48 protein-coding genes and 1 pseudogene (2 of these 49 running past the window's edge) are annotated in these 56,860 nt (G+C 63.8%); 28 read left to right on the plus strand and 21 right to left on the minus strand.

Annotated features, from left to right (window positions below; genetic code table 11):
• Both Q8Q53_RS15220 and Q8Q53_RS15225 read right to left on the minus strand, forming a co-directional pair.
• On the minus strand, positions 1–657 hold the 5' portion of the coding sequence (locus tag Q8Q53_RS15220) for an SDR family NAD(P)-dependent oxidoreductase (RefSeq protein WP_305702633.1). It extends 186 nt beyond the left edge of the window; 657 of the gene's 843 nt are visible here — the first part of the coding sequence; it begins with the start codon at positions 655–657; the stop codon falls past the left edge of the window.
• Complete coding sequence (locus Q8Q53_RS15225; protein WP_305702634.1) at positions 629–1,843, minus strand: cytochrome P450; 1,215 nt, start codon at positions 1,841–1,843, stop codon at positions 629–631. The genes Q8Q53_RS15220 and Q8Q53_RS15225 overlap by 29 nt, the downstream gene beginning before the upstream one ends.
• Positions 1,844–1,960: 117 nt before the next feature.
• On the opposite strand from Q8Q53_RS15225, the gene Q8Q53_RS15230 reads away from it, so the two are divergent.
• Complete coding sequence (locus Q8Q53_RS15230) at positions 1,961–2,845, plus strand: LysR family transcriptional regulator (protein WP_305702635.1); 885 nt, start codon at positions 1,961–1,963, stop codon at positions 2,843–2,845.
• A 75-nt stretch (positions 2,846–2,920) separates the two neighbouring features.
• Here the strand turns inward: Q8Q53_RS15230 and Q8Q53_RS15235 are convergent, their stop codons facing one another.
• From Q8Q53_RS15235 to Q8Q53_RS15250, 4 genes are all read right to left on the minus strand, one after another.
• Positions 2,921–5,512: a TonB-dependent receptor gene (locus Q8Q53_RS15235; protein ID WP_305702636.1), complete on the minus strand. Its 2,592-nt coding sequence runs from the start codon at positions 5,510–5,512 to the stop codon at positions 2,921–2,923.
• Positions 5,513–5,551: 39 nt separating this feature from the next.
• The gene (locus Q8Q53_RS15240; protein WP_305702637.1) at positions 5,552–7,039 is read right to left on the minus strand and encodes a phosphoesterase; all 1,488 of its coding nucleotides are present in this window, start codon (positions 7,037–7,039) and stop codon (positions 5,552–5,554) included.
• 76 nt (positions 7,040–7,115) lie between these two features.
• Positions 7,116–10,082, minus strand: coding sequence for a TonB-dependent receptor (locus tag Q8Q53_RS15245; protein ID WP_305702638.1), 2,967 nt, complete (start codon positions 10,080–10,082; stop codon positions 7,116–7,118).
• A gap of 74 nt (positions 10,083–10,156) precedes the next feature.
• Positions 10,157–11,587: a metallophosphoesterase family protein gene (locus tag Q8Q53_RS15250; RefSeq protein WP_305702639.1), complete on the minus strand. Its 1,431-nt coding sequence runs from the start codon at positions 11,585–11,587 to the stop codon at positions 10,157–10,159.
• Positions 11,588–11,830: 243 nt separating this feature from the next.
• Between Q8Q53_RS15250 and Q8Q53_RS15255 the strand changes: the two genes are divergently transcribed.
• The 7 genes from Q8Q53_RS15255 to Q8Q53_RS15285 all read left to right on the plus strand — a co-directional run bounded on the left by Q8Q53_RS15255 (position 11,831) and on the right by Q8Q53_RS15285 (position 18,862).
• A complete protein-coding gene (locus Q8Q53_RS15255) occupies positions 11,831–12,526 on the plus strand; it encodes a response regulator transcription factor (protein ID WP_305702640.1) in 696 nt (231 codons plus the stop codon).
• Positions 12,516–13,895 carry a HAMP domain-containing sensor histidine kinase gene (locus Q8Q53_RS15260; RefSeq protein WP_305702641.1) on the plus strand — a complete coding sequence of 460 codons (1,380 nt, stop codon included), beginning with the start codon at positions 12,516–12,518 and terminating at the stop codon, positions 13,893–13,895. Before Q8Q53_RS15255 ends, Q8Q53_RS15260 begins: the two co-directional genes overlap by 11 nt.
• Positions 13,896–14,122: 227 nt before the next feature.
• Entirely contained in the window at positions 14,123–14,608 is a 486-nt protein-coding gene (locus Q8Q53_RS15265; RefSeq protein ID WP_305702642.1) for a (2Fe-2S)-binding protein, read from the plus strand.
• Entirely contained in the window at positions 14,605–16,854 is a 2,250-nt protein-coding gene (locus Q8Q53_RS15270; protein ID WP_305702643.1) for a molybdopterin cofactor-binding domain-containing protein, read from the plus strand. Before Q8Q53_RS15265 ends, Q8Q53_RS15270 begins: the two co-directional genes overlap by 4 nt.
• A gap of 17 nt (positions 16,855–16,871) precedes the next feature.
• Positions 16,872–17,321, plus strand: coding sequence for a cytochrome c family protein (locus Q8Q53_RS15275; protein WP_305702644.1), 450 nt, complete (start codon positions 16,872–16,874; stop codon positions 17,319–17,321).
• A gap of 13 nt (positions 17,322–17,334) precedes the next feature.
• The gene (locus Q8Q53_RS15280) at positions 17,335–18,279 is read left to right on the plus strand and encodes an XdhC family protein (protein ID WP_305702645.1); all 945 of its coding nucleotides are present in this window, start codon (positions 17,335–17,337) and stop codon (positions 18,277–18,279) included.
• A 16-nt stretch (positions 18,280–18,295) separates the two neighbouring features.
• Entirely contained in the window at positions 18,296–18,862 is a 567-nt protein-coding gene (locus Q8Q53_RS15285; protein ID WP_305702646.1) for an NTP transferase domain-containing protein, read from the plus strand.
• Positions 18,863–18,895: 33 nt separating this feature from the next.
• On the opposite strand, the gene Q8Q53_RS15290 is transcribed toward Q8Q53_RS15285, so the two are convergent.
• A complete protein-coding gene (locus Q8Q53_RS15290) occupies positions 18,896–19,783 on the minus strand; it encodes a COG3650 family protein (protein WP_305702647.1) in 888 nt (295 codons plus the stop codon).
• 123 nt (positions 19,784–19,906) lie between these two features.
• Here Q8Q53_RS15290 and Q8Q53_RS15295 point away from each other — a divergent pair, with 123 nt between their 5' ends.
• From Q8Q53_RS15295 to Q8Q53_RS15305, 3 genes are all read left to right on the plus strand, one after another.
• Positions 19,907–20,167 carry a hypothetical protein gene (locus Q8Q53_RS15295; RefSeq protein ID WP_305702648.1) on the plus strand — a complete coding sequence of 87 codons (261 nt, stop codon included), beginning with the start codon at positions 19,907–19,909 and terminating at the stop codon, positions 20,165–20,167.
• 177 nt (positions 20,168–20,344) lie between these two features.
• Positions 20,345–20,683, plus strand: coding sequence for a hypothetical protein (locus Q8Q53_RS15300; protein ID WP_305702649.1), 339 nt, complete (start codon positions 20,345–20,347; stop codon positions 20,681–20,683).
• A gap of 188 nt (positions 20,684–20,871) precedes the next feature.
• On the plus strand, positions 20,872–23,217 hold the full coding sequence (locus Q8Q53_RS15305) for a heavy metal translocating P-type ATPase (RefSeq protein WP_305702650.1): 2,346 nt from the start codon (positions 20,872–20,874) through the stop codon (positions 23,215–23,217).
• Between the two features lie 108 nt (positions 23,218–23,325).
• Here Q8Q53_RS15305 and Q8Q53_RS15310 read toward each other — a convergent pair whose 3' ends face one another.
• Genes Q8Q53_RS15310 through Q8Q53_RS15325 form a run of 4 tightly spaced genes read right to left on the minus strand, consistent with a single transcriptional unit; the run spans position 23,326 to position 27,293 of the window.
• Positions 23,326–24,051, minus strand: coding sequence for an alpha/beta fold hydrolase (locus Q8Q53_RS15310; protein WP_305702651.1), 726 nt, complete (start codon positions 24,049–24,051; stop codon positions 23,326–23,328).
• 1 nt (position 24,052) lies between these two features.
• On the minus strand, positions 24,053–24,994 hold the full coding sequence (locus Q8Q53_RS15315) for a D-isomer specific 2-hydroxyacid dehydrogenase family protein (RefSeq protein ID WP_305702652.1): 942 nt from the start codon (positions 24,992–24,994) through the stop codon (positions 24,053–24,055).
• Positions 24,991–26,292 carry a phosphopyruvate hydratase gene (eno, locus tag Q8Q53_RS15320; RefSeq protein ID WP_305702653.1) on the minus strand — a complete coding sequence of 434 codons (1,302 nt, stop codon included), beginning with the start codon at positions 26,290–26,292 and terminating at the stop codon, positions 24,991–24,993. Before eno ends, Q8Q53_RS15315 begins: the two co-directional genes overlap by 4 nt.
• The gene (locus tag Q8Q53_RS15325; RefSeq protein ID WP_305702654.1) at positions 26,289–27,293 is read right to left on the minus strand and encodes a phosphotransferase family protein; all 1,005 of its coding nucleotides are present in this window, start codon (positions 27,291–27,293) and stop codon (positions 26,289–26,291) included. The genes eno and Q8Q53_RS15325 overlap by 4 nt, the downstream gene beginning before the upstream one ends.
• A 126-nt stretch (positions 27,294–27,419) precedes the next feature.
• Here Q8Q53_RS15325 and Q8Q53_RS15330 point away from each other — a divergent pair, with 126 nt between their 5' ends.
• A complete protein-coding gene (locus Q8Q53_RS15330; RefSeq protein ID WP_305702655.1) occupies positions 27,420–28,556 on the plus strand; it encodes an alpha/beta hydrolase in 1,137 nt (378 codons plus the stop codon).
• Positions 28,557–28,591: 35 nt separating this feature from the next.
• Here the strand turns inward: Q8Q53_RS15330 and Q8Q53_RS15335 are convergent, their stop codons facing one another.
• The gene (locus Q8Q53_RS15335; protein WP_305702656.1) at positions 28,592–29,089 is read right to left on the minus strand and encodes a DUF3237 domain-containing protein; all 498 of its coding nucleotides are present in this window, start codon (positions 29,087–29,089) and stop codon (positions 28,592–28,594) included.
• Entirely contained in the window at positions 29,086–29,718 is a 633-nt protein-coding gene (gene leuD / locus Q8Q53_RS15340) for a 3-isopropylmalate dehydratase small subunit (RefSeq protein ID WP_305702657.1), read from the minus strand. The genes Q8Q53_RS15335 and leuD overlap by 4 nt, the downstream gene beginning before the upstream one ends.
• A 174-nt stretch (positions 29,719–29,892) precedes the next feature.
• Between leuD and Q8Q53_RS15345 the strand changes: the two genes are divergently transcribed.
• From Q8Q53_RS15345 to Q8Q53_RS15365, 5 genes are all read left to right on the plus strand, one after another.
• Complete coding sequence (locus Q8Q53_RS15345) at positions 29,893–30,390, plus strand: MarR family winged helix-turn-helix transcriptional regulator (RefSeq protein ID WP_305702658.1); 498 nt, start codon at positions 29,893–29,895, stop codon at positions 30,388–30,390.
• A gap of 72 nt (positions 30,391–30,462) precedes the next feature.
• Positions 30,463–31,911, plus strand: a complete 1,449-nt coding sequence (leuC, locus tag Q8Q53_RS15350) for a 3-isopropylmalate dehydratase large subunit (RefSeq protein ID WP_305702659.1) — start codon at positions 30,463–30,465, stop codon at positions 31,909–31,911.
• Between the two features lie 220 nt (positions 31,912–32,131).
• On the plus strand, positions 32,132–34,498 hold the full coding sequence (locus Q8Q53_RS15355) for a TonB-dependent receptor (protein ID WP_305702660.1): 2,367 nt from the start codon (positions 32,132–32,134) through the stop codon (positions 34,496–34,498).
• 66 nt (positions 34,499–34,564) lie between these two features.
• The gene (locus tag Q8Q53_RS15360) at positions 34,565–34,945 is read left to right on the plus strand and encodes a nuclear transport factor 2 family protein (protein WP_305702661.1); all 381 of its coding nucleotides are present in this window, start codon (positions 34,565–34,567) and stop codon (positions 34,943–34,945) included.
• Between the two features lie 30 nt (positions 34,946–34,975).
• Complete coding sequence (locus Q8Q53_RS15365; RefSeq protein WP_305702662.1) at positions 34,976–35,623, plus strand: carboxymuconolactone decarboxylase family protein; 648 nt, start codon at positions 34,976–34,978, stop codon at positions 35,621–35,623.
• Between the two features lie 77 nt (positions 35,624–35,700).
• Here Q8Q53_RS15365 and Q8Q53_RS15370 read toward each other — a convergent pair whose 3' ends face one another.
• Positions 35,701–36,270, minus strand: coding sequence for a VOC family protein (locus Q8Q53_RS15370; RefSeq protein ID WP_305702663.1), 570 nt, complete (start codon positions 36,268–36,270; stop codon positions 35,701–35,703).
• 173 nt (positions 36,271–36,443) lie between these two features.
• Here Q8Q53_RS15370 and Q8Q53_RS15375 point away from each other — a divergent pair, with 173 nt between their 5' ends.
• Positions 36,444–37,985 carry an AMP-binding protein gene (locus Q8Q53_RS15375; RefSeq protein WP_305702664.1) on the plus strand — a complete coding sequence of 514 codons (1,542 nt, stop codon included), beginning with the start codon at positions 36,444–36,446 and terminating at the stop codon, positions 37,983–37,985.
• Positions 37,986–38,037: 52 nt separating this feature from the next.
• Here the strand turns inward: Q8Q53_RS15375 and Q8Q53_RS15380 are convergent, their stop codons facing one another.
• Genes Q8Q53_RS15380 through Q8Q53_RS15395 form a run of 4 tightly spaced genes read right to left on the minus strand, consistent with a single transcriptional unit; the run spans position 38,038 to position 42,337 of the window.
• Entirely contained in the window at positions 38,038–39,228 is a 1,191-nt protein-coding gene (locus Q8Q53_RS15380) for a CaiB/BaiF CoA-transferase family protein (RefSeq protein WP_305702665.1), read from the minus strand.
• Positions 39,218–40,138, minus strand: a complete 921-nt coding sequence (locus Q8Q53_RS15385; RefSeq protein WP_305702666.1) for a hydroxymethylglutaryl-CoA lyase — start codon at positions 40,136–40,138, stop codon at positions 39,218–39,220. Before Q8Q53_RS15385 ends, Q8Q53_RS15380 begins: the two co-directional genes overlap by 11 nt.
• 28 nt (positions 40,139–40,166) lie before the next feature.
• Entirely contained in the window at positions 40,167–41,159 is a 993-nt protein-coding gene (locus Q8Q53_RS15390; protein ID WP_305702667.1) for an ABC transporter substrate-binding protein, read from the minus strand.
• Positions 41,156–42,337, minus strand: coding sequence for a Gfo/Idh/MocA family protein (locus Q8Q53_RS15395; RefSeq protein ID WP_305702668.1), 1,182 nt, complete (start codon positions 42,335–42,337; stop codon positions 41,156–41,158). The genes Q8Q53_RS15390 and Q8Q53_RS15395 overlap by 4 nt, the downstream gene beginning before the upstream one ends.
• 229 nt (positions 42,338–42,566) lie before the next feature.
• Here Q8Q53_RS15395 and Q8Q53_RS15400 point away from each other — a divergent pair, with 229 nt between their 5' ends.
• Together Q8Q53_RS15400 and Q8Q53_RS15405 are read left to right on the plus strand one after the other, a co-directional pair.
• Positions 42,567–43,802, plus strand: coding sequence for a Rieske 2Fe-2S domain-containing protein (locus Q8Q53_RS15400; RefSeq protein ID WP_305702669.1), 1,236 nt, complete (start codon positions 42,567–42,569; stop codon positions 43,800–43,802).
• 49 nt (positions 43,803–43,851) lie between these two features.
• Positions 43,852–45,171, plus strand: coding sequence for an MFS transporter (locus Q8Q53_RS15405; protein WP_305702670.1), 1,320 nt, complete (start codon positions 43,852–43,854; stop codon positions 45,169–45,171).
• 40 nt (positions 45,172–45,211) lie between these two features.
• Here Q8Q53_RS15405 and Q8Q53_RS15410 read toward each other — a convergent pair whose 3' ends face one another.
• Together Q8Q53_RS15410 and Q8Q53_RS15415 are read right to left on the minus strand one after the other, a co-directional pair.
• Entirely contained in the window at positions 45,212–45,652 is a 441-nt protein-coding gene (locus Q8Q53_RS15410) for a MarR family winged helix-turn-helix transcriptional regulator (protein WP_305702671.1), read from the minus strand.
• 186 nt (positions 45,653–45,838) lie between these two features.
• On the minus strand, positions 45,839–46,849 hold the full coding sequence (locus Q8Q53_RS15415; protein ID WP_305702672.1) for a sensor histidine kinase: 1,011 nt from the start codon (positions 46,847–46,849) through the stop codon (positions 45,839–45,841).
• A gap of 173 nt (positions 46,850–47,022) precedes the next feature.
• Between Q8Q53_RS15415 and Q8Q53_RS15420 the strand changes: the two genes are divergently transcribed.
• From Q8Q53_RS15420 to Q8Q53_RS15430, 3 genes are read left to right on the plus strand one after another with little or no spacing between them, the layout of a single operon-like run.
• Positions 47,023–50,616 (plus strand): CheR family methyltransferase, encoded by a 3,594-nt coding sequence (locus tag Q8Q53_RS15420; protein WP_305702673.1) that lies wholly within the window; start codon positions 47,023–47,025, stop codon positions 50,614–50,616.
• On the plus strand, positions 50,616–51,002 hold the full coding sequence (locus tag Q8Q53_RS15425; protein WP_305702674.1) for a response regulator: 387 nt from the start codon (positions 50,616–50,618) through the stop codon (positions 51,000–51,002). Before Q8Q53_RS15420 ends, Q8Q53_RS15425 begins: the two co-directional genes overlap by 1 nt.
• A gap of 53 nt (positions 51,003–51,055) precedes the next feature.
• Positions 51,056–51,652, plus strand: coding sequence for a chemotaxis protein CheB (locus tag Q8Q53_RS15430; RefSeq protein ID WP_305702675.1), 597 nt, complete (start codon positions 51,056–51,058; stop codon positions 51,650–51,652).
• Between the two features lie 98 nt (positions 51,653–51,750).
• Here the strand turns inward: Q8Q53_RS15430 and Q8Q53_RS15435 are convergent.
• Positions 51,751–52,251, minus strand: a pseudogene (locus Q8Q53_RS15435) (catalase); the annotation flags it as partial.
• A gap of 149 nt (positions 52,252–52,400) precedes the next feature.
• Between Q8Q53_RS15435 and Q8Q53_RS15440 the strand changes: the two are divergent.
• From Q8Q53_RS15440 to Q8Q53_RS15460, 5 genes are all read left to right on the plus strand, one after another.
• The gene (locus Q8Q53_RS15440; RefSeq protein ID WP_305702676.1) at positions 52,401–52,715 is read left to right on the plus strand and encodes a hypothetical protein; all 315 of its coding nucleotides are present in this window, start codon (positions 52,401–52,403) and stop codon (positions 52,713–52,715) included.
• 97 nt (positions 52,716–52,812) lie between these two features.
• Positions 52,813–53,265, plus strand: coding sequence for a PA2169 family four-helix-bundle protein (locus Q8Q53_RS15445; protein ID WP_305702677.1), 453 nt, complete (start codon positions 52,813–52,815; stop codon positions 53,263–53,265).
• 510 nt (positions 53,266–53,775) lie between these two features.
• Positions 53,776–55,527: a GMC oxidoreductase gene (locus Q8Q53_RS15450; RefSeq protein WP_305702678.1), complete on the plus strand. Its 1,752-nt coding sequence runs from the start codon at positions 53,776–53,778 to the stop codon at positions 55,525–55,527.
• On the plus strand, positions 55,524–56,435 hold the full coding sequence (locus tag Q8Q53_RS15455) for an aldo/keto reductase (RefSeq protein ID WP_305702679.1): 912 nt from the start codon (positions 55,524–55,526) through the stop codon (positions 56,433–56,435). Before Q8Q53_RS15450 ends, Q8Q53_RS15455 begins: the two co-directional genes overlap by 4 nt.
• A 201-nt stretch (positions 56,436–56,636) precedes the next feature.
• Positions 56,637–56,860: the 5' portion of an IS1595 family transposase gene (locus Q8Q53_RS15460; RefSeq protein ID WP_305702680.1), read on the plus strand. Its footprint extends 691 nt past the window's final position; the window shows 224 of its 915 coding nt (coding positions 1–224); its start codon is at positions 56,637–56,639; its stop codon lies off the right edge, out of view.

The following is a 56,860-nucleotide window of genomic DNA, read 5'->3' on the forward strand; positions in this document are numbered from 1 at the left end:
CATCTTGTCCGGCCCCGGTGTGGCCATCCCGCCGGGCAGTACGGAGTTGACCCGAATTCCGTCCCGCCCGAACTCCACAGCCGCCAACCGGGTGATGGCATCGACCCCGGCTTTGGCGGAATCATAGTGCATGTTGGGAAAAATCGTCGGGTGCTGGGCGCTCATCGAGGAGATGTTGACGACAGAACCCCCGCCGCGTCCCCTCATCTGCTTCACCGCTTCGCGCAGGCACAAAAACGTGCCGCGCGTGCAGACCGCATGCATCATGTCCCATTCCTCGACGGGCATGTCCATCGTGCTGGCCTTTTTCCGGTAAGCTGCATTGTTGATGAGAATGTCGACGCCGCCAAAATGTCTGGCGGCAGCAGCAAACGCAGATTGGACAGCCGCTTCATCCGCTACATTCATGGCAAGACCGATCACTGGGCCTTTCGGGGCCAGTTCAGCCGCCGTTGCCATGGCTGCTTCGCCGTTCAGGTCGGTCAGCACTACCGAAGCGCCGACATCGAGGAACAGGGATGCGATTTCCTTGCCCAACCCTTGCGCCCCTCCGGTAACAAGCGCGACCTTGTTCGTCAGGGTGAAGCACGCGAGCGCGTCCGTCATGATCGTCATTTTCCAAACTCTCTCAGTTCCAGCGCAGGTGCAGTTCGTCAAACCCCGGGACCGACCCGCAGTGCTCGGTGTTGGCTTTACCCGGATCAAGCCGGAACACGGGGAGGCGCCCCACGAACTCTTCGAGGAAAACCTGAATTTCGGCCCGCGCCAGCGCGGCGCCGATACATTTGTGCGGTCCGTTACCGAAGGTATTGTGATCCATCGGACCAATGCCCCGGTCGAACTGCACTTCCAATGGATCAGGATATAGCCGTTCATCCAGTCCCGAAAGATTGTTGGGGACCATGATCATCTCGTCCTTTTTGAACAGGACGCCCTTATACTCAAAGTCACGGGTCAATATCCGCCCGGTATTGGACAGGCCAAAGCGCCGCAGAAACTCTTCGCAGGCGGCCGGGATAATGGCCTTGTCATCACGCAGGCGCTGTTGAAGTTCGGGATGCTCGGCCAGATAGTGCACCGTGTAGCCCAGCAGCGAAGCCACCGTATCAAGGCCGCCGACGAACAGCAGCGTTGCCATCGACATCGTTTCTTCATCGCTTTCGAACCGCGGATTGTTTCGCCAACCGGCGACGCGCGTCAGCAGATCCTCGCCGTCACCGCCCTCGCGCTCGTCAATGACGGTTTTCAGATAATTTCTGACCCGCACCATCGACGCTGTCCGCTCTTCGACCGAATAGCTCGACATGATGGCGATGCCCCATTCGACGAACTCCTCACGCCGGTCCAGCGGAAGATTGACGATCCGCAGAAACATTGTCACCGGCATGATCCGGGCAAATGCCGACATGAACTCGCAGTGCCCGGCGGCCAGCAGGCTTTCGGTTATCTCGATGGTCAGCGTTCGCGCGTCCTCGCGCATGCGCGCTATTGCGGAAGGGACAAAGGCCGGATTGAGTACAGCCCGGTAACGGGCGTGGTTTGGCGGGTCCACAGCCAGCGGGACAGGCTTGAATGCCATCAACTGACGCGGGATCATGAATTCTTCGTGGCTGAAGATTTCGTAATTGTTCTGCACAAACCGAACGTCTTCTGCGCGGGTGACCAGCCAATGGCCCCCATATCGCGGCGTCCACACGATGTCCGGTCCGTCATGCAGCCGCTTCATGGCCCGATAGACGCCCAGCTCTTTCAGCCCTGCGGGATGCACATAGTCAAAATCCACGACCAGTTCGTCCGGCACATGGTCTGGCTTCGGCGCCAGGGCCGCAACTTCATCTGACATGCTCTCTCTTCCCCGGTAGAATGTTTATGGGGACGGATTGGGGGTGATCGTGCTATATGTCCAATGCATTGCATGATATGGAAGCATGAGTTCAAGGCATTGTTAACAATCCGACGAATGCAACAGCTGATCGCCCTCGCGCAGGAACGAAACTTCACGCGCGCTGCGGATGCCCTTGGCATGACGCAACCGGCGCTAAGCCGCGCCATCGCGTTACTCGAAGCCGAAGCCGGAGTTCTGCTGTTTGAGCGCTTTTCCAGAGGCGTCGCGCCGACCGCAGCAGGTGAAGAACTGATCGAGGATTCGCGCCGCATTCTCGGGTCTGTGAAACTGGTTGAGCACAATGTCCGGCTGCGCAGGCAGGGTGACATCGGCAAAGTCAGCTTCGCGCTCGGACCGCTTGCGGCAAGCTGCATGCTCAGACAGATCCTGGCCCAGACACTCAGAACGACACCCGGTCTGTTGGTTACTGCGATCGTTCGGGAAACCTCGGCGATCATCGATGGGGTTCTGGCCGGCACCTTCGATTTCGGGATATGCAGCGCCAACACATTTGAGGCCGACAGCAGCCTGGACGTCACCCCGCTTGCCAAGTTGCCAATGGGACTGTTTGTTCGCTGCGGTCATCCCTTGCTGGCTCATGGGCAAAGTGCCAGCTGGACCGACCTGCAACACTATCCACGGATGACCGGGCGCTACCCGCAGGCAGCGGGGTTATCCTTGGGGCGGCCGTTCGGACTGTTGGAAACGACTGTCGAATGTAACGATTTTGAAGTGTTGCGGGCCGTGTCGATTGCGACCGATTCCGTCTGGTTGACAGCCAGGTCGCTGGTTGCAGACGATGCAGCCAGCGGCGCGCTGGTTGAAGTGTTCCCCCTGCCGTTCCATCAACTCCCAACGGCCGAAATCGTCCTGGTGCGGCAGACCGGTCGTCTGTTAAGCCCTTCCGCAGAACGGATCATTGATACCGCAATGTCGATATCGACGGAGGTCCCAGTCTGAGGCGAAACGCTATCCGCTGGTCGGACGCCCCCGCACGCCAGCGGCGCATGTCAGCCGGGGATTGAGGGGCGGTGTTCAGAACTGCTTTCTGAGGCTCAGGCGGATACTGCGCCCCAGTGCTTCGAGGGTGGCTGGCTGATAGGCCAGAGGCGTGCTGCCATCGGCAACCCGGCTGACCGCCGGGCGCCGGTTGAACAGATTGCGCAGATCAATCGAAACGCGCGTCCCTTTGGCCCAGCCCGGTCCGTCCGGGATCATGCGCTCCAGATTGCCGAACAGGCGTGCATTGATCACCAGGTTGTCCGCAAAGCGCAGGTCATCGTTCGCGGTAATGCCGGTGACCCGCGTCGGCCCCAGCCAGTCCGCTTCCAGCCGGAGGCCGACCCCGGATTTGTTCACACCGGCCCGCACCTGGATTTCATGGCGCGGCTGTCCGCCCCGATCGTTCAGGGCAGAGCCGCCGAGATAATCGAACACCGGGCCATTGGCCGCCACGGTCAGGCGGTCAGCCAGGTGCAGGACGTGAAAGATCGACAGCTGCAACCGGTCACCGCGTTCGCGGCCCGGCATTGGGGTGCGCTGGCGGGATGCCGGGGAATCGGCCTGCCGCCCCATCCGGCTTCGCCAGGTCGCGCCCCAGCGCAGATTTTCGCGTTCGCTGCGGGCAAGATTGACCGGACGCACATCGATCTGCGTCAACCGGCCAGCGGGATCGCGCAAGGACCGGTCCGGGAACGCCAGCAAGATCTCCGGGGTTGCCACCGGAAAGGACCGCACGGGATTGACGACTTTCTGCCAGACATAATCGGCGGTTACCGTCAGATCGGTGCCGTCCAGCGGTTCGGCCACGATGCCCAGCTTGAACACGTCGCGGGTGTCGCTGGTCAGGCCGGGATTGCCGCCATCGATCCGGCTGACTTCGGCCGTGCTGCCCAGCGCTGCATCAAAGATCCGGTATCCGGGCGTGATCTGCACCGGATTGCCCAGGTCGGCCAGATCGGGCGCGGCTTGTTCGCGGTTGAACGAGGCGGTCAGCCGGATCGCTCGCACCGGTTGCCAGTTCAGACCGGCGCCATAGTTCAGCAGGTTGCCGAAATCGGACAGATTGCGCCATTCGGCGTTGGCGTTCAGCGTCAGATCGCCCGGCACGATCCGCGACATCCCGGCCGCGACGACCGGCACGTCGATGTTGCCCTGAACCAGCAGCCGGTCCCGTTTCAGCCGGACGGCGGCGACCATGGCGGGATCGGCAGCCGAGCGCGACAGCCGCGCGGATTCAAAGCCCACCCGCAGGCTGGTCGATACTGCCCCGGCTGGCAGAGTCACTGCCCGGCCGTTCACCACGAAGTCGGTGGTCAAGCGGTGCGATACAATGCGGTCGATCTCGATCAGGCCGGGCGCCAGGCTGCTGCCGGCCCAGTCAGAATAAGGGTTGAAGCCCGGATCCGCAGCGGCAAGCAGCGCTTCCGCGTCAGCCGTCGCAAAGCCGCGCGCGGTCTGGCGGTCGGTGCTGACCCGGTTGAACTGACCGGTCAGGCTCCACTGCCATTGCGCCCAGTTTCCGGTCAGTGCTGCGCCAAAGTCGATCGTGCGATCGGTGACATCGCGCTGCCGTGGCTGCGCGGCCACCCGCAGCACTGTCACATCCTGCGAGAACGGCGAAAACGGATTGCCTGACGGCAGCCGCAGGCTGATATCGGCAAGGCCCAGCAGCGATTGTCGTTGCTGCTCCTCGAACAGGCCGCTCAGCGTCAGGAAGGTGCCGGGACCGATCCGGCGATTGAACGTCGCGTTCAGCCGAAACTGCCGCTGGTCCGGCAGCAAGGAGCGATACTGCCCGGCGTTGATCGCCTCTCCGCGGTTGGCCAGTGGCACCAGCGCCGACAGGCCTGGCACGATAGCCGCAGCACTTTCCGGGACCGGCACAAAGCGGACGGGCGCGCCCGCCGCCAGATCCAGCGCCGGGTCCAGCGTGGCTCCGGCGACGACCGGCCCGAACACGCCTGTAAAACCATACGGGATATCGGCAGGCGGCTGCACGATATCCCGCTCGCTTTCCAGCAGCCGCGCATCGCGGCGGTAATCGATCCCGACACTCCAGCGACCGTTGTCCGACGTGCTCAGAAATCCGGCTTCGCCGCGCAGGCCCCGGCGTCCTCCATCGGTCGCAAAGGTCAGGTCGGAGCGCACGGTCAGGGCGCGAAAGTCCTTTTGCAGGACAAAGTTGAGCACCCGCTGATCCGGACTGAAGCCGTATTGCAGCGCGGCTTCTTCCGACAGGACATCGACCCGGCGGATCGCCTCGGTCGGCAGTTCGCGCACTTCCGTTTCGCTGGCGGTGCGCTGGCCGTTGACCAGGATCACCGGCCGGTTCCCGCCGCGCCCGCGCCCGCTGCGGGTGAGCACCGACAATTCCGCGATCAGTTCACCGACACTGCTGACCCCATAGGAGGCGACTTCTTCCTCATCGAGTTGCAGTTCGGGCGGAAGCACGCTCAGCGCCCGTCCGGCGAATGACCGGCCCGACACCACGATTTCCTCGGTCGCAGCGCTGTCCGCCTCGGTAGCATCGCCGATGATGGCCCCGGCGTCCTGCGCCCACGCCGTTTGGACCAGGCAAATGGCCAGCACCGACCCGGCTGGCAGGCCTGGCTTCGAAGAGGGCATTGCAGGGATTGTCCGGATCAGGCCGCGGGGAACCGGCAATCAGGTGCGCGGCGTGACGAACGTTGGATTGGCATAGAACCACAGGTCGTCCCACGGGTTCTCACCAGCCGGATCTTCGGCCGGTTCCAGTTCCTGGGTGTTGGTCCCGCGCACGCGCAGATACAGCGGTGCCTGCACTTTGCTGATGCGGTGGCGCATCACCAGATCGTCGCCCTGCCGCTGCCAGTCGGCGCTGGTAAAGCGGCGCAGCACCGTGGTCGCGGGCGCGCGGTCCGTGCTGCGGTCTGCCACCGGCCCGGTGACCGTGCCGGAAATCAGGTCGATCCGGGCTACCTGCGGCGAATGGCCGCCGCTGTTCGCCCCCTGCGGATCGCGCACCCGGATTTCGACCGTGATGGTTTCGCCCGGGCGGATCACCAGTTCATCGCCAAGCCCGACCGATTTGCCGCGCGAACGCGAACCCGTCACTTTCACATCGACGGCGGACACCAGATCACCGGTCGTCACGAAGATGCGGCCATGGCGCAGGCCGTCCAGAATGTCGGTGTGGTCGCGCCGGGCCAGCACATAGGTCTTGGAATATTCACCCGGCCAGAAATCGCTGCCGCCTTCGCGCCAGTGGCGGTGCGAATCCGATGTTGCGGTGACCCACCAGCGCCGCCCTTCGGACAGCATGGAATCCCACAGCCCACCAACCCGTGCGGTCATCGGATCGAACCCGCCCATGGTCGGCACCTTGCGATAGCCGCCGCGCCGACCTTCGGGATCGAGGCTGCCATCGGGGCTGATCGCGCCAGCCTGATGGCCGGGCGCGCCTTCCATGCCGACTGCGACCTTGGGCGCGGTATCGTTCCAGTTGCGGAATTCAGCCGGATCATAGCGCCCATACTTGCCGGCTTCCGGGGCCGAGCGCGAAGGATGGTTGGCAAACAGCACCGGCGGCAAGGGATGCGCCTTCATTGCGTTGAGCGCGGCGATCATCCGCTCCGGTTCATCGCGCGCCGGATCGGCGGGATGCGGATCGCGGCGGGAATGGCCTTTTTCGATCTCGAACAACTGGCTGCGCTCACCATCGCTGCGCGGGATGATCAGACTGGAATGATCGCCATTGGGCGTGTCGAATTCCATGCCGTAGAACTGCAGCACTTCGGGCACGGCGCGCCGGGATTCCAGCAGCGCGGGATAGGCGATGTCGCGGTTGATCTGCGAATGGTTGGGGCCGCCATGATCGGTGGAAACCATCCATCCCAGCCCGAACCCTCGGGCCATTTCGGCATTCTTCTGGATCGAATAGCGCCCATCCTTGCCGAACAGCGGGGTGGGGATCGCGGCCGGGTTGGCCGGATCGGCCTGATAATCGGCGCTGAATTCGCTGTGGATGTGATGATCGCCAGCCAGCCATTCGCGTTCTCCTGCGCTGCTGACCGGGGCATCGGCTGGCACAACCAGGCGCGTGTGCCCTTCGTGGGCAGCCACTGGCGCGGCGAGCAAGGCACAGCTGAGCAGCGCAAAACGGAACTTGAGCATGACGAAAAGGTCCTGTGCAAAAGGAGAGGACCGGAGCGCCCGCGGGCGCTCCGGCCTTCGACTGGATTAAGCCGGATCAGAAGTTGAAGCGAGCGCCCCACATATAACGCGCGCCGAACTTTTCGAACTCGATCACGCGTGCAGGATCGCCGACGTAGCGAATGCCCGGTTCGTCCAGCAGGTTGTTGGCATCGAAGAACAGCTCGATGTTCTTGTTGATCTCGTACCGCATCGACAGATCGAGCCGCCCGACGTTGCCCCAGAAGTTGTCGCCGACAATCGGGTTGGAACCGAGCGAATCCAGCCACTCCTTGCGATGCTGCCAGCTCAGCCGGGCCGAGAACCCGGCCTTTTCGTAGTAGCCCGACACGTTGTAGAGCAGGTCCGACGATCCCGGCAGCTTGACGGTGCGGCCATCGGGGGTCCGGGCTTCGGTGTCGTTCAGGGTCAGGTTGGCCTGGATCCCGAACCCGCCCATCCATTCCGGCAGGCCAAGGCTGCGGGCCAACCCTTCGAACGGCTGCGAGAAGGCCACTTCCAGCCCCTTGATCGAGCCGCTGCCGCCGTTGCCGGTGGTGGTATAGGAATACGTCGAACGCTTCAGTTCGGGCGTGTCGAAAGTCGTGATCCCGAACTGGTCATACTCGATGTTGAACAGGACGTCCTTGAGGTCCTTGTAGAACACCCCGACCGAGAAGAACCCGCGCGAGGGCATATACCATTCGTAGTAGAGGTCGACGCCCTTGGCCTTTTCCGGCTTGGCCAGCGGGTTACCCCCTGAAACCGTGCCTGCAACGTCGTTGAACGACAGGTTCGGCCGCAGCGTGGGATAGTCCGGCCGCGCCGCGCCGGTGTTGAACGACAGGCGCACCTTCATGTCGGATGTGAGATCCCAGTTGATGTGGGCGCTGGGGAAAACCATCGTCTGATCGGCGATCAGCGTGGCGGGCGTGAAGACCGTGGCCCCGGCGACCGTCGACTGGATGTTGGCCGTGCTCTTGTTGCGCACGTTTTCGACGCGCGCGCCGGCCACGATATTGCCCCAGTCGAAATACGACGTGCCCATCAGGTATCCGGCGACGACCCGCTCGTTCACCTTGTAGTAGTTGATCTGCGACGTGTTGGGCTGCACCCGCGTGCCGCCGCGCGTGACGAAGCTGTCAAACATCGCAGCGCCCATTTCGCTGGAGAAATAGCGGAAGTCATAGCCCAGCGGGATTCGGCCCTTGAACGGTTCGGTAATCGCAAAGGCTTCCATGCGCGGCAGCGGGATACCGGCGGCCGTCAGGTCGGCTGCGCGTGCTTCCAGCACGGTGCGGTTGGAATCCTTGGTGCGGTCATCCATCTGGACGCCGAACTGAAGCTTCGTTTCGCTGCCGAACAGCGCGATGTCGCGGTTGACGTCAAGCCGTGCGGTATAGGCTTTGGTCTCGTCCCGCTGATCGTTGCGGGTCATGGTCACGTAATCGAGTTCGGTGGTCGAAATGAACGGGCGCTCTGCCCCGCGGCTGAAGCTGCCGTCGGGATTGCGGATCGTCTGATAGAGCCGCAGCGCGTTGATTTCCGGGTTGGTCAGGTCATAGGTCACGGTCGGGCGCAGCAGGACGTCGCGCGGGCTGACCCAGGTGGACCCGAACGGCGGGCGGGAATCGGCCTGCGCGCGGGTAAAGTTCAGCCGCCATTTGACATCCCAGGCACCCATTTCATGGTTGCCGCCCAGCGTGTTGGTGAAGATCCGCTGGCGCGATGAATTGCTGTTGAGCGTCGAATCGATTTCCACGCCATAGATCGTGCCCTTGTACGGCGTATTCCCGGTCGATGAATTGGCCCAGCCGGGGCCGTTGCGGCTGTCATCGACGTCGAACACATAGGCGCTGCGCAGTTCGTCGTCGCGGAATTCGGTGTGCACGGAATTCAGGAAGAACTCATGCCCCGGCGCAGGACGCCAGTCGAGCCGGCCACCGAACGCGGTGTTGCTGCGGGTCAGGCGATAAAGCTTGTTCTGGCTGTTGTTGTTCCACACCTGCCCGTCGGGCCGCAGGGTCCAGCCGCCTTCGAAGTTGTCCGTCACCATGTCGCGTTCATACCGCGACGCGGTCAGCAGCAGCCCGACGGTATCGTTGAAGAACCGGTTGGCGACATATCCGCTGGCGTTGTATTGCTTGCCGCCACCCAGATCGTTGAACCCAAGGCCCAGATCGGCGGCCATGCGGAAGCCCGGATAATCAAACGCCCCGCGCGTACGCACGTCGATGTTGCCCGCAACGGTCTCACCCGCCATGTCCGCAGTCACGGCCTTGCGCACCACGACTGCGCTGGCGATCGAGGACGGGATGGTGTCGAACCGGGTGGTGCGGCCAGCCGGGCTGATCACGTTGATTCCGTCGAACGAGATCGTGGTCCAGCTGGTGCGCGCGCCGCGCAGGCTGACGAAGCGTTCCTGGCCCTGATCGCGCTGCACGGCGATGCCCGGCAGGCGCGACAGCGCGGCGGCAATGTTCTGATCGGGGAAGCGGCCAATGCTGTCCGCCGCCACGACGCTGACCAGCGAGGTCGAAGAGCGCTGCAACTGGAGCGCGGCGGCTTCGGATTCGGCAATCGGGCGCGCGGCCGAAACCACGATCTCGCCGTCGGCCGACTGCGTAGCCATGCGCACGGCAACATCCGTTGCCATGCCGGACTGGACTTCGATCTGCTGCACGACATCCGGCAGGCCGATGTAGGTCACGGTGATGGTGTGCGGGCCAGCCGCCACCCGGTTCAGGCGAAAGCGGCCTTCGGTATTGGTCCGCGCAACCACGCTGGAGCTGTCCAGCCGGACTTCCGCGCCGTTGATGAAGCGGCCCGAAGCGTCGGTCACGACGCCTTCGATGGTGCCCATGGTGGCCTCGTCAGCCGCCGCAGCAGCGGCAGCGCCCGCAACCGGCAGCGAGCCTGTATCGGCGGTCGCGGAGGCGGCGAAGGCGCCGGTCGAAGCGGTGAGTGCGGCCAGCGCGCTTGTCGCGAGCATGGCAATACGAATCGTGGCGGAACGGCCCGTCATTGTTTTTCCCCTGGTTGGTCGGATTGGATGCGTTGTCGTGATTGCATGTGAGCAGGTGAGCGCTGCTCTGGTGGTCAGTTCCCGGTGCCCGAGTAGGGCAGGGAGTTTTCGAACCGCCGGGTGTCCGGCAGTCCGCTTTTCTGCGGCGCGATGGTCTTGGCGCCATCGGCGGCCTTGTTCACGCGGGCTTCGTCATACAGGAGGCCATCGGCCGTATAGGCGGCATAGTGCAGGGTGCCGCCGTCGATCGAAATCACCTGATAGAACTGCGTGTTTTCCCCCAGCCGGTTCAGCCTGACGCCGGACGGCGCGAAATCTTCCCAGCCATTTTCGCGGAACTTGTATTGCTTGGGGCCGGACACCGAATTGACGAACATCGTCGTCAACCCGCGCTCATCGCGCGCGGCCCGGCGGCGCGGTTTCTGGACCGGTTCCTCGATCGAGCCGCGCGCATACGTGTGATCGTGGCCTTGCAGCACCAGATCGACCTTGTGACGCAGCAGCACAGGCAGCAGGATTTCGCGCATCCGGGCGTTGTCGCGTTCGCGTCCGGATGAAAAGACCGGATGATGCTGCGTGACGATCCGCCAGCGCGAAGTGCTGGCCGTCAGCTTTGCATCGAGCCAGCGAGCCTGGGCTGCGGTATCCGGCGCGTTGGAATCGAGCACGAAGACGTGCAGATCATCCGAATAGCGGATGTCATAGACAGTCTCATGCAGTTCAGCAGGAAGCGTCGCTTCCACCGGCAGGCGGAACTGCGGCCGCCACAGAAACGCCAGCGCCCGCTGCTTGTCTGCTTCGGTCAGGCCGATGGCTTCGTATTCATGGTTTCCGGCCACCGGGATGGCCGGGACCATGCCATGGATAAAGCCGCCCGCACGGAACCACTGCGCCCATTCCAGATCGCGCGAACCGCGATTGACCAGGTCACCGGCGTGCAGGATGAAACGGGCATCGGGGGCCGTCTGGAACGCGGCGCGGATGACGCGCGGCCAGTGCGAATCAAGGCCGTTCTGCGCGTCACCCAGATAAATGAACTTTACCGGTCCCTGACGCGGTGCGGTGCGGGTCTGGAACCATTCGCTCCACTTCCCGTCGGCTCCCTGAACGCGGTAAGCGTAAAGCGTATCGGGTTCGAGGCCTTCGAACCGCACCGAATGATAGGCCGCACCGGGCAGGCCTTCGTTATGGGCAACCGGGATGCGCACGCCCGCGCGCTGGATCGCAGCGAGGTCGATGGTTTCGCTTTGCGCCGCAACGGTCGCGGCCAACTGGTCGAACCGGGCGTCGGGCAAAGCCTTGGCGATTTCCGCCCTGGTGGCAGTGACCGAGGTATCGGTGCGCCAGTTCACACTGATGCTCGTCGCCGGATTGCCGTCTACGGTGGCAACGATCCGGTCAGGCCAGCCGGAGGCCTGCTGCCACGGGGCCTGGTCCGGCTTGTGGCCGCCTTCGTGGGCGTGGATGGGAACGGCCAGGGCCAGAACGGCCGTGGCGATCAACATGAATGGACGAATCACGGTAGCCCCTGTGTTGCAGTGCAGCGAGGAGCGGGCTACTTCCCGTGAATGTTAGGTTTTGGTCAGTTTCATTAGGTTTCCTTAATGTCCCCGCGCGGCCACCGATTGGGCCTGCGTTCCTGGCTTCGTGCATAGCAGCGGACGCTTTCCGGACCGGGCGCTTGTCTCCTGATTGTCACGGAGTGCCGCTAACGCGCACGGGTCTCACACCTGTTGCAAGAGCATACCTTGACCAAGAAAGTCCTGCTGATTGAGGACGACCCCAAGACCGCCAGATTCATTTGCGCATCACTGCAAGAGGCAGGGTTCGCCGTGGACTGCGCCTACAACGGCATCGACGGGCTGAATCTGGCGCGGTCAGGCGCGCATCACTGCATCGTGCTGGACCGGTTGATGGAAGGCGTCGAGGGCTTGACCCTGCTCAGGACACTGCGCGGCGAGGGGTGCGACATTCCCGTCCTGATCCTGTCCGCGATTGGTTCGACCGACGAGCGCGTGCGCGGCTTGCGCGCCGGGGCGGATGACTATCTCACCAAGCCCTTTGCATCGGCTGAACTGCTCGCCCGGATCGAATCCGTGCTGCGGCGCAAGTCGCCCGATGGTCCGGCACAGGCCAGGTTGTCGTGCGACGATTTGCGCATGGACCTGATGACTGGCCAGGTCTCGCGCGCTGGCCAGCCGCTCAGCCTGTCTCCGCGCGGTTCGCAGTTGCTGGCCTTTTTCCTGCGGCACAAGGGTGAGGTGGTTACGCGGCGCATGATCCTGGAGCAGGTCTGGCACTATGATTTCGATCCGGGCACGAATGTGATCGATGTCCATGTCAGCAACCTGCGCCGGTCGATCGATATGCCCGGCTTGCCGCGATTGCTGCACACCATTCGCGGCCTGGGCTACCGCCTGTGCGATCAGCGCGATGACGCCTAGCCGGTTTGCCTTCCTCAAATCGGTTTCCACCCGGTTCCTGCTGCTTTGTTTCGCCATCAGTCTGGCCTGCACTTTGCCCGTGCTGTGGTTCGCCAACCGTCAGGCGGAAGAAATCCTGCTGGCCGATTTCACCGGGCGACTTGAGCGGAGGCGCGGAAACCTGGAGCGCCACTTTCAGGATGGCGGAACGGCCCTGTTGCTGGAAAAGATTCAAGACCGGATCGAACGCCGCATCATCGATGATGGCCTGATCCTGCTGGTCGATGACCGAGGCCGCAAACTGGGCGGAAATCTTGCCAGCTGGCCAGCCGCCGTCGACGATGTCGAAGGTTGGCAGCCCGTCCAGCTGCGCCAGGATGGGGAGCGCCGCGCCCGACCTTATCTGGCGTCCGTCACGCAGCTTGAGAACGGGAACCGCTTGCTGGTTTCAGGGTTGCTGGATGATCGCGAGGAAGTGCGACTGGCCATGACCCACGCAATTCTTGGGGCCATCCTGCTGGCCATGGCCCTGGCAACGCTGGGCAGCCTGTTCATTCGCAGCCACCTGAACCGGATGGTTCAGGTGGTGGCGCGCACGGCCTCGAACATTGCGGCGGGCAATCTTTCCCGGCGCGCACCGCGCAACCACTCGCTCGATCCGCTCGATCAGGTTTCGGAATCGCTGAACCGCATTCTGGCTCGGATTGAAGGCCTGATCGAGGAAAACCGGACAATGACCGATGCCCTCGCGCACGACTTGCGCTCCCCTTTGACGCGGATCTGCGCCAGCCTGGAACGGGCCGGACTGGCTGCGGGCGATGCGAAGCCGGCTGACAGCCTTCAGGCAATTGAACAGGAAATCGCGCTGATGCTGCGGATGATCGACGATACGATGGAGGTCAGTCGCGCCGAAGCCGGAATTGGCCGCGAGCACTTTGAAACTTTCGATCTTGCCGCGGTCCTGCGCGGCCTGTTCGAGATGTACCTTCCTTTGGCCCACGTGAACGGCGTGGAACTGGAACTCGATTGCCAGAGCGAACTGTGGGTCCATGGCAACAAGGGCCTGATTACCAGGGCGCTGGCGAACCTGATCGACAATGCATTCAAGCACGGTCTGGCTGGCGGCAAGGTCTGGTTGCAGGCCAGGCGGGGCGACGGACAGGTCATCGTCGCGGTCAGAGACAGTGGGCATGGCATCCCGCCTGACCGCTATTCGGAAGCCCTGGCAAAATACCGGCGGCTATCAATGGCCCGGTCACTGCCCGGTATGGGCCTTGGACTCACCTTGGTCACAGCAGTTGCTCATTTGCACAACGGCAGCCTGAAGCTGGATGATAACTGCCCCGGACTGGCGGCATCACTGCTGCTGCCCGGAGCGCCGCCTGCATAGGCGGACACGGTCTTTGCCGGTCAGGCTCTCCCTTACCGGTGTTGCAGCTCAGGCATGATACTTCACCGCTCGGCCTGGGCGGTCGATCGACGAGGCGGCGTTGCCGACTACTGGCGGTGCAGATGGCCGCGCGCCTGCCGCTGCGTGCGATGGTGGCAGCGGCGGTTGGCGCTTGAGTGCGCGGCCGTTTCCGGGCTAACCAATCGGCAAACAGGGGCACGGCAAATATGGTGAAGTTCACGATCAACGGCAAAGCTGCATCGGTGGAAGCCGATCCGGCCATGCCGATCCTGTGGGTGGTGCGCGAGAAGCTGGGGCTGACCGGCACCAAGTTCGGCTGCGGCGTGGCCCAATGCGGGGCCTGCACGGTGCATCTGGATGGCCAGCCGGTGCGCAGCTGCTCCACCCCGATAGCCGAGGCTGAGGGCAAGGCGATCACCACGATCGAAGGCGTGGCCGGGCCAGACGGGGAACTGAGCAAGGTCCAGCAGGCCTGGGTCAGTGAACAGGTGCCGCAGTGCGGTTATTGCCAGTCAGGCCAGATCATGGCTGCCACGGCGCTCCTCCGCGACAATCCGCAGCCCAGCGATGCCGACATTGACACCGCCATGGCCGGCAACATCTGCCGCTGCGGCACTTATGTCCGCATCCGGGCCGCGATCAAGGTCGCGGCCGGGCTGGAACCGGCCAAGGGCGCGGAGCTGCGGTCATGAACGACATGCCGCAACAACCGCAGCGCAGCCGCGCCGCCAAGTGGACCCGGCGCGGCTTCATCGGCGCCGGGGTACTCGCGGGCGGGGCGCTGGTGATCGGCGTTGGCGTGCGGACCGGCAATCCGGTGGGCAGGCTGGGGCCGCTGGTAGCCGGGGGCGAGGGTGAGCAACTGATCAACAGCTGGCTCAAGATAGGTGCTGACAATATCGTCACCGCGATTGTCCCGCATTGCGAGATGGGTCAGGGCGTCCATTCGGTGCTGGCGCAGATGCTGGCGGACGAGCTTGATGCCGACTGGTCGCTGGTCCGGGTGATGCAGGCACCAGCGGATGGCAGCTATGTCGTGACCGACACGATCCGGACCTTTGTGGCCCCCGGAACGCTCGATGCGCCGGACTGGCTTGAGCCGACCTGGAACGGCCTGTTCACCAAGATCGCCCAGCTGGCCGATGGCCTGATCACCGGCGGCAGCTCATCGATCCGCACCACGGGTCAGCGGACCATGCGGATCGCCGGGGCGGCGGCGCGGCAGATGCTGATCGGCGCTGCGGCCAGGGAATGGGACGTGGCCGCGGCCGAAATCACCACGGCGAACAGCATGCTCAGCCACAAGCCCTCGGGCCGGTCGGCGCCCTATTCCCAGTTTGCCGCTGCGGCGGCCGAACAGGACATGCCGCAGACCCCGCAGATGAAGGCGCCGGAAAACTACCGCCTGATGGGCAAGGATGTCCCGCGCATCGATATCCCGGACAAGGTCAACGGCGCGGCCAGCTTCGGGATCGATGCCGTGGTGCCGGGTCAGACCCTGACTTATGCCGCCGTGCGCCGCGTGCCGGTGCCGGGCACCCGCGTGGCGAAGATGGATGCCGCGCAGGCCAAGACCATGCCCGGTGTGCTGCAAATCCTCAACATGGGCGATTTTCTGGCCGTGGTGGCCGACAGCTACTGGCAGGCCCAGCAGGCGCTGAACGCGGTTACTGCCGAATATACCGCGCCCGAAAGCACGATCCGGTCAAGCGATGACCAGTTCGCCCGCTTTGCCGCTGCACTGGATGCGGCTGGCGACAAGGGCGGCGAGGAAGTGATTGGCCGGGGCGATGTCCCCACGGCGATGCAGGCTGCGGCCAAGACCGTTAGCGCCGATTACCAGGTGCCCTACCTCGCCCATGCCCCGCTCGAACCGATGAACGCGACCGTCTGGGCGCGCGATGGCCGTTGCGAGATCTGGACCAGCACGCAGGTGCCGCTGATGGCGCGCAGCGCCGCAGCCAAGGCGCTGGGCCTGTCCAAGGATGACGTGACCATGCATCACCCCATGTTGGGCGGCGGTTTCGGGCGGCGGCTGGAGACCGATTACGTGGTCATGGCGGCGCGGATCGGGCAGGCCACGGGCTATCCGGTCAAGATGATCTGGTCGCGCGAGGAAGATACCCAGAAGGGCCTGTTCCGCTGCGCCGACATGAGCCGGTTCACCGGCGGGCTGGACGCGCAGGGGCGGCTGACGGCGTACAACAACGTCTTCACCCAGCGCAACGACCCGGCCGACGCCTGCGACTGCGCCTTCTATGACATTCCGAACAAGTCGATCCGCGTGGCCGAAGCGGAACTGCATCTGCCGTTTGCCGCGTTCCGCTCGGTCGATCACAGCCAGCAGGCATTCTTCATCGAAAGCTTCATTGACGAGGCGGCGCAGGCCGCTGGCCGCGATCCGCTGGAATTCCGCCTGGCCATGCTGGGCCAGTCCCCGCGCCACAAGGCGGTGCTGGAAAAGGCTGCGGCCATGGCGGGCTGGAACGCGAAGCCCGCCGCCGGGCATGGCCGGGGCATTGCTCTGACCGAATCCTTCGGCACGATCGTGGCCGAAGTGGTCGAGGTTGACATGAGCAGCGGCAAGCCGCGCCTGACCAATGTCTGGTGTGCCGCCGATCCTGGTTTCGCGATGAACCCGGACGGGTTCCGCAACCAGATGGAGGGCGGGATCGTCTTCGGGCTGACCGCAGCCCTATACGGCGAGATCTCGCTCAAGGACGGAGCGGTCGAGCAGAGCAATTTCCACGACTACAAGCTGATGCGGATGGACGAGTGCCCGGCGATCGCGGTCGAGATCATCAACGGCGATCATGTCCGGCTTGGCGGCGCGGGCGAGCCGGGATTACCCCCCGCTGCACCGGCCCTCGCCAATGCGATCTTCGCCGCCACGGGCAAGCGCATCCGCGCCTTGCCGCTCGCCAAGCACTTCGCCTGAACCGGGAGCGAGACGCCATGCACCGATCCGCCACCCTCGCCGTGATTGCCCTCGCGCTGACCCTGACCGCCTGCGGATCGAAGGTCGAAGACCCGGTCGAACAGATCGTGGTGCGCCCGCCGGGTGTAGCTGCGGTTCCGGCCGCCCCTGCCGCCTGGGATCTGGTCGCAGCGGGCAAGGCCGCCTTTGCCGTCTGCACCGCGTGCCATTCGGCCGAGCCGGGCGGTGCATCGGGCATTGGCCCCAACCTGCATGGCGTGGTCGGCCGGGGTGCCGGATCGGTCGCGGGCTTCAGCTATTCCGAGGCCATGGCCAAATCCGGCCTGACCTGGACCGAGAGCGAACTCGATGCCTTCATCGCCAATCCATCTGGCAAGGTTCCCGGCACCGAGATGGTGGCCGGGCAAGTTGCCGATGCCCAGCGTCGCGCCGCGATCATCGCCTATCTTGCCAGCTTGAAGAACTGAGCCTTTCACCGGCATGGACCAGCGCCGGATATTCGAATTCCTGACCGAGCGGATGGCGGCGGGCAAGCGCTGCGTGCTGGTAACCGTGCTGGCGGTTCAGGGCAGCGCGATGCGCAATCCCGGCACGCACATGGCAGTTTGCGGGGATGGCAGCTTTGTCGGTTCGCTATCGGGCGGGTGCATCGAGAATGCCGTGGTGGCCGAGGCTTGTGAAGCCCTGACCGCAGGGCAGCCCCGGATCGTCCGGTTCGGGGCGGGTTCGCCTTATCTCGACATTCGCCTACCCTGCGGGGGCGGGCTTGATATCCATTTCCAGCCGCTGGCTGACGAAGTCATCGCGCGCGAATGCCTTGCGGCGATCGATGCGCGGCAGCCCTATACGGTCGCGTTTCGCGGGCAGGGCGCCGAATGCATCGCTGGCTGGCATCCGGCCCCGTTTAACCCGGCGGACGGCACGGCCAGCTTTGGCCATTTCCCGCAGGCGCGGCTGATGCTGGTCGGGCATGGCGAGGGGGTGAGTGCGCTGGCGCTGCTGGCGCGGGCGCTGGCGCTGGACGTTGCGGTCCTGACCCCGGACGAGCGGGCGCTTGAGCGGTTGCAGGGCCTTGGCTTTCCGGTTGCGCAGCTTGTCCGCACCACCGATACCGCGCTGCTGCACAGCGATCCCTGGACGGCCATCGTTTTCCTGTTCCACGATCACGACTGGGAGATCGCGCTGCTGCGCCGGGCGTTTGAGCTGCCGCACTTCTATATCGGCGCGATGGGTGGACGGCGGGCCAATGCCGCGCGCTGCGAAGCGCTGCTGGCCGCTGGCGTGTCGGCCAGCGCGGTCGCCACGCTGCATGCCCCGATCGGCCTGTTTCATTCCTCACGCGATCCGGACACGCTGGCCTTGTCCGCCCTGGCCGAGATTGTCCGGGTCTATCAGGACACCGATTTCGGAGCCGCCCTTGGCTGAGGGGCCGCGTTTTGCCGTGGCGGTTCTTGCCGCCGGGCAGTCGCGCCGGTTCGGGCCGGACGACAAGCTGACGGCCAGCTTCCGGGGCAAGCGCCTTGGCGAGCAGGCCTGCCACGCGCTGCTCGGGCTGGACTTCGCGCATCGCTGGGTCATCGCCGCGCGGGCAGATCATCCCTGCGCCCAGAGCTGGCAGGCGGATGGCTTCACGATTGCGGTGAACGCGCAGGCCGCAGCGGGCATGGGCACGTCGGTCGCGCTTGCGGCCGCGCTGGCGCTGGAGGCGAACGCGGATGGCCTGCTGATCGCATTGGCTGACATGCCGCTGGTTTCCGCCGACCATTGCCGCGCCCTGATCGCCCGCGCGGCCGCGACCGGCCCCGCAGCCATCGTGGCCTCGGCCGCTGACGGTGTCCGCTCGCCCCCGGCTGCGTTCGGGCGCGATCACTTTGCCGCGCTTGCTGCAATCACGGGTGACGTCGGCGCGCGGGTGCTGTTGCGTCAGGCCGAGCTGGTGGCTTGTGCGCCTGAATTGCTGATCGACATCGACGATGAGGCCGCCCTGAATCGGGCGTTGCAGGCCTGATCCGGCGTCCCGCTGGAAGGCGGTGTTCCCGCTTCACAAAGGTTCAGCGCAACCCTTCCGCTGTTCGCCATTGACCAGCAGCTCAACCGACATGGGGTAGACCTTGTCCGACATCCCGTCGGAACAACCCGGCGCGGTGCGGGTCCGCAGTTCGAACTGGCGTCCGCCAAGCGCACCGGACCAAACCCCGCCTTGCGCTGTTGGCGTGAACCGCGCCCAGACGCGAATGCCTTGCTGATCCTCCGGATGGGAATAAGTGACACAGCGCCCGTCGATCCGCGCCGCCCAGAATGGTTCGGTCCCGATTGCGCGCAGGGGCTGGACCGAAAGTTGCTGACTGTCCTGCATGAGGCAGGGACTGACCGAACGGTCTGGTATTGCCGCGCTGGTCGGCGCTGGTGGTCCGCTGCGACAGGCGGCAACCAGCGACCCGGCAATGCCGCGCGGTATGGCGGGATGGGGGCCACTGGTCTGGGCACCATAGCTGGCGGAGACAGGACCACCGATCAGCGCCGGGAAATTGGCCGGAACCGCCCCCTCTGCGCTGACCCCGCCGAGCCGTCGATCGCCGCGGAAGTCTGCGACAAATGCCTCCACTTCGCCGCCGCTACCGAATGAAAGCCGGTCCTCGCTGCCGATCGCCGTAAATCCGGATACGTTGATCTGTAATCGGTTTTCCCCCGAGGCGCAGGTGAGCGACATGATCCGGCCACCAGTTTGCGTCTGCAAGGCCACTGTAGTGACTTTGGCGCCTGACTGGAGAATCCAGTTTGCTTCTGCCTGCTTCGCGACATCCGCCGTCGGTGCGCCCGAAGGCGGGGCCTCGACCGATGGCGAGGTGCTTTCGTTCCGAGGGCCTTCCGGCCGGTCACAAGCGCCCAGCAGCATTGCGGGAACGATGATTGGAAGAAGGTTGCGCAATTCTGGATCCTCGGCAAACGCTGGGTAGCAAGGGTACACCATCGCCCTATTCATCGCGAAGGTTATCCGTCATCACCACAATGCGGGCCGCCGCTTGGGCAACGGGACAGGGATGCTGCGCCAATGAAGAAAAAGCGCCGCTACCTCACCGCGACCATGCCCGATGGGTATACCAAGACCATCGGGCCGACGACCGACAACTTCACCCACTACTGGCGGATCGTGGCCGAGCTGGACAATGGCAGGACCGAGGTGTTCTGGGGCCACGCCCGTTCGCTTGCCGAGGCCCGGCGCAAACGGGCACCGGCCGATGAGGCGGCCCGGACGCGCGGATGGAAGAGCTTTGTTTTTGAAATCGCCGAGCTTGTCGAAACGGCGGCCTGACGGCCTGCGCGGACATGGCCGTCGCTCACGCTGACCTGAAGCGATCCCGAAAGTGGGCAAATGCGGCAGAATGGCCAATCAGTGGGAGAACGCGCCGGTTGAACACGCGGGTATGGTAATGCGGACCGCACGCGTTATGAGGTGGCCACGGCAAGTTCAGGCAATTCAGGCAGACCAATGGCCCGCAAACATTCGAAACATGATCCCTATGGCGACCTGGACCGGGAAGAAGAGGCCCCCAAGGCCGCGGTGCTCTGCTGGCTCTGTGGTCGGCCGACCGGCAAGACCATTGTCTGGCACCACCCCGTGCCCAAGAGCCGGGGTGGGCGCGACGTCGTTCCGATGCATCCCATTTGTCAGCAGACGCTGATTACCAATTTCACGAATTCCGAACTGCAACGCCACGGGATGGAAGTATCGGGCCTGCTGGAGAACCCGACAGTGCGGAAATTTGTCGATTGGGTGGCAAACAAGGATCCCGATTTCACGGCGACCACGGCCAAGAAGAAACGCTGATCAGCCTGCGCTTCCGGCGCCCGCTGACCATTCAGACTGGAATGCGACAGGCTGGCGCGTCAAAATTCAAACTGAGTCACTATTCCTGGCCGGGAACATTGGAGCCACCGGGCGAGTTGGGGTAGATTGAGCCTCGGCTCTGGCAAGATGCAGGGTCACCAAAGCGGGCGGCTTCAGGAGCGCGCGGCATGACCAGTTTGCAACACGACCACGCATCCAGCGCCAAATCCGGCGCAAAGACTCCGGGAACGGTGATCGACCCCGTCTGCGGAATGACTGTCGATCCGGTAACCACACCGCATGCCGCCACTCTTGATGGGGTCCATCACTACTTCTGCAGCGCAAACTGTCTCGCGAAGTTCAAGGCTGATCCGGCGCGTTACCGCAGCGATGCGCCTCGCGCCGCTGAACCGGTGCCCGAAGGCGCCATCTGGACGTGCCCGATGCATCCGCAGATCCAGCAGCCGGTCGCGGGGACGTGCCCGATTTGCGGCATGGCTCTGGAGCCGATGACGCCGACGCACAGCGATGGAACTTCGCCCGAATATGCCGACATGAAGCGGCGTTTTGTGATCGGCCTGATCCTCGCGCTTCCAGTGGTAGTCCTTGAAATGGGCGGACATCTGATCGGGCTGCGGCATTTGCTCGATGCAAACATCAGCAATCTGATCCAGATGGTGCTGGCAACGCCGGTGGTGCTGTGGGCGGGCTGGCCGTTCTTCGAACGCGGCTGGGCATCCGTGAAAAGCCGTCACCTCAACATGTTCACGCTGATCGCGATGGGGACCGGCGTGGCATGGGCTTACAGCATGGCGGCGACGCTTGCGCCGGGAATATTTCCGGCCGCGTTCCGCGCGGCGGATGGCGCAGTTGCGGTCTATTTCGAGGCGGCTGCGGTGATTACTGTTTTGGTCCTGCTCGGCCAATTGCTTGAACTGCGCGCCCGCGAGACGACCAGTGGCGCGATCCGTGCATTGCTCGATCTGTCCCCCAAGCTTGCGCGCCGGGTCCGCGCCGACGGCAGCGACGAGGAAATCACGCTCGACCAGGTGCTGCTGGGTGACATCCTGCGCGTTCGTCCCGGCGAGAAGGTGCCAGTCGATGGTGTAGTGCTTGAGGGACGCGGCACGGTCGATGAATCGATGGTGACGGGCGAATCCATGCCCGTAACCAAAGAGGCAGCATCGAAGTTGATCGGCGGCACGATCAACCAGACCGGCGGCCTTGTGATGCGCGCCGACAAGATCGGACGCGACACGATGCTCGCGCGAATTGTCCAGATGGTCGCCGACGCACAGCGCAGCCGTGCACCTATCCAGCGACTGGCGGATACGGTTTCGGGCTGGTTCGTTCCAGCGGTGATTGCGGTCGCGGCGACAGCGTTCGTTGTGTGGTCGCTGATCGGTCCTACCCCGGCGATGGGCTATGGATTGATCGCGGCGGTTGCGGTGTTGATTATCGCCTGTCCCTGCGCGCTCGGTCTGGCTACCCCAATGTCGATCATGGTTGGCGTCGGTCGCGGCGCACAGGCCGGGATCCTGATCAAGAACGCCGAGTCGCTTGAGCGCATGGAGAAGGTGGATACACTTGTCGTAGACAAGACGGGCACGCTTACGGAGGGCAAACCCGCCGTTGTCGCCATCGAGACTGTCGCCGGGTTCGACAAGGATGAAGTGCTGCGCCTTGCCGCAAGCCTCGAACGCAGCAGCGAGCATCCCCTGGCGCTCGCCATCGTCCGGGCCGCCGAAGACCAGAACCTTGCCGTGACCGAACCGGGCGAGGTCGATCAGCCGGTTGGCAAGGGGATCACCGGTGTCGTCGATGGACACCGGCTGGTCGCTGGCAATGCGAGGTTTCTCGAAGAGCAGAACATTCCTACTTCCGAGTTGGCCGAGCGCGCCAATCACCTGCGCGCCGAAGGAGCGACTGCGATCTACCTCGGCGTCGATGGCAAGATCGCCGGGGCTATCGGCATTGCCGATCCGATCAAGGCATCGACCCCCGCCGCGTTGAAGGCTTTGGGCAAGGCCGGGATCCACGTCATCATGCTGACCGGAGACAACCACGTCACCGCCGAGGCCATCGCCCGGAGGCTCGGCATCGACGATATCGAGGCCGATGTACTGCCCGACCAGAAGAGTGCGATCGTCAAGCGTTTGCGCGACGAGGGCCGGATCGTGGCAATGGCGGGCGACGGCGTGAACGATGCGCCCGCACTCGCCGCGGCCGATGTCGGCATTGCAATGGGATCGGGCACCGACGTTGCGATCGAAAGTGCAGGCATCACCCTGCTGCAGGGCGATCTTACCGGAATCACGCGGGCGCGGCACCTCAGTCACGCAACCATGGCCAACATCCGGCAGAACCTGTTCTTCGCTTTCGCTTACAACGTGGCGGGCATCCCGGTGGCGGCGGGCGCGCTCTATCCGCTGTTTGGCATTATGCTCTCGCCCATCATTGCAGCGGCGGCGATGGCACTGTCCTCGGTCAGCGTGATCACCAATGCGCTGCGCCTGCGGCGGATTGAACTGTGAGGTTTCATCGAACCGCACAGGGCAGAGGTGTCAGTCTGATGCGAACCGCTCCCTGCCGGTCAAGCGCGCACTGAGCTGCTGCGCGGCCGGCATTTCTCCGACTTCCCGTTATCGGCTGATCGCGCCGTGCCCGAGCCACCCGGCCAGCAGTTTGCTGGCCGTGGCCGGCTTTTCCAGCGTTACCAGATGGCCGCAATCCTCGATCACGGTCAGGCGGCAGCCGGGAATCGCGGCCAGCATTTCGTGCTGGTGCGCTTCGGTGGCGATGCCGTCCTGACGGCCCCAGACCAGCAGCGTCGGGCAGGGAATCGCGGCCAGGCCGGGGCGGCTGTCAGGGCGGGTCATGATCGCGCGTTGCTGGCGCAGGAAGCGCTCGGCTCCGGTCTCGCGCGCCATGCGGCGGACAATGCCGAGCAGCATTTCATCTTCGCGCCGGGCCGGGTGGAGCAGGATCGGCACGCGCTCCTCAACCACCTGATCGAACCGGCCCGCTTCAACCAGCCGGATGTAACCCTGCCGCCGCTCGGTCTGCGCGGGCAGGTCGGCGGGGGCAAGCGTGCTGAACAGCACCAGGCTGCGCACCCGCTGCGGCGCGCGGCGCAGCACTTCAAACGCCACGAATCCGCCCATCGCGTGTGTGACCAGATCGAACCGGTCAGGCATTTCCGCCAGCAGTCGCGCAGCCATGCCGCCGATGGTGTCATCGCGGCCATGATCGGCAATACGCAGGTCATAGTCGCTGCTCAGCGCCTCGATCTGCGGTGTCCAGCAGGCGGCGGTAAGGAGTTGGCCGGATGCGAGGACGACGGCAGGGCGCTGGCGTGCATCGGTCATGTCAGGCCACCCGGTGCAGCAGGTCGGCACCCTGCGCGACCCGGCGGGCGTTCTCGAATGCCACGATCATGCTGCGGCGCAGCGTTTCCTGCGTGATCCAGGCGACGTGCGGCGTAACCAGCACGTTGGGCAGGGCGAACAGCGGATTGTCGGCGGACGCGGGTTCGGCGCCGAATACGTCAAGCCCCGCGCCGGCCAGCATGCCGCTGGTCAGCGCGGCGTGGAGCGCGGCTTCGTCCACCAGCCCGCCGCGCGCGGTGTTCACCAGCACCGCACCGGGCTTCATGGCCGCCAGCGCGGCGCTGTCGATGATCCGTTCGGTCGCGCCGGTCAGCGGGACATGCAGCGACAGGATGTCGCTGTGGGTGAGCAATTCCGCGAACGACACCGCTACCCCCGGCAGGTCCGGCTTGGGACTGTTCGCCGTGTAGATCACCCGCGCGCCCAGCGCGATCAGCGCCGGAGCCAGCAACTGCGGGATTGCGCCATAGCCCAGGAAGCCCACGGTGCGTCCGCCGATCTCACCCACGCGGTCCACCAGCGCCGCATCGGGGTGCCAGCCGTTCCCGGCGCGGGTCAGCGGATCAAGATAGGCCAACTGGCGCAGCGCACCCAGCATCAGCCCCATCGTCAGTTCGGCCACGGCCTGGCTGTTGGTGCCGGGCATGTTGCACACCGCAATCCCGCGCGCGCGGGCCGCGTCCAGATCGATCGTGTTCACCCCCACGCCGATCTTCTGGATCAGCTTCAACTGCGGGGCCGCGTCCATCATCTGCGCGGTCACCGGTTTCAGCACGTGCAGCAGCACCGCCGCATCGGCGATTTCGCGCATGAACGCGGCTGCGTCATCCTCATCGACGATGGCGACGGCTACCGCCCCCCGGCTCTGTTCGATGATCGCGGCGAAGCCTGGGCTGGCGCGATACTGGAGGACGGCTTTCATCGCGCCAGTTTGGCCCGCACAGCCGCCGGGAAGGCGTCGATCCCGGCATAGCTGGCAGCGCTGCCGAGCTGCTCCTCGATCCGCAGCAGTTCATTCCATTTTGCCATGCGTTCCGACCTTGCAAACGATCCGACCTTGATCTGCCCTGCGTCCCAGCCGACTGCAAGGTGCGCGATGCTGACATCTTCGGTTTCGCCGCTGCGGGCTGAAACAATCGTGGCCCAGCCTGCATTGCGCGCGGCGGTCAGCGCGGCGGCGGCTTCGCTGACGGTGCCGATCTGGTTGACCTTGATCAGTGCGGCGTTGCACGCCCCGCCTGCCAGTGCCCGTTCCACCCGGGCGGCATTGGTGACAAGGAAATCATCGCCGATGATCTGGATTTCATCGCCCAGCAGCGCGGTCGCGCGGGCCATACCGGCCATGTCGTCCTGTCCGACCGGGTCTTCGATCGAGATCAGCGGATATTTTCGCACCCACTGCGCCACCCGGTCGACCATCTCGTCCGTGGTGAGCGTGCGGTTATCGAGCGGCAAGCGATAGCCATCGCCCGCGCTCAGTTCGTTCGCGGCGATGTCGAGCGAGATGTAGACGTCCTCTCCGCCCCGATAGCCGGCGCGTTCGATCGCGCGGGTCAGGAACACCAGGGCCTGTTCGTTCGAGGTGAAGTTGGGCCACCATCCGCCTTCGTCAGCGGTTCCGGCCAGCAGTCCGGCCTCTTCCATCAATGCGCCCGCCGCGCGGTAGACATCGGCGGTCATTTCCAGCGCGCGGACCATCGATCCGGCGCGCGGGCACATCACCATGAAGTCCTGCACATCGGTGCGCCGTCCGGCATGCGCCCCGCCGCCGAAAATCTGGATTTCGGGCAGCGGCAGGCGCACCGGCCTGTCCTGCGCCAGCCAGCGCCAGGTCGGCTCGCCCGCGGCGGCGGCGGCGGCGTGGAGCACTGCGAGCGAAACGGCGACGGTCGCGTTCGCGCCCAGCCGCGCCTTGTTCGGTGTGCCGTCCAGTTCGCAGAGCGCGGCGTCGACTGCTGCCTGATCGGCAGCGTCCAGGCCGGTCAGGCGCGGGGCGATCTCGGCGCGCGTCTGGGCCACTGCGTTCGCCACGCCCATCCCGGCAAGGTGCGTGCCGCCATCGCGCAAGTCGATTGCCTCATGCGCGCCGCGCGATGCCCCGGCCGGAGCGCTCGCGCGGCCCAGCGCGCCGCCCGCCAGTTCGACTTCGGCTTCGACGGTGGGGCGGCCGCGCGAATCCCAGATGGCGCGGGCGTGAACCTTGGTGATCGTGGTCTTCATGGATGTCCTGTCAGTTGGCGCCAGTGGTCGCCAAACCCGGCAAGCGTGGTCGGCGGGGTTTGCAGAAGCTCTCGGGCGGCGCGGCGCACCCGGTCCCGATCCGCTTCGGCGGTGAGGTATTCGACGGGTGAGCGGCCATCGATCCGCGCCAGCAGGATCGCCGCCAGCAGCGCGATCGTGCGCTGCTCGATCCCGGTGCGCAGCGCGGGCGCGGTCCGGCCCAGATAAGCGCTGTGCAACGCGGCAAAAGCGGCATCGGTTTGCGGCTGCCACTGCGGATGCCAGATCCCTTTCAGCAGCAGGTGCGTGGCGCAGAACGCCAGGTCGAAGGCGGGATCGCCGTACCACGCGCATTCGGCGTCGATCAGCACCGGTCCCGCCCGGCCGCACAGGATGTTCTTTGGGCTGACGTCGCCGTGAACCAGCGCGTCGCGCGTCGCGAGTGTCTGCCTGGCGATCCCTTCCAGCACGTCCGCCAGATCGGGATGCGCGCGCGCGGTGTGGAGCAGGTAGGGCTCGATCCGCAGCGCCGTGAACAGGGCGTCTGTGGGGAAGCGTTCGGCCATGGCCGGATCGGCGCGGGTTGCCGTGTGGATCGCGGCGAGCGCGTGGCCGACTGCGGCGGCGAACCCCGGATCGATCCGGCCGGCCGCCAGTTCCGCCTTCCACACCGGGTTATCCTCGGGCGGGAACCAGTCCATGAAAAATACATGTTCGTCCGCCAGTTCGGCAATCACGCGCGGCACAGTCAGCCCGGCGGCGCGGGCGACGGCCAACCACTCCACTTCGTAGTGCGAACGGTCGACAGGCGCCTCCCAGACCGTCGCCACCCGCAGCCGGGGCAGCGCGCGCTTGGCGCAAAGCGTGCCTGCGGCCGTATCGATCCGGAACACGTCGCACGATACCCCGCCGGACAGGGCGGTGATGACCGGAAGCTCTCCGGCAGCAAGCAGGCCTGCGCGGCGCAAACATTCGGCAATGGCGGCGTGATTCTCGCTCATGGTCACTCACTTAGATGACTAAGCATTAGCCTGCGCAGGCCCCTCAATCAACCCTTGCTGTAGTTAATTAGAATGCTATGCATTAGGCGTATCGGCCGCTTGAGCCGCACCGCGCGAGGATCTGCCATGTTCGATGACACGCCATTGAAAGCGACCGTTGACCACCGCTTCGTCAGCTCCGCATCGCCCACCGCCCCCCGGATCATGGCCGGTGGCAATCCGTGCCAGGGGATCTACTGGACGCCCAAAGGCACCCCGCGTCCGAAAGTGGCGCTGATCGCGACCCACTACAACGTCGATTTTGCCGAGCACTATATGGCCCCCTATATTGCCGCGCGGGGGTTCGGGTTCCTCGGCTGGAACACGCGCTATCGCGGGTTTGAGGACCAGTTCCTGCTGGAGCACGCGATTCTCGACATTCTGGTCGGGATGCGCTGGCTGAAGGAAGTGGCCGGGGTCGAACAGATCGTGCTTCTGGGCAATTCGGGCGGTGGCTCGCTGATGGGGGCCTATCAGGGTGAGGCAATCGCCGCGACGCTGGCGGGCGAACTCAGCGGGGCGGGGGCGGAGGCTTATGCTTCGCTGATTCCGGCGCAGCTTTACATTTCGCTCAACGCCCATGTCGGCCGCCCCGAAGTCCTGACCGACTGGATGGATGCCTCGGTCGCGGACGAGACGGACCCGGTGCCGACAATTGCCGAGCTTGATCCGTTCAATCCGGACAATGGGCCGCCCTATTCATCCGAATTCGTGGCAAAATATCGCGCCGCGCAGCGCGCCCGCAACCAGCGCATCACCGATTGGGCCAGGACCGAACTCGCGCGGCTCAACGCGGCGGGAGTGCCGGACCGGCTGTTCCCGATGTTCCGCTGCTGGGGTGACTTGCGCTGCATCGATCCCACGCTCGACCCGTCGGACCGGCTGCCCAACATGTGTTATCGCGGCGATCCGAAAATCGCCAACAAGACGCCCAGCATCGGGCGGGTCAACACGATCAGGACCTGGCTGTCGATGTGGAGCCTGGAAACGTCGAAGTGCCAGGGCGCACCGCACCTCGCAAAATTCCAGCTGCCCGCGCTGGTGATCCAGGGCACGGGCGATACCGGGGTGTTCCCCAGCGATGCCACCCGGATCTTCGACGCGGTCGGATCGGCCGACAAGCAGATCGAACTGATCCCCGGCGCGCATTATTTCGAGGATTCCCCCGCGCATCGCAATGTGGCGGCGGACCTGATCGCCGACTGGATCCGCGCGAAACTCTGACCCCGCCGCCCGACCGAGCGGCGCGGCCCGGAACGCTACCCGATAGCGTAGATGAAGTGGCGGATGCCCCATGGCATGCGGTGGCCGATGCCGACCGCCAGGATGCCGTTGAGCCAGCCATAGCGTTGGTCCGCAACTTCGAACACGGGGGCGATCCGGATGTAGTACTGCCCTGGATCGACATCGTTCCGGCCCGCACGGAATGCCGCGCCGACGTCCGGCGGGATCGCGGTGCGGCCGGTATAAGTGACATAGATCATCGCGCCGTCATCGGTCTGCCAGATCGCGCGGGCATCGAACGTGCCGACGGCGTTGCCATCGGGCGCGGTCCCGGCCATCGACCAGTTGCCGCCGCCGGGCAGAATCGCACCGCGCAGCCGGTCCCCGGCGAATGAACCGCCGGTGACATAGCCGACGCGCCGTTCGGCCCACGGCGATTGGCCAAGCGACATGATCGCGCCTTCCACGTGAAAATCGGCAGTGCAGAGCGGCGTGCCGAGCAAATGCGGCCAGTCAGCGTTGGGCGTGGTCATCGGGCGGGCCCCTCAAGGCGGTGTTCAAACGCGGCAATTTCGGCTTCGAACTTCAGGGTCCGGGCGATTTCGTCGAGCGGGCGAGTGGCATAGTCTTCATGGCCCGACGCAAACGCGAAAGCATGTTCACGGGCATCAGGCGTAACGATCACGCGGCGGGCCAGGTTGATCTCCAGCGGTTCGCCACGCTGGCAGGCAGCGGCGATGTCCTCATGGCCGGACAGCGGCGAAATCAGGGTGATCCCGTTACGGCGGCAATTTTCGCGGAAGAGGTCGCCAAAGCTCCCGGCAATCACGCACCGGATGCCGAAGTCCGCCAGCGCCCATGGGGCGTGTTCACGGGATGAACCGCAGCCAAAGTTTTCCCCCGCCAGCAAAATCGCGGCCCGATCCCACGGCGGCTGGTTCAGCACGAAATCGGCCCGCGGACTGCCATCGGGGTGATAGCGCCAGTTGCGAAACAAATGCTGGCCAAGCCCGAACCGCGAAATCGTGGTCATGTAGCGGGCCGGAATGATCTGGTCGGTATCGATATTGGCCTGTGCCAGACACGCGGCGAAACCGCCGATCCGGTCGGGCGTGGTGTGGCGAGGCGGTTGCGTCGCGGTGGTTGCGGGGGGATCAATCATACCTTGTACCTTGCTTCACCAGGCAGAATAGTTACATATCTAAGCAAATCAAGCAGGCAGGGCCAAAGCCCCGGTGGTGTGGGATATGAACGACCAACATGATCGGTTATGCTTGCTGCAAATCACCCCGGTATCGGCGTCGGTGCGGGGCATGCTTATGTGGATTTCAGATCGATGACTGTCGCAACCCAACCTCGCGTTTCTGAATTTTATGCCAAACCTGAAAGCAGCCTGGGCTATCTTTGTCGAATTGGCTTTCGCAATTTCTCGCGCGTGCTGGAAAAGCGGACCTTGCCGATGGGGGTAACGGCGGGGCAGTGGCGCTTCTTGCGCGTGCTGTGGGCCGAAGACGGTCTCAGTCAGCGCGAACTCAGCCGCCGGGTCGGAATGCGCGAGCCGACGACGGTGGTTGCTCTGAAAAGTCTTGAGAAAAGTGGTTATATCCGGCGCGTACCCAATACCGTCGACCGGCGCATCACCAATGTATTCGTGACGCAATCCGCGCGTGATCTGGAATTGAAGCTGCTGCCTTTTGTGGCCGAGGTCAACGACATGGCGATCGCCGGGTTAAGCCAGGCCGAGGTTGATCAGCTGCGCACGTTGCTGTGCCATGTGATCGACAATCTGCAGGATGAGGCCGACAGCGTGATGCGCCGCGCAGGTCCGGAATAGCGCAGGCCCGGAAACTTGCCAACGTCGGGCAAACGATATACTTAGCCATCTAAGTGTATTGGAGAGCTGCCCATGACGTTGCCGCAGACCGGCTTGCAGGCCGCTGCACTGACCCTGCATGACAAGCTGTGGAACGCCCATCTGGTCGCGATGGATGGCGATGAGGCGATCCTGTATGTCGACTTGCACTTGCTGCACGAGGCAACCACGCCGCAGGCGTTCGAAGGGTTGCGGCTGGCGGGGCGCACCGTCCGCCAACCGTCGCGGGTGCTGGCGCTGGCGGACCACAGCGTGCCAACGCACGGGCAATCGAACGGCGTTGGAGCGGTCCGCGATGCTGCCGCGCGGCTCCAGTTGCAGACACTCGCCGCCAACGTGGCCGAATTCGGGATCGAAAGCTTTGCGCTGGGCGATGCCCGCAACGGCATTGTCCACGTGGTCGCGCCGGAACAGGGGCGCACCCAGCCGGGCATGACAATTGCCTGCGGTGACAGCCATACGTCGACCCACGGAGCGTTTGGCGCGCTGGCGTTCGGGATCGGCACCAGCGATGTCGAACACGTGCTGGCCACCCAAACCTTGCGCCGCAAACGCCCGCGCAGCTTGCGTGTCACGCTGGATGGTGCGCTGCGGCCGGGGATCACGGCCAAAGATATCGCGCTGCATGTGGTGCGCGAACTGGGGCAGGCCGGGGCAACCGGGTTTGGCATCGAATTCGCCGGACCAGCGGTGCGCGCGCTGTCGATGGAAGCGCGGATGACGCTGTGCAACATGAGCATCGAGGCCGGTGCGCCGTGTTCGCTGATCGCGCCCGACGCGGTGACGCTGGCTTATCTGGAAGGCCGCCCGGCGGCCCCGCGCGGTGCGGCATGGCAGGCGGCAACCGCGCGCTGGCTGGCGCTGACGTCCGATCCCGGCGCAGTCTTCGACCGCGAAGTGGTGATCGACGTGGGCCAGATCGAGCCATTGGTCAGTTGGGGGACCAGCCCGGCGCAGACGCTGGGGATTGGCGGGGTGGTGCCCGATCCCGCCGCCAGCACCGATCCGCGCGAACAGGCGCAGATCGCCCGTGCGCTTGAATACATGGGCCTCACGCCCGGCCAGCCGTTGCTGGGGCTGGGGATCGACCGGGTGTTCATCGGATCGTGTACCAACGCCCGGATCGACGATTTGCGTGCGGCTGCTGCCGTGGTGCGCGGGCGGCGGGTGGCGGCGACGGTGCGCGCGCAGGTCGTGCCGGGATCGGGGCTGGTCAAGGCGCAGGCCGAAGCGGAGGGGCTGGATCAGGACTTTCTGGCCGCCGGCTTCGAATGGCGCGAACCGGGGTGCTCGCTCTGTGCAGCGATGAACGATGACCGGCTGGAACCGGGTGAACGCTGCGCTTCGACCTCCAACCGCAATTTCGAAAACCGGCAGGGCACGGGCGGACGCACCCACCTGATGAGCCCGGCGATGGCAGCCGCCGCCGCGATCGCGGGCCGGATTGTGGATGTGCGTGCGCTTTGGCCCGGTGTTGATTGAGATCGGTGCTGACCCAGTGCCAGCGGATTGGCCGACTGTGGCGCTTCGGCAACGGCTGTCGTCAATGTTATTGACGCATGCCGCACGCACCAAGCATCCGCTGGACAAGCCTGATTGCTTGCCATACCAAGTCATGTAATTAGAGTGCTAAGCATCGGCGACACTGAAGGATCGCGGAGTATAGGGGCCCCTGTCCTGCAGGGAGATGGAGGAGAGCCAAATGGGTAAGGTTGAATTGCGCCGGTTCCTGTCGGGAGCAGCGGCGATCGCAATTTGTGGTGCCTGGGCACCGGCCGCATTCGCGCAAAGTGGAGCAGTCAGCGCTACTGACGAAGCGGACGACCGCGACGAGATCGTCGTTACTGCGCGTTTCAAGAAGGAAACCTTGCAGGATGTGCCGCAGGCGATTTCCGCGTTCAGCGAAGCCAAGCTCGATCGGCAGGCCGCCCGCAATCTCAGCGATCTGGCGCCGTCCACGCCCAACGTGAACATCCAGCCGGTGGCAACGTTCCCCAACTCGGCCGCGATCCACATTCGCGGGCTGGGTGCCCAGGGGATCGAATCGACCGAGGAAAGCCCGGTTGGCGTATCGATTGACGGGGTATTCGTGACGCGCCCGGTGGCGACCTTGCTCGACACGTTCGACATGGAACGGGTGGAAATCCTGCGCGGCCCGCAAGGCACCTCGTTCGGCAAGAACTCGCTGGCGGGGGGGATTTCAGCCTTCTCGAAAAACCCCGACATGAATGGCGGAGTCCAGGCCGAAGCAACCATCGGCAACTATGGCCGTCTCGACGTGAAAGGCGCGGTCGATCTGCCGCTGGTCCGCGATCAGCTGGCGGTGCGGCTGGTGGTCAACAAGCAGACCGCGAACGGGTATTTCACCAACCGCGTGAACGGCGACGATGTCGGCGGTCAGGACAAGCTGACCTTGCGCGGCACGATCCTGTTCACGCCATCAGACGCGCTGACCGTCAACCTCAAGGGGTTCCTCGTCAAGGACCGGTCGAGCGCCCCAGGCGGCGATTCCGCGCCGGACCGGACCAAGCTGCATTACCTGATCTTCGGCTTCGAAGAACCGAACGATGGCCCTTATACCATCGGGCGTGACTTCCCCAGCCTGCACGAATCCGACCAGTGGGGCCTGATCGGCAAGGTTGAGGCGGACCTGGGTTCGGTGGTCGCGACGTCGGTCACCGGTTACATCAAGACCGACGATTTCAACGACAGTGATTTCGACGGTTCGGAAATCAACTTTTTCCCGACCTTCCGGTTGCAGACCCACAAGCAGTTCAGCCAGGAACTGCGGCTGGCGACCGACTTTTCGGACCGCGACGATGCACTCAGCCGGCTTAGCCTCGTGGTCGGGGGCTATTACCTCAACCAGAGTTTCAAGCTGACCCAGGCGTTCCCGACCCTGCCGGTGCTGGTGGCCCCGTCGCTCAACTTTGGCAGCCAGGACTATGTCCAGCAGTCCAACACCGCCAAGGCGCTGTTCGCGCAATTGATCTATGGCGTCACCGACAAGCTGAACGTGACGCTGGGCGTGCGCCAGAGCTGGGAGCAAAAGGACTTTTTCCGCGATCCGACCGGCACGCTGATTTCGCCGTCGCGGTTCTCGTCGCGCGAATTCGTGAAGTCGCTGGCCGAGATGGAGCAGATCGCCAACACCAACTTTACCGCGAACAAGGCGTTCAAGAATGCCTATTCGCGTAACCGCGCGACGTTCAAGGCCGGAATCGACTACAAGTTCAATCCCGATCTGATGGCCTATGCGATCTATAACCAGGGCTACAAGGGCGGCGGCTATGGCGCGCGCGCGGCCACGCTGACCACGGCCGGGCCGACCGAGGACAACACCTCGGAACTGTGGGAAGCCGGGTTCAAGGGCGATTTCCTGAACGGGATGCTGCGGGTCAACCTTGCGGGCTTCGTCACCAGGTTCAAGAAGCTTGAATTCGGCGTGTTCTTCCCCAACCCGAACGTTGCGTCGGGTCAGGAAACCGCATCGCAGAACATCGGCGCGGCGACCACCAAGGGGGTTGAGCTGGAACTCGCGCTGCGTCCGGTATCAAACCTGAACCTGGGCGTGAACATCGGTTATCTGGACAGCAAATACACCGATTTCTGCGCCGACCTGAACGGGCCGCAGTCCTATGCCACCGCGCCGACGTCGGCCTGCGGGGGCAAAGTCACGCTGCTGCCTAACGGCACCTATCTGCGCGATGAGGATTACCGTTACCTCAAGCTGGTGCGCGCGCCCAAGTGGCAGGCCAACTTTACCGCAGAATACACCATCCCGCTGGGCAGTTCGGGCGACCTGACCGCGCGCGGTTCGGTGCTGTACAAGAGCACGTATTATAACACCGTCACCAACGATGCGGCCGGGATCGCGGGCGATTATACGCTGGTCGACGCCTCGCTCGGCTGGACCAGCGCAGACAGCCGGTTCCGCGTCCAGTTGTGGGGCAAGAACCTGACCAACAAGACCTATGTGGCGGCGCTGACGCCGACCGCGCAGTTCTTCATCCAGCGCTTCTACAGCCCGCCGCGCACGTATGGCGTGACGCTCGGCGCGAAGTTCTGATCCGCTCGCACGCCGCCGGTCGCCTCCCTCGACTGGCGGCGTGCTCCATTCCAGCAGGAGGAGCGCATGCAGGACATTCTCGATCTGGCCGACCGGTTCTTTGCCGCTGTCGAAGCCGGAGACATTGAAACGGTGCGCGACTGCTATGACGCGCGCGCGGCGATCTGGCACAACACCGACGACCTGGAACAGACCCGCGACGAAAATCTCGCCACGCTGCGCGGAATGGCCTTGCGGATCAGCGACCGGCGCTATGAAGTGTTGCAGCGCGAGGTGTTTCCCGGCGGATTTGTGCAGCGCCATAACCTGCATGGCACCCGCCAGGATGGCGTGCGGCTGACGCTCCACGCCTGCATCCTGTGCAAGGTTGAAAATGGCCGGATCACCCGGCTGGACGAGTATTTCGATTCGGCGCAGGTTGCCGAATTCCGCAAGTTTGCGAACTGAACCAAACAGAATTGACCAAGGGAGAGTGCGATGCCCGTTCTGCGCCAGGTGCCGAAATCGGAAGTCACGGCCGAAGTGGTCCAGCGCTATTACCAGCGGCTGTTCGGGGACCGCGATCCGGTGGCCGAACCCGGCACCGCCACGGGAACGCCGGGGGATTGGTGGACGGTCTTCGCGCTTGCGCCCGACATCTTCCAGCACGCTGTCGATGGCTTTGCGGTCTATCGCCACCCGGCCCGCAAGATCGATCCGGTGCTGCGCGAACTCGGCCAGACCCGCGCGGGCTGGGTGAAGGGCAGTCAGTTCGTGTTCTCACAGCACTGCAAATCGCTGCGCGGGCTGGGTGTGGCCGATGAAAAAATTGCTGCGATCCCGCACTGGACCGTGTCGGACGTGTTTGACGATCACGAACGCGCCGTGCTGGCCTATGCCGATTGCCTGACTGCGGGCGATGGCCGCGTGCCGGACGAAGTGTTCACCAAGCTCAAGACGTTCTGGGATGACGAACAGATTTTCGAATATACCTACATCACCTGCCTCTATGCGATGCACGCGGTGATGACCCGGGCGTTGCAGCTGGAATACGACAACCGCACGGACCCCATCGTCGAAGTGGCCGCACCCGCAGGGTTCAACGCCGCCGATTTCCTCAGCCCGGCGGCCACGCAGAACCGCTGATAATTCGGTCACACACAAAAACGCCGCCCTCATCGCATGAGGGCGGCGTTTATTGTGTCCGGACCGGACGCCTGAATTCAGGCGGCAGTGTGCAGGTCCGCCTCGGTCATCGGGCGCTGGGCCGGGTCGACATCGCTCGCGTTCAGCGAGCGGGTCCATGCCGCCAGTTCGAGGCAGACCCCGTCCGGATCGAAGAAATAGACCGAGCGTACGAACACCCGGTCATTCAGCGTTTCGCTGACCTGGGTCGGAGAATCATCGTGGTTCGAGACCGGCGAGATGTCGATGCCCTTGGCGCGCAGCTTCTCGACATATTCGTCGAACTTTTCGGGCGATACGTCGAACGCGATGTGGTTCATCGAACCTTGTGCCGAAATGAAGCTGCCCCGGCGCGGCAGCTGCGCGGGTGAGGAAATGCCGGGGACGGCATCGGGCGAATTCGGGAACCAGAAGAACGCCAGCGAATCGCCGTTGCCGCAATCGAAGAAGTAATGCTGGCCCATGCCGCCCGGCAGGTCGATCGTCTTGGTCAGCGGCATGCCCAGGATATCGCGGTAGAATTCCACCGTCTTGGCCATGTCGCGGCAGACCAGCGCCAGATGGTTGACCCCGCGAAATTCGAATTCCGTGTTCTTTGCCTGTGCCATTGTCGACTCTCCTCAACCTGTGCATCACACTTTACCGATGCCTTTGGTATATGCATAGATATCTAATTAAAAGCTGTCAAATTCGTTGACCATGTTGCATCGCTGCAAGGCCCATGGTCAACGGGGAAAAGGCGCGGGTTAACGCGGCGACAGCGGACTTTGGGAGAGCGGGTATGAACAATCAGGCAAGCATGCGGTCGGTGCGGGACATTCCGGCGCTGCAGGCGCAGCGGCTGGCGGATCGCCCGGCGGTCACTGTCGGCGGCGAGACTTTCAGCTATGCCGAGCTGGGCGCGCGCGCCGGGCGGGCCTGCGCCAATCTCGGCGCGCTGGGGTTGAAGGCGGGGCAGCGTACGGCGTGGCTGGGGATGAACAGCATTCAGTGGTTCGACACCGGGTTCGGCGCGGCGCTGGCCGATGGCTGTTTCCTGCCGATCAACTACCGGCTGAGCGTGACCGAGATCGCCTATATCCTTGACCATTCGCAGGCCCCGCTGCTGGTCGTGTCCGAAGACTTGCTGGCGCTGGCGCAGGAGGCTTGCGCGCAAGTTGCCGCGCCGCCGCAGATTGTTACCGCCGGGTTCGACCGGCCGGGCCACCCCCGGATCGACCGCGGCGAGCTGCGGCCGGCCGCGCTGCCGGAGGGGCCGGGGGGTGATATCCTGCAACTTTACACCAGCGGCACCACCGGGCGGCCCAAGGGCGCGTGCCTGTCGGATGCGAACTATGCCGCTTTCCTGGTCGCTTCGCGGCAGATCCCGGGGTTTGATTATGACGCGGCGGACACCGTGCTGATCGCGGTGCCGATTTTCCATGTCGCGGGCTTCAACGTCGTGATGGCCTCGCTTGCTGCGGGCAGCCACGTGATCGTCCACCGGGAATTCGAAGCGGGTGAGGTCATGGCGACAATCGCCCGTGATGGCGTGACCCGGACGTTCCTGGTACCCGCGATGATCAACGCGCTGCTCCATTCGGGCAGCACTGCCGATGTCAGTTCGATGCGGTCGATCGGCTATGGGGCCTCGCCGATCAGCGAGGCGGTGCTGACCGGCGCGCAGGCGCGGTTTGGCTGCGATTTCGTGCAGTACTACGGGATGACCGAATCAGCTGGCGGCGGGTCTTACCTCGCTCCGCAGGACCACCATGGCGCGCTGCTGCGGTCCTGCGGGAAGCCGTGGGCCGGGCTGGAAATGGCGATCCTCGGGCCGGACGGTTTGCCGCTGCCGGATGGGATGGTGGGCGAAATCGCAATCCGGGGGGCGATGCTCACCACCGGCTACTGGCGCAATCCCGAAGCCACCGCCGACGCGATCCGCAATGGCTGGCTGCACACCGGCGATGCGGGCATCCGCGATGCCGCGGGCTTTTATTTCGTGCAGGACCGGGTCAAGGACATGATCGTGTCAGGCGGCGAAAACATCTATCCGGCCGAAGTGGAAAACGCGCTCGCCGGCTGCCCCGGGGTGGTCGAAGTCGCGGTGATCGGCATTCCGTCGGAGCGCTGGGGCGAAGAGGTCAAGGCAATCGTCGTCACCGGGCCGGAAGCGCCCAGCGCGCAAGCCGTGATCGACTGGGCGCGGGACCGGATTGCAGCCTACAAGTTACCCAAGACAGTCGAGTTCATTCCCGCCCTGCCGCGCAACGCATCGGGCAAGGTGCTGAAGCGCGAACTGCGCGCGCCCTACTGGGAAGGCCGCGACCGTTCGGTGTCATGACGCCGATGCCCCGCCGGGCCAGTCGGTCACAGCCGGGCCAGTCGGCGGACGCTCAGATCGCGCCCGCTTCCTTCAGACTGGCCAGCTGCGCGGGGTCCATCCCCAGCAATTCGGCATAGACCGCCGCGTTATCCTCGCCGGGGATGACCGGCGCGGCCTTGCGGATGCGGCTGGGGGTGCCGGACAGCAACGGGAAGCAGTTCTGCATCTTCACCGGCCCCCAACGCCCGGTTTCGACCGCCACGATCGCCGCTCGCGCGTCGATGTGCGGATCGTTCAGCAAGTCGGGCGCGCGATAGACCCGGCCGGCGGGGACACTGGCGGCGACCATCAGCGCTTCGAGTTCGGCCACGCCGAACCCGCGCGTCCAGTCCGCGATCAGGTCGTCCAGTTGGGCCTGGTGCTCGCCGCGGGCGACATGGGTGGCATAGCGCGGATCGCTGGCCAGTTCGGGCTGCCCCATGACCTGGGCGAGCCGGGCGAACAGTTCATCCTTGTTCGCGCCGATCATCAGGTCGCCGTCGCTGCACGGATAGACATTGGACGGGGCGATGCCCGGCAGGATCGAGCCGGACCGTTCGCGCACCTCGCCCGAAATGTCCGCTTCCGACACGAGGCTTTCCATGACCTGCAGCACCGATTCATACAGCGCGGCATCGATCACCTGCCCTTTGCCCGTGCGGGTGCGGGCCTGAAGCGCAGCCAGAATGCCCATGCAGGCATAAGTCGCGGTCAGGGTGTCGCCAATCGACACGCCCATCCGCGCGGGCGGGCGATCGGGTTCACCGACGATATAGCGCCAGCCGCCCATCGCCTCGCCAATCCCGCCGAACCCGGCGCGGCCCGAATAGGGGCCGGTCTGGCCATAGCCTGAAATCCGGGCGATGATCAGCCGCGGATTGATTGCCAGCAGCTTGTCGGGTGACAGCCCCCACTTTTCCAGCGTGCCGGGCTTGAAGTTCTCGATCAGCACGTCGGCATCGCGGACCAGTTCGCGGACCAGTTCCTGCCCGGCGGGGATGCGCAAGTTGGCGGTGACCGAGCGCTTGTTGCGGCCGATCACTTCCCACCACAGCTTGTTGGCCCCGCGCCCCCATTGCCGCATCGGATCGCCGGTGCCGGGCGGTTCGACCTTGATGACATCAGCCCCCATATCGCCCAGCAGCTGGCCGCAGAATGGCCCGGCAATCAGTTGCCCCAGTTCGATTACGCGCAAACCGGCGAGCGCGCCTTCAGCAGTCATGGTCTGAAACCTTTTCAACGGATGGCGGAAAATCGGGGGCATCGCCGACGCGGGTCGGCATCGGCTTGCCCAGGTGGCCGGACAGCCATGCCGAGGTGGCGGCAAGGTCGGCGGCAGCGCGGCCGGTGGCGATCCCGGACCGGCTGAGCAGGTAGTGTACATCCTCGGTCGCGACATTGCCTGCCGCGCCCGGTGCAAACGGGCAGCCGCCCAGCCCGCCAATGGAACTGTCGATCATTGTCGCGCCCGCTTCGACTGCCGCCCAAACGTTGGCGATGCCGGTGCCGCGCGTGTCGTGGAAGTGCGCCCGGACCGGGATCGGTGCGACGGCCTGGCGCACCGCCGTGACCAGCTGGCTGACGTGCGCCGGAACCGCCACGCCGATGGTGTCAGCCAGGGCAATCTCGCGCGGGTTGCCTGCGGCCAGACTGCGGGCGATGTCGATCACCCGGTCAGCAGACACTTCGCCTTCAAACGGGCAGCCGAATGCCACTGCGATGGTCACCTGCGCACGCCGTCCGGCGGCGGCGGCCAGGCGCAGGATCGCCAGCGCGGTATCGACCGTGGCTGCGCTGTCCTGGCCCTGGTTGCGGATGCCGAAGCTGTCGCTGGCCACGCACACCGCGCCCAGTTCGTCGATCCCGCTGGCGATGGCGCGCTCGGCTCCGCGCTGGTTGAGCACCAATCCGATTCGCACCGCATCGCAAACGCCCAGCCCCGCGATCACAGCCTCGGCATCGGCCATCTGCGGCACGCGGCGCGGATTGACGAAGCTGGCGATTTCCAGCCGCCGCGCTCCGCCCGCGATCAGTTTGCGGATCAGTTCTACTTTGGTTTCGGTCGGCAGGATGACGCTGTCGTTCTGAAGCCCGTCACGCGGGCCAACTTCGATCAATTCGACGGAACTCATGAAGTGGGCTCTCCGGTCCGGTGCTGGTTCAGATCACGTATTCGGCAAATGTCTCGGGCGCAAAAAGCTCGTCAATCGCAAGCTGACGTGGCGAGAGGCCCTGTTCGTGGTGGTAGCGCGTGAAGGTTTCCAGCACCGCCCGGTTGGCATCCACGCCGTAAGGCCACCAGTCCTCGCCCATTGTCGTGGTGGTCTGCTCCAGCATGGCGATCTGCCATGGCAGCATTGTCTTGAGCGAGGCCGAGCTGCGCAGTTCGGCCTGTGCCAACGCTTTCGCCTGGGCGAAGGCCTTTAACAGCGAACGGGCGATCCAGCGGTTACGGTCATAGATATCGCGGCGCAGCGCGATCACGTGCATGATCGGGAAAATCCCGGTCTTGCCGAAATAGCGTTGCTCTTCCGCCACGAAATCCGGGAACAGCCGCCGGACGGCGCCCGGCTCGGAATAGAACGTGCTGGGCGCACGGGCAGTATAGAGCGCGTCGATTTCGCCATCGGCCAGCATCCGCGCCAGCGTCTGGCCGGGGCCGATCGGGCTGAGCCGGAACCGTTCCGGCAGGTTCAGCTTCAGCTTTTCCGCGCGGCCCGGGGTCTCCTCCCCTCCGCTGAAATAGTGGACCGAGGCCGGCTCGATCCCGAATTCGTCCTGCAGGATGCCGCGAATCCAGACCGGGGCGGTCATCTGGTATTCGGGCACCCCGATCCGCTTGCCAACCAGATCGGCGGGGGTGGTGATGCCGGATTGCGCCGATACGAAAATGCACGAATGGCGGAAGAACCGTGACGGAAACACCGGCAGCGCCACGAAGTCCGTTCCGCCCCGGCCCAGTCCGACGCAATAGGACGACAGCGACATTTCCGCCGCGTCGAATTCGCGGTGGCGCAACATCCGGAAGAACGTTTCCTCGACATCCAGCACAATGGTGTTGAGGTCGATCCCTTCGGGCGAAACGCGCCCGTCGGTCAGCGCGGCGGTGCGGTCATAGTTCCAGCAGGCCAAGGTCAGCGGTAGTTTACTCATGCGGCCTGGCCCTCCGGCTCGATCGTGATTTCGCGCCGCTCACGGCCCGACCGGGCAAGTGCGAGGCAGGCTTTGACCGTGTCGATGCCCCACGCCCCGGCTTGCGGCGGCAGACCACGGCCCAGACAGGCATCGGCAAATGCCGCCACGGCGTTGTACTGCGCGGCAGGTGGCGGCGGCAGGGCGGTGAAACTGCGCGCGCTGTCGCTGTAAGTCCAGACGCCATCGGGGACGATCCGCAGGTCGGCGCGTTCGCAACTGACCAGTACCAGCCCGAACTGTTCGTTGGCGATTGGCGGCGGAGGCGTGCTGGAGTCCGCGCCGCCATATGCCCGCGAAAGCTTGGCCGCGGCTTCGTCAGCGGGAGCCAATGCGGCAATCCGGCGGCGGGCGTTGCCGTGCGCTGCGGCATCCTTGGGCTGCCCGAATTCGCCGGTCCACCCTTGCAGTTCATCGCTGTCGAACCGGGCATAGCCGCTGTAGGTCAGCGTTGCGGCACAGCCGTTCGCAAAGTCCAGCAGTGCGGCATAGGCCCCTTCGCTGGGCCGCGCGGCATCCCAATCGCCGGTCACGGCGCGCACGCTGCGCAGCGCACTGCCAGCCAGCAGCCGGACAACGTCGATTTGGTGGGCGGCCTGGCTCAGCATCACCCCGCCGCCTTGCGCGGGGTCGAGTTCTTCAGGACGGCGCGGGCGATAGAGGAAATCGGTATAGTTGAGCGCGGTGATCAGGCGCGGTGCGCCCAGTGCGCCTTCGGCGATCCGCGCGGCGGCGTGGCGGACCGGTGTGTCGAAACTGTGGCTCGGCCCGGTTATCAGCACGGTTCCGGCCAGCGCGGCGGCGCGCGCCATCGCGCGGCAATCGTCCAGGCTGATCGCCATCGGCTTTTCGACCAGCACGTGCTTGCCCGCCTGCGCCGCTGCGATCGCCTGCGCGGCGTGGAACTGATGCGGCGCGGCGATATAGACCGCGTCGATGGCCGGATCGGCCAGCAAGTCCTGCCAATCGGCATAAGTGCGCGCACCGAACTCTGCGGCAAACCGCGCCCTTGCCGGATCGCGCGGATCGGCGGCGGCCACCAGCCTGATTTCAGGATGCGCGGCCAGGGCGGGCAGGGCCAGCACCAGCCCCCGGCCCAGGCCGATCACCCCCAGATTGATGTTTCCGCCAACTGTCATGCTCAACCCCAATCAGCTCCTCGCCGCTGCGATACCTGCCAGATCAGGCCTGGTCGATTCCTTCGGCCTTGCCGCAGCAATGTGCCTTGATCATGCTATTACTTAGATATAGAAGCAATTTCAACTCGGCTTTGTAAGGTCGGGAAAATTGGGTGGTTCAGGAAGGGCCGTGGGACGCATGACGCCGCAGCACAATGATACGCTATGCCGGGTAGAAGGCAGTGTGCCGATGGGCTCATTGATGCGCCGCTACTGGCTTCCCGCCTGCATGAGCGAGGACGTGGCGGAGCCGGACGGGGCGCCCCGCAAAGCCCGGCTGCTGGGGGAAAACCTGGTGGTGTTTCGCGATACGCAGGGGCGGGTCGGCGTGCTGGACGAACTGTGTCCGCACCGCCGCGCCTCGCTCGTCTATGGCCGGAACGAGGAGTGCGGGCTGCGCTGCCTCTACCACGGCTGGAAGTTCGACGTGACCGGCGCGATTACCGAAATGCCGTCCGAACCGGTCGGCACGCCCTTGTCCGAAAAGATTGCGGCGCGGGCGTTTCCGGTGGTGGAGAGTGGCGGCTTCGTGTGGGTGTGGATGGGTGATCCGGACAACGTGACGCCATTCGATCCGCCGATCTGGGCGCAGGCGGCGGCAGGCAACATCAGCGTGGTCAAGGTCCATGCCGATTGCAACTGGGCGCAAGTGCTTGAAGGATCGATTGATTCGGCCCACAGTTCAAGCCTTCATTCAACCAACATGCCGTCGGCCGAAACCGTCGCCAGTTCAACCGCGACCAGTACGGCGTGGTTGCGGCCATCAGCGGACAAATCGCCGCGGCTGGACGTCCAGAAGCTCGATTTCGGCTTTCGCTATGCCGCGATCCGTACCCCGATCCACGATCCGGACTTGCGCGATTACATCCGCGTCACCGTGTTCCAGGCGCCGTTCACCGTTCACATCCCGCCGACCGACCGCTACCGGCTGAGCCAGATGCTGGTGCCGACCGATGACGAGAACACGATGTTCTACTGGATCGCGTGGCACACCGATCCGGCCAAGGGGATCGCGCAGGATGACTGGCGGCGATTCTGCGGGGCGGAAGTGGGCAAGGACGTGGCAGCCGTGACCTATCGCAAGGTTCGCAACGCCGCCAACGGATACCTGCAGGACCGCGCCGCAATGCGCGCCGGGGACTTCACCGGGATCTACGGTATTCCCGTGCAGGACATGGCAATGTGGGAATCGATGGGCCGGATCGCCGACCGCAGCGAGGACCGGCTGGGATCGAGCGACAAGGCCATCGTCACGTTTCGAACCATGATGCTGCGGGCCGCGCAGGCAGCGGGCGAAGGCGAGGATGCCTTGACCCCGCCGATCGCGCTGTCCGCACGGCTTGAACTGACGTCGTTCGAAGGGCTGGTCGACAAGGCCGATGATGGGGTCTGGCCCCGCATCGACCGGACCATGATGGCAACCTGATCCAGTCACAGAGTGCAGGCGCAAAGCGCCACTAACGGGAGAATATGGCGTGGTGACATGTGCAGGGATCAAGACTGCACCGGCCGAGGCGGCGCTCGGCAGCGGGATGGCCGTACACGGGCGCTGGACCGGGGTGATCCTGCTGACGCTGGCTTATATCATGAATTTCCTCGACCGGCAGATCCTGGCGGTGCTGATCGAACCGATCAAGGCCGAGATGCTGCTGTCCGACACGCAAGTCGGCCTGCTTACCGGCACGTTGTTTGCAGTATTCTACAGCTGCATCACCTTGCCGGTGGCCATGCTGGCAGACCGCGCCAACCGCATCCGGATTATCGCCGTGGCGTGCTTCCTGTGGAGTTTCTTTACCCTGCTGACCGGATTTGCGACCTCATTCGCGCTGCTCGCGATCGCGCGGATCGGAGTGGCCTTTGGCGAAGCGGGCGGGATTGCTCCGTCGCTGTCGGTCATGAGCGACTATTTCCCGCCCGAGCGGCGCGTGCTGGCGGTGTCGCTGTTCACCAGCGCCACACCGGTAGGGCTGATGCTGGGCGTGATCGGCGGCGGGCTGATCGCCAGCGCTTATGACTGGCGGATGGCATTCTATATTGCCGGGGGGGCCGGGCTGGTGCTCGCCCCGCTGCTGTACTGGCTGGCGCCAGAGCCGCCGCGCGGCAACTTTGAAGCCCGCCCGCGCGGCGCGGCGATGCCGTTCATGGCAGTAGTCAAGCTGTTCATTGCCTCGCCCACGCTGCGCTGGATGGCGCTGGCGAGCGGACTGTTCGCGATTTCTGCCAACGCCCTGATAACCTGGATGCCGGCCCTGCTGATGCGCGGCTATGACGCCAGTCCGCAGGAAGTGGCGCTATACTACGGCCCGGTCGTTGGCGTTTCGCTGATGGTCGGACTGTTTGCCAGCGGCGGGATCATCGCCCGCCTGGTTGGCCGCTCAACCCGGGCCTATGCCGTGGTCCCGGCGATCGCCACGCTGATCTGCGCGCCGCTGACTGGCTTGGCGCTGATGTCGGACAGCTGGCAGATGGTGCTGGTGTGGAGCGCGATCCCGATGGCGCTGCTCAACTTCCCGGTCCCACCGGCGCTGACGGTGGTGCAGAATCTGGCACCGCCAGAGGCCCGCAGCACGGCATCGGCGTTGCTGCTGCTGGTGCTCAACCTGATCGGGATCGGGCTGGGTCCGCTGCTGGTCGGCGCGATCAGCGACATTCTGGTGGAAACCCAGGGCGACGACAGCCTGCGACTGGCCATGATTGCAACGATGGTGCCGATCATGGTGCTGACCGCAGGTGCGTTGTATATGGCGAGCCGGACCATCGCGGCTGAACACGCTGCCTTTGCCAGGGCCAAATAGCAGCAGTCTTCAACCCGCCCATCGGGACAGGCCACGGACCTCATGCGTCGGCTTCGAAATCCACTTCGTCGCCCCAATCGATGCTGAATGCGGCCAACAGGTTGGCGACCTGGGTGGCACCGATCCGATCGGCAAGGCGTTCGGTCATCGCTGTAACGGCGGCCTGCGCGTGCCGGCGCATGGGTTCGCCCCGCTCTGTCAGGACGACGATTTTCGAACGCTTGTCAGTCGGGTCGTCGCGGAAGTCGACCAGGCCAAGCTTTTGCAGCTGTAGCAGCGTAACGTGCACTGCCTGCCGGCTTATGCCGAGATTTCGCGCAACGTCCGCCGGGCGGGTGGTGCCGGTGGTCAGATTGATCATCACCATCGATTGTGAATGGGTCAGAGTCGGAAGGTTTCGCGCCCCAAGGTAGCTCTGCAACCCTGAGTCGAACCAGTAAAACCCCTGGAGTAAAGAGACGATGAGATAAGGGGAGCGCATGGGGTTATATGAAACCTTGAAACGACAGGCTGGCACGCGGGCACTGGCAACAGCCCCTAGCCGCAGCGCAAGTCTTGTCAAAGGTAATTGGGGGGCAGGGCCAAACGCTATCGTGGGACAGCGTGACAAATGGCGATGCCGCGCCCGAACAACATCCGCAGGGACAATGGGACGCGCGCAGACAGCTCAGGCGGCGAGCTGTTCCGGATCGAGCTTCAACGTGACTACCAACCCGCTCTCGGCCCAATCATAAGCAATTGAACCGCCCAGTTGTTCGATGACGCTGCGTTCGACCAGTTTTCTGCCGTAACCGCCGGGCGCGGTGGGCGCACCGACTTTCGGCCCGCCGCTTTCCGCCCAGACAATCGTGACCGCTTCGTCCTGCGCCGAGCAGGAAATATCAAGAATGCCGGTGTCGATCGACAAGGCGCCGTGCTTCAATGAGTTGGTGGCCAGTTCATGCACCACCAGCGCGATGATCGTCGCCGTTGCTTCACCCACGCTCATCCGGGGCACCGACACGCTGATCCGCCCGCTGAACGCACCCAGATCGTCATACGGCGCCAGCAGCACCGTCAGCAAATCGCCCAGCAGCGCCGAAGGAGCCGCCGTCTGCCCCGGGACCGGGCGCACGAGATCATGCGCGCGGCCCAGCGCTGTCAGCCTGAGCGTCAGCTCGCTCGCCATGTCGCGGACAGTCGTCGTGGAGCGCGAGGTGATCGCGGTCAGTCCGCAGGCAATGGCGAGCAGGTTCTTGACCCGGTGGCTCATCTCGCCAGCCAGCAGTTCGCGGCCTTCCTCGGCCTGCTTGCGGCCCGTGACGTCGATGAAGATGCCGAACATGATCCGTTTGACCATCCCCACATCGTCACCCTGGCCGCGTGCGGAAACCCATCGCAGTTCGTCGCCGATCATGATGCGAAAGTCGATCTCATACGCGCCGATTACCGCCCGCGTTGCCGTGAACGCCGCCAGAACCCTGCCCCGGTCGGCCGGGTGGATGTGGGCGGAAAGATCTTCGAACGTAACGTCGATCCCCCGCTTGATCCCCCACAGGTCGTAGGCGTTGTCATCCATCGCCAGATCGTCGGTGTCGACGTTCCACGACCATAACGCGACACCGGCGGCTTCAATGGCACGGACCAGGTTCCTGGGCTCCCACAGGAGCGGCCTGAGCTTGTCGGAGGCAGAATTCATCGATGTTCCAGATTTGAGCGTGAAAGGTGATGATCGCACCGCGTCGCCTCGCACACGGTGGTTCCATGCCTGCCCTAAACGTGTCCGCGCATGAATGCACGCTGACGCTGCCGTGTCCGGCCGGTATTGACGAAGAGCATTGCATCCGCAGTCAGACAAGCCGACTGAGTGTCATGGCGAAAAAACGATACCCTTTACCGGCCCCTCTTGCAGCGGCCTCGCTGCAAGGGGCAGCGGGCAGCGCCATACCAGCCGACAAGGCGATCGACGGCGACCCCACGCATGGAGACCACCTGATCGTAGGCATTGGCGCCTCGGCGGGCGGGCTTGACGCCTTCCGGTCGTTTTTTGCGGCCATGCCGACGGACAGCGGCATGGCATTCGTCCTGATCCAGCATCTGGACCCGAATTACGACAGCGCACTGGCTGAAATCATCGGCGAATGCACAGGCATGCCGGTTACCAAAGCCGTTGACGGAACCGTGGCCACCCCGAACACCGTCGCGGTGATCCCGCAAAATGCGATCCTGAAGATCGAGCGCGGCGTGCTGCGGGTCGCCGCACCGGAATCGCCCACGGCCCGGCGCTCGTCGATCGACACATTTCTGGTCTCATTGGCCGAAGATCAGGGCGAAAACGCTGTCGGGATCATCCTGTCCGGGTTCGGCAGCGACGGCACGATCGGGATCGAGGCGATCAAGGAAGCTGGCGGCCTGACGCTCAGCGAAGCCGCGTTCGATCACCGCGCCAAGTTCGGTATGCCGCAAAGTGCGGCGGTCGGCGGGTTTGTCGACTATGTCCTCCAGCCGCACGAGATGCCGGCCCGCTTGCTGGAATATCGCGACTTCAAATACCGGCGGGCAGCCCTGGGCCTCGCGCAATCGTCCGGCAATGACCAGGCCAGCTATCTGGCGACGATCTGCGCCGTGCTGAACAGCCGGCTGGGGCGCGATTTTGGCCAGTACAAATCCAGCACGCTGATGCGCCGCGTGCGCCGGCGGATGCAGGTGCTCCATATCGAAGACCCCAACGAATACATCGCCCAGCTGCGCAAGCTGCCGAACGAACCCGATCTGCTGTTCCGCGAGATCCTGATCGGGGTAACCCGGTTTTTCCGCGATCCGGCGATGTTCGAAACACTGGCCGAGACTGTGGTGCCGGAACTGGTCGCCAGGGGCGGCCCGGACGAGCCGATCCGGCTGTGGGTGGCGGGCTGTGCAACGGGCGAGGAAGCCTATTCGCTGGCCATCGTGTTCAAGGAAGCATTGGCGCGGGCCGAATCCACCCGGCAGGTCACGATCTTTGCCACCGATATCGATGACCGGGCCGTCACCGTCGCCCGCGGCGGCCTCTACACCGATGCGATCGAGGCGGATATTACGGCCGACCGGCTGACGCGCCATTTCGTCAAGGATGGACCGCGTTACCGGGTTGCCAAACACATCCGCGAAATGTGCGTTTTTTCCACCCATGACCTCGTCAAGGATCCGCCGTTCTCGAAACTTGATCTGGTGTCATGCCGTAATCTGCTGATCTACTTTGAACTGCCGCTGCAAAAGCGGGTTATTTCAACGTTCCATTACGGCATCAAGGCCAATGGTTTCCTGTGGCTCGGCCCGTCGGAAACGATCGCGACGAGTGCCCGCCTGTTCAAGCCGTTCGACAAGCGTTGCCGGATTTTCCGGCGGCTGGACGTCGTCGCAGAAATCCCCCACCCGCCGGCCAACAGCCGGATCAACGGCGCATCCGCCGCCCCCCGAAATGTCGAAGCTGAGAATATCGACGCCCTGGCCGCACGGATGATGGCACAATATACCCCGGCCTATATCGTGTTTGACAGCCAGCACGAAATTCAGCGGTTCTCTGGCCCGGTGGCGAAGTTCATGGAACCGGTCAGCGGCGGGGCCAGCCTCAACCTGTTCCGGATGCTGCACGCCCAGTTGCGGCCCACCGTCCGCAGCCTCATCCGCAAAGTGCTGGAAGAGCAGCGATCGGTCCGGGAAACGGTCACCTTTGAGGTCGCAGGCCAGAACCAGACCATCAACCTGATCACCGAACCGATGGCCGAGCCGATTGGCGATCAACGGTGCATGCTGCTGGTATTCCAGGAAGTGGCCGCCGCCAGTGTTCCAAGTGTTCCGAGTGCTCCGGGGGAATCCGGCCTGGACGCGCCGTCCGTTGATCCGGTTCACAGCGAACTGGTCGCCGCGCGGGAGAAGCTGCAAATAGTCACCGAGGAACTGGAAACGGCGAACGAGGAACTGCAAAGCTCCAACGAAGAGTTCCAGTCGGTCAACGAGGAACTGCATTCGACCGTCGAGGAACTGGAGACTTCGAAGGAGGAGTTGCAGTCGATCAACGAAGAGCTGCAAACCGTCAACGCCGAGCTGAACAACCGGGCCGACAGTCTGGTCCGGTCCAACAGCGATCTGGCCAACCTGTTCGACAGCACATCGATTGCCACGCTGTTCCTGGACAACAATTTGCATATCCGCCGGTTTACCCCGGCGATTACTGATATTTTCAATGTTCGCGAAGGCGATGAAGGCCGCCTGATCAGCGATTTCGCGTCACGACTGGCGGGATCTGCGCTGACCCGGGACATCGATCAGGTCCTGCGCAATCTGGGTTCGCTGGAACGCGAAGCGGAATCGCAGGACGGAACGGCGACATATCTGGTTCGGGTCAAACCATACCGCGACCTCAACAATGTCATCGACGGCGTGGTCATTACGCTGATCGATATTTCGGAACGCAAGAAGCTTGAGCGCGATCAGGCCCACCTTGCCGCAATCGTTGCATCATCAGCGGACGCGATCATCAGCCACGACCTGGAAGGGACGATCACCAGCTGGAACGCCGGGGCAGAGAAGATCTATGGCTATACGGCGGACGAAATGATCGGCCAGCCGATGTCCACCTTGCTGGATGAGGCCCAGATCGACGAATGGCCGAAAAATCTGGCCCGCCTGCGCGAAGGCAAGCCCGTAAGCGATATCGATATCAGCCGGATGACCAAGGGTGACCGGACCATCTTTGTGTCGCTGACGATTTCCCCGATGCGCGACGCCCAGGGCACGATTATCGGGGCATCCGCCGTCGCCCGCGACATTGCCATGCGAAAAGTCGCCGAAGATCGCAACGACATGCTGTTGGCTGAACTCGACCACCGCGTCAAAAATATCCTCGCGGTGGTCTCATCGGTGGTCAACCAGACGCTCAACGCAGGTGGCCCGCCGGAAACGGCGCGGGCCGAGATCGAAGGGCGAATCCAGGCCATCTCCCGCGCGCACAGCCTGCTGACCGATTTCGGCGGGATCGACGGCTCGCTGCGCGATCTGGTGACCACCGAACTCAGCCCGTTTGCGCAGCGTTCGAACGTGACCACATCGGGCGATGATGTCGTGCTGACCTCGCGGGCCAACCTGAGCATTGCCCTGGCGATCCACGAACTGGCGACCAATTCGGCCAAGTACGGCGCGCTTTCAACCGATGCGGGGCACCTTGATGTGACCTGGCACGTCACCGGGCCAAGCGCCGAGCAGGAGCTTGAGATCCTGTGGCTGGAAACCGCCGGACCGCCCGTTGTCCCCCCGGTCAGGCGCGGCTTTGGCACCCGGCTGATCGAACTCAGCCTGGTGCGCGGGCTGAAGGCGACCGTGAACCGTGAGTTCCTTGAGTCGGGGGTCCGGTGCCGGATCAAAGTGCCGCTCACCCCGGAAATCGGCCGGGTCCGCGCGACCAATCCTGCAAAAAGCGAGCTGTGATGACCGAAACCTTGCCGAAGTTGCGCGTTCTCGTGGTCGAAGATGAACCCCTGGTCGGGATGGAGATCGAGTACACGATCGAAGAGCTTGGCCATGAAGTCGTCGGTCCGGTTGCCCAGCTGGTCGACGCAGTGGCGGCGGCAGCCGACGCCACGCTCGGCTGCGCGATCCTCGACATCAACATCCGGGGCGGTCATTCCTACCCGGTCGCAGACCTGCTGCTGGCGCGCGGCGTGCCGGTGTTGCTGCTGAGCGGATATGGGCGGCAGTCGTTGCCGGATCGGCTGCAGGCCGCAGCCTATCTGACCAAGCCCTTCACCTCCGGGCAACTGCAACAGGAAGTCCGCAATCTGTGCGCCCGGACAGCGGCAGATCCCGGACCTTAGCCGGGCCTCAGCTGCGGCCCGCGTAACGTCCTTGTGCAAAGGTGGCGTAAGTTATGGCGAGAGATTTTCCCATCGTCTGTATCGGCGGATCGGCTGGCGGGCTGGACGCCTATACGCGGCTGCTCAAAAATCTGCCGGACGATCTGGGCGTCGCCATTGTCATCGTCAATCACCTGCGAACCGTATCGACAATGCTGCACGAGATTCTGCCGCGTTTCACGCCGATGCCAGTCGAGCTGATCACCGATCGGCTGGATGTGCGCCCGAACTGCGTGTTCATCATCCCGGAAAAACGCGACCTGCACGTCCAGGACGGCGAGTTCCGGCTGAAGCCGATCTCGAAACCGCGCGGCTGGCCCGATGTCATCACCGTCTTCCTGCGCTCGCTGACCGAGAACTGGGACGGTCAACTGATCGCAGTGATCGTGTCGGGCTATGACGGCGATGGGGCCGCTGCGCTGTGCGGCATCAGGGAAGTGGGCGGCATCACGATCGCGCAGAAGCAGGATACCGCCGCCCAACCTGACATGCCGCAAAGCGCCATCGACAGCGGCTGCATCGATTTTGTCCTGTCACCGGAAGGGATCGCGCAGCAAATCCGGAAAATCGCGGACGAAGCGGCACTCCGCCCCGTCCGCGATCTGTCATAATCAGGCTAGCGTGCGAACTTGCGGCTCGCGGCCATAGAAGCGCCGGGCCGCCGCCGTGACAAACGCGCCATCGATCCCGCCCACCCCGTCACCGGGCGCAACACCGGCCTTGTCCAGCAATGGCTGTGCGCCTGATCGAACACCTGGATGCCCAGTTCCCATTCGGGGAATTTGCCCGTGTCGATCGCCTCGAACAGGTCGCGGCGGTGATAGTCGTTGTCGGCGGCCTGAAGCTTCAGCGCTTCGTCCCAGATCGTTGACTGGATGCCAAGTTTGGGCTTCCAGTGGAACTTGACGAAATGGCTCTTGCCCGCCTCGTTCACCAGCTGGAAGGTGTGGACGCCAAAGCCCTCCATCTTCACGGCATGGACCAGATCGGGGAACTTCATCGCATCCTGGATGAAGAACACGGGGATGTTGTTGCCCACCAGATCCCAGTTGCCCTCGTCGGTGTAGAACTTGACCGCAAAGCCGCGCACATCGCGCGGGGTGTCGACCGAACCGGCACCGCCAGCCACCGTTGAGAAGCGGGCGAACACTTCGGTGCGCTTGCCCGGTTCGAACAGCGCCGCCTTGCTGAGATCTGCAATGTCGGCAGTGGGGAGGCTGCCCACCAGGCGCATGGCCAACCACCACCGGGGTTAACGCCGGGGCAGGCGAAGCCGCCCGTTCACCAGCAGCATTGAAGCCCGCGACGGAACAATCCGGTTGTGCGCCGGTTACGGTCCCATCGGAAAAGGACATTCACATGGATGATGGTAATTTGAACGCCGAACGGTCACGCAGCGGCTTTGGCATGACGCTTGGCCTGATCGTACTGGCAATCGCCGCGCTGGTCGGGATCCTGTTCTTCACGGGCTTCTGGACCGCCGATATCAAGGGCGGCTCCATGCCGACCGTCGATGTCAGCGCCGAAGAGGGCAGCCTCCCCACTGTCGACATGCAATCGAAGGAAATCGTCGTCGGGACGACGACCAAGACCGTCGAAGTGCCCAAGGTCGAAACCAAACAGGTCGAAGTGACCGTTCCGGTGGTTGGGGTGAAGAACAACAACCCGGAATAAACGGCCGCTTCCCGCAACAGCGGTGGCCGCAAATCGTCACGCGGGCCGCGCATTCAGCGGTTTCCAGAAATCAGACAACCCAGAGGATACACTTCCCATGATCGACACCAGCCACGATATCCGCACGGTTAACGGCCTGATCGCAACCACGCTCGACAGCGTGGAAGGGTATCAGGAAGCCGCCGACGACATCGAAAACAGCCGCTTCGGCGCCATCTTCAATGCCCGTGCGCAAGAACGCCGCTCGGTCGTCAGCGATCTGCAGGCGCAGGTCCTCAGCCTGGGCGGCAATCCCGAAGACGATGGCACCGTGCTGGCGGGCGCACATCGCGTGTTCCTCGGCCTGAAGGCAAAGATCATGGGTGCTGACGACACCGCGGTGATCGACGAGGTTGAGCGCGGTGAAGACCACATCAAGGCCAAGTTCGAAACGGCCATGGCCGACGAGGATTTGTCACCTGATACCATGGCGGCGGTCCGTCAGGCGTACCAATCGGTGCGCGCCGGTCATGCTGAAATGAGCGCCATGCAGAGCGGCCAGCAAGTCTGAACCTACCCGCCAGAGCCGGGGGCTGCAACGACCCCAGGCGACGGAGCACCGAGGGCGGCCTCCCCAGCGGGATGGCCGCCCTTAAGCTTGGGCGGTGTCAGAACACAACTGACTAAAGGCAGTGTCAAAATGATGGCACCGCTGGCGATGGAGCGGCGTGACGCTCAGGGTGAAGGAGGCGCCAGGGTCCACAAGTTCGCGAAAGTCGCCTGACGCCGACATTCCGGACATTCGAAGCCGCTTCATATCTGCCAGAACCCCGTCATTTGATCATCGCCGCTCGGCGTCGCGGCCTAGATGGGAGCGGACTAATGTGCTGCGAAATGCTCCCCGATTGCGTGGGCGATGGCGTCTGATTTCTGGCCGGACAAACGACCGACACAATACCGGGCGGCAACGATCGCCTGATCCAGTAACGGTCCGTGGTGGCCAAGGCGGGTTTACGCTTCGCAAGGATAGCGGGAAGCGGACATGCACCTTCACCAAGAGGCGGATTACCTCAGGCGACGCGTGAAAGTACCCGAATGGATTGACGGGTTTGGGGGCTGGGGCGTCGCCTCATCCTGCCTGCGGCGCCGCTTCATCGCCAGCGGTGCAATCCCTTTGACACTGCCATCGCAAGTCATAATAAGCGCGTTGGCGCACGTCGTAATGGTGACCTACGAAATCTGCTGGCCAGGAGATTTGCAAATGACGATCTATTCCCTGAATGACAGGGCCTACGAGGGAGAGGAAAATGCCGATGTCGTAATAATTGGTGCAGGTGCTTTAGGAATTACATTAGCAGTAACAATTGCAAGGCAAGGCAGGCGGGTCATTCTTTTAGAAGCTGGCCCTCGGCATCCACCGGTCAACTTTCAGAAGGCGAACAGAGGCCCGACTTCAGGGCGCACGTTTACGCGAATGGAAACAGGCCGAATGCGCGCATATGGTGGTACGACGCGGCTTTGGGGAGGCCAACTCGTCCCGTTCGACGTTGGTGATATCGAATCGGTTGACGAAAACGGCAAGCGGCTTTGGCCTATAAGCTATGACGAAGTTTCACCGTGGATCGATGTTGCGTTCGACTTGCTTGGAGTCGACGCCGCTGCCCGAGACCGAAGCGCAGTCTACCACCAGGCAACCGGTGAAAATGGCCAACTGGGGCATGGCTTGCAAACGATGCTGACGATCTGGCTGCGGCAGCCGGACTTTACCCGCTTGTTTGCGAAGGAACTTGAAGACAGTCCGCTAATTACTGTGGTCACCGATGCTGAAGTTCAGCGGTTTGAATTTGCCGATAACGGTAATCTTGAAACACTGCATATTGGAAATGATGCTGGTCGGAGTCTCACGATCCGACCCCGAACGGTTGTTCTGGCAGCCGGCACCATGGAATCGGTTCGCCAGCTTCTGCGCGCGCAAGCAATATCACCAAACTGTCCATTCCGAGATAATCGCAATGTCGGGCACTGGTACCTGGATCATCTCAACGGAACAGCAGGTCACGTTGAGATCAGTGATCCCAAAGCTTTCGGTCGGCTTTTTCATATGATTTTTGCGGGGGGACGAAAATACCAGGTCAAAATTGTGTTTGCGGATCGACGACCGCTGCATAGCGCAAACATCTCATCAATGGTGCTTCCACCTATGACCATACGAGAGGTTGTTGCAGACGCTCAACAACTTTTGAGGCGCGTAATTGGAGGGCAAAAATCGCCAATAACGGCGGTGCGCGATGCAGTCGGCATCATGAGTACCATTGTGCCGTTCGCTTGGCGCTACCTGATCGACCGACGCGCGGGCCTGGTTAACTCGAACATGCGAATTGGGTACGAGATAGAGCAGATGCCGGTGTTTGACAGCTACTTGTACCTGGATCCGACGCACCCACCTGAGACTGCGCCAATCGGAGTGCATTGGCATGTCGGCGGACGCGAAATGGAAACGACGAGCCGATTCTGCGAAGCCCTGGCAGCCGCCTTTTCCGATCTGAAGCTGGGAGACGTAGTTATCTCCCCCCCTGCGTCGGCAGACGACCCCGCGTTTCTGGACGATTTCTACAATTCGGGACACTACATGGGCGGTGCCCGGATGGCCGAATCCCCCGAAGACGGCGTTGTCGACCGCGATTGCAAAGTTTTTGGTTGCTCAAATCTTTACTTGGCAGGGGCGATGGTATTTCCAACCGGCAGCTTCGCAAATTCTACGTTGACTGCTATCGCCTTGGGACAGCGATTGGCCGCTCATCTAACCGTTGCTCACAAGGATGCTGGCGAATGAAACTGTTGCCGCGGCTGGTCTATGGATGTGGTCGTCTAACCGGCGGAGCCAGTAAGCGGGATGCACTCGCACTGCTCGATCGAATTTTCGACGCAGGCGTCCTGGCGCTCGATGTAGCGCCGACATACGGTATTGGGACCGCCGAAGAGGTAGTCGGTGAGGCAGTCGGTCGGCGCAAGCAAGGAGCGCGGATCGAGATAATCGCCAAAGTCGGTATCGCGCCTCCCCGATACCCCTGGCTCAAGACTGCACTGAGGCGGGCCAAGCGCACGTTCGCGCCGACGTCGCCGCGCGATCTTACCGCATGGCGACCAATTGAGCCGGCAGGGCGATTTGGTACTGGCGACTACAGCGCAGAAGCGATGACAGCCTCGGTCAACCGCAGCGCTGCCCGCTTACCGCACATCGACAAGCTTCTTTTGCATGGTTGCGGGCCTGATGAATGCACCGTTGAGGTATGCGACAGCCTTGAGAAACTTGCGGCTGAGCACTCCGCGCAACCCGGCTATGCGATTGGATCGCGATTCGATGCGGCGCTCGATGCGCGATATCCGAAGCATTTCTTCGCAGAAACCGCTATCAACCCTGATATATTCGTTGAAACTGCAATATCAAGCGATCGTAAAGATGTATTGTTTCATTCGTTAATGCCAACCGCTGCTTACCTGACAGCGCATAACTCCGAATTTGCAGCTGCGCTCGATCGTGCGGCTGAAGTATTTGAACAGATCGACATTGCAACCGCAAGGATTTCCGCATTTTATGCGCTGGCCGCAGTGCGCGAGCCAGAAGCGCGGTTGGTGTTTGCTGCGAACGACCCTGTTCGACTGGCAAACCTGCTCAAGACATTTCACCAGATCGACACTTTGAACCTGTCACCAACTATCGTCGAGCGCTTCGGCAGATAATGATTTGATGGACATATATCGGTTTTGCGCCGTTCAACTAATCTCATTATGCCGCCCTGGCATCGAGCGCGAGCGGGCTGATGCCGCCTCGATATGAATGGCGACTTCGGGTGTTGTAGAAGGAACCTATATATGTGCGTGACCCATTGACGTGGGTCACATAAACGCCTATATGCAGTGCGTCGGCTACGGAGATGCACGGTGATCCAGTCTTTCAATTCCTTGCTTCAGATGATGAACGCGATCCCCGACGAGCAAACGGCGGTGGAACACTTTACTGCGATCCGCTGGAAGGATGGCGCGTTTTGCCCGCATTGCCAATCGGACCGCGTCTATCACTTCAGTGACAACCGCACGCACAAGTGCGGTGAATGCCGCAAGCGGTTCTCCATCAAGGTCGGCACGATCTTTGAGGACAGCAAGAT

The sequence above is a fragment of the Novosphingobium sp. genome, assembly GCF_030699305.1.
Taxonomy (GTDB): Bacteria; Pseudomonadota; Alphaproteobacteria; order Sphingomonadales; family Sphingomonadaceae; genus Novosphingobium.

What these genes read in the sequence shown, in the direction of transcription:
- Q8Q53_RS15225 (WP_305702634.1), bottom strand. Translation starts at nt 1,843, where the DNA reads ATGTCAGATGAAGTTGCGGCCCTGGCGCCGAAGCCAGACCATGTGCCG.
- Q8Q53_RS15230 (WP_305702635.1), top strand. Translation starts at nt 1,961, where the DNA reads ATGCAACAGCTGATCGCCCTCGCGCAGGAACGAAACTTCACGCGCGCT.
- Q8Q53_RS15235 (WP_305702636.1), bottom strand. Translation starts at nt 5,512, where the DNA reads ATGCCCTCTTCGAAGCCAGGCCTGCCAGCCGGGTCGGTGCTGGCCATT.
- Q8Q53_RS15240 (WP_305702637.1), bottom strand. Translation starts at nt 7,039, where the DNA reads ATGCTCAAGTTCCGTTTTGCGCTGCTCAGCTGTGCCTTGCTCGCCGCG.
- Q8Q53_RS15245 (WP_305702638.1), bottom strand. Translation starts at nt 10,082, where the DNA reads ATGACGGGCCGTTCCGCCACGATTCGTATTGCCATGCTCGCGACAAGC.
- Q8Q53_RS15250 (WP_305702639.1), bottom strand. Translation starts at nt 11,587, where the DNA reads ATGTTGATCGCCACGGCCGTTCTGGCCCTGGCCGTTCCCATCCACGCC.
- Q8Q53_RS15260 (WP_305702641.1), top strand. Translation starts at nt 12,516, where the DNA reads ATGACGCCTAGCCGGTTTGCCTTCCTCAAATCGGTTTCCACCCGGTTC.
- Q8Q53_RS15265 (WP_305702642.1), top strand. Translation starts at nt 14,123, where the DNA reads ATGGTGAAGTTCACGATCAACGGCAAAGCTGCATCGGTGGAAGCCGAT.
- Q8Q53_RS15270 (WP_305702643.1), top strand. Translation starts at nt 14,605, where the DNA reads ATGAACGACATGCCGCAACAACCGCAGCGCAGCCGCGCCGCCAAGTGG.
- Q8Q53_RS15275 (WP_305702644.1), top strand. Translation starts at nt 16,872, where the DNA reads ATGCACCGATCCGCCACCCTCGCCGTGATTGCCCTCGCGCTGACCCTG.
- Q8Q53_RS15280 (WP_305702645.1), top strand. Translation starts at nt 17,335, where the DNA reads ATGGACCAGCGCCGGATATTCGAATTCCTGACCGAGCGGATGGCGGCG.
- Q8Q53_RS15295 (WP_305702648.1), top strand. Translation starts at nt 19,907, where the DNA reads ATGAAGAAAAAGCGCCGCTACCTCACCGCGACCATGCCCGATGGGTAT.
- Q8Q53_RS15300 (WP_305702649.1), top strand. Translation starts at nt 20,345, where the DNA reads ATGGCCCGCAAACATTCGAAACATGATCCCTATGGCGACCTGGACCGG.
- Q8Q53_RS15305 (WP_305702650.1), top strand. Translation starts at nt 20,872, where the DNA reads ATGACCAGTTTGCAACACGACCACGCATCCAGCGCCAAATCCGGCGCA.
- Q8Q53_RS15310 (WP_305702651.1), bottom strand. Translation starts at nt 24,051, where the DNA reads ATGACCGATGCACGCCAGCGCCCTGCCGTCGTCCTCGCATCCGGCCAA.
- Q8Q53_RS15315 (WP_305702652.1), bottom strand. Translation starts at nt 24,994, where the DNA reads ATGAAAGCCGTCCTCCAGTATCGCGCCAGCCCAGGCTTCGCCGCGATC.
- eno (WP_305702653.1), bottom strand. Translation starts at nt 26,292, where the DNA reads ATGAAGACCACGATCACCAAGGTTCACGCCCGCGCCATCTGGGATTCG.
- Q8Q53_RS15325 (WP_305702654.1), bottom strand. Translation starts at nt 27,293, where the DNA reads ATGAGCGAGAATCACGCCGCCATTGCCGAATGTTTGCGCCGCGCAGGC.
- Q8Q53_RS15330 (WP_305702655.1), top strand. Translation starts at nt 27,420, where the DNA reads ATGTTCGATGACACGCCATTGAAAGCGACCGTTGACCACCGCTTCGTC.
- Q8Q53_RS15335 (WP_305702656.1), bottom strand. Translation starts at nt 29,089, where the DNA reads ATGACCACGCCCAACGCTGACTGGCCGCATTTGCTCGGCACGCCGCTC.
- leuD (WP_305702657.1), bottom strand. Translation starts at nt 29,718, where the DNA reads ATGATTGATCCCCCCGCAACCACCGCGACGCAACCGCCTCGCCACACC.
- Q8Q53_RS15345 (WP_305702658.1), top strand. Translation starts at nt 29,893, where the DNA reads ATGACTGTCGCAACCCAACCTCGCGTTTCTGAATTTTATGCCAAACCT.
- leuC (WP_305702659.1), top strand. Translation starts at nt 30,463, where the DNA reads ATGACGTTGCCGCAGACCGGCTTGCAGGCCGCTGCACTGACCCTGCAT.
- Q8Q53_RS15355 (WP_305702660.1), top strand. Translation starts at nt 32,132, where the DNA reads ATGGGTAAGGTTGAATTGCGCCGGTTCCTGTCGGGAGCAGCGGCGATC.
- Q8Q53_RS15360 (WP_305702661.1), top strand. Translation starts at nt 34,565, where the DNA reads ATGCAGGACATTCTCGATCTGGCCGACCGGTTCTTTGCCGCTGTCGAA.
- Q8Q53_RS15365 (WP_305702662.1), top strand. Translation starts at nt 34,976, where the DNA reads ATGCCCGTTCTGCGCCAGGTGCCGAAATCGGAAGTCACGGCCGAAGTG.
- Q8Q53_RS15370 (WP_305702663.1), bottom strand. Translation starts at nt 36,270, where the DNA reads ATGGCACAGGCAAAGAACACGGAATTCGAATTTCGCGGGGTCAACCAT.
- Q8Q53_RS15375 (WP_305702664.1), top strand. Translation starts at nt 36,444, where the DNA reads ATGAACAATCAGGCAAGCATGCGGTCGGTGCGGGACATTCCGGCGCTG.
- Q8Q53_RS15380 (WP_305702665.1), bottom strand. Translation starts at nt 39,228, where the DNA reads ATGACTGCTGAAGGCGCGCTCGCCGGTTTGCGCGTAATCGAACTGGGG.
- Q8Q53_RS15385 (WP_305702666.1), bottom strand. Translation starts at nt 40,138, where the DNA reads ATGAGTTCCGTCGAATTGATCGAAGTTGGCCCGCGTGACGGGCTTCAG.
- Q8Q53_RS15390 (WP_305702667.1), bottom strand. Translation starts at nt 41,159, where the DNA reads ATGAGTAAACTACCGCTGACCTTGGCCTGCTGGAACTATGACCGCACC.
- Q8Q53_RS15395 (WP_305702668.1), bottom strand. Translation starts at nt 42,337, where the DNA reads ATGACAGTTGGCGGAAACATCAATCTGGGGGTGATCGGCCTGGGCCGG.
- Q8Q53_RS15400 (WP_305702669.1), top strand. Translation starts at nt 42,567, where the DNA reads ATGGGCTCATTGATGCGCCGCTACTGGCTTCCCGCCTGCATGAGCGAG.
- Q8Q53_RS15410 (WP_305702671.1), bottom strand. Translation starts at nt 45,652, where the DNA reads ATGCGCTCCCCTTATCTCATCGTCTCTTTACTCCAGGGGTTTTACTGG.
- Q8Q53_RS15415 (WP_305702672.1), bottom strand. Translation starts at nt 46,849, where the DNA reads ATGAATTCTGCCTCCGACAAGCTCAGGCCGCTCCTGTGGGAGCCCAGG.
- Q8Q53_RS15420 (WP_305702673.1), top strand. Translation starts at nt 47,023, where the DNA reads ATGGCGAAAAAACGATACCCTTTACCGGCCCCTCTTGCAGCGGCCTCG.
- Q8Q53_RS15425 (WP_305702674.1), top strand. Translation starts at nt 50,616, where the DNA reads ATGACCGAAACCTTGCCGAAGTTGCGCGTTCTCGTGGTCGAAGATGAA.
- Q8Q53_RS15430 (WP_305702675.1), top strand. Translation starts at nt 51,056, where the DNA reads ATGGCGAGAGATTTTCCCATCGTCTGTATCGGCGGATCGGCTGGCGGG.
- Q8Q53_RS15440 (WP_305702676.1), top strand. Translation starts at nt 52,401, where the DNA reads ATGGATGATGGTAATTTGAACGCCGAACGGTCACGCAGCGGCTTTGGC.
- Q8Q53_RS15445 (WP_305702677.1), top strand. Translation starts at nt 52,813, where the DNA reads ATGATCGACACCAGCCACGATATCCGCACGGTTAACGGCCTGATCGCA.
- Q8Q53_RS15455 (WP_305702679.1), top strand. Translation starts at nt 55,524, where the DNA reads ATGAAACTGTTGCCGCGGCTGGTCTATGGATGTGGTCGTCTAACCGGC.